Below are 57,671 nucleotides of genomic sequence, written 5' to 3'. Positions count from 1 at the left end.
AGCGCTGCTTCGCAAGGCTGCCGGGCAAAAGCGTCAGGATGGAGCCAAAGATCAGGGCATACAGGCTGAAGTAGTAAGCTCGGATGAGGCTCGAATTCAACAGGCAATATACAGCGCGATGCGCAGCTAAACTTTTCGAAAATGGGTGTATTGGCTACGTCTATTCATCCTCTGGCCTCGTCCCTTCGGGGTCAGCGCAAGCGCCGTTCAAAATGCCAAAGATTTTTCCGGCAGCTTGAAGTATGAAGGTATATAAGTGAATAAATGTACGGAAAAATATATTTGGTATCAGGAGTGAGATTTTAATACTAAAAAGAGTAAGTTTCTCAAATACAATCGAGATGGTTCTATAATAAGCTGTGAGCCTGAAAATATTATAATGATACACATTTTCTATTAGCGGTTTCACTAATTATCTCTCCCGGTATTGTCTATGCATAAATACGTAATATTCCTTCTGGCTATTATTTGCTGTGGAACACAAGTCTACGCTGCTGAGATTACTTGTTGGAAAGGAAAAGCTCCCATCTCTATAGCGCTGCCTTACTCTGAAACAAGCGACAGGACGATTGTTGGTGAAAAACTATTTACTAAGATTTATACCTATACTTCGATAAATGTCGGGGGAGTTACGCTTGGGTGTGATAAAGGGCCATGGAGTGTGGTTTATTATGCGATACCTGTTAATGGCAAAGAGCCGATTAGACATTCGGATGATGGCATTGATTATTTAATTTTCCCAACATCAGTGAGTGGGATTGGTATGTCATTTAATGACATATTATGGGGTCGAGACCCAACCCCAACCCCCTCGCTCAATGCCATTTCACCTGATATTCGCCGTACTTACCCAGGGTCGGCAACGACCACGGAATGGTCAACACCAATGGTTACAATATGGCGAATTCCTGGCCCGTTAGGGGATGTCAACAGCAATGGGGTTCTGGCATTTACGGGGCCAAGTTATGTGCAGGCTAATATGGTTTATCCGCCGAACACAATAAGTCCCAAATCTCAGGCAGGCACTGGCCCGGCACCACTTCCTAATAGTTGGACGGCAAGCTTTACTTCAATCACTGGTGGGTTAAATCTTTTTCCTGCTACCTGTACTTTCGCCAATGTAAACGTGTACTTGGGTAACTATAACCACGGAGCAATTCCTGACCCGGCTTCTTCATGGGTAGATGCAAGCTTCACATTAAGATGTCCGCAAGCATGGGGGAGCGGGATCATAGCCAAAGCTGGCAATAATGGGATTGGTATGAGATCGGTCGCGATAAAAAACAGCGGGCTAAATATTAAAGTTGTTCCCAGGACTGAAATTAAAGACAGTATCAAAGGGGTTATTGCATTAGATGGAACAGGGGCAAAGGGTTATGGCGTTCAACTGGCTTGGGGAGATGCGTCAACTCAGCCGCGAGGTGAGGGTATACCTGCTAAGCCGGTAGTATTTAATACCACTCTGGCTGCCGAAACAATTTCGAGCTATGAATCCCGAAGTTATAATTTAGGCGAGAATGTGACTCAACACATAAAAATGGCTGCACGTTTTTTCCGCCTTAATAATGAAGCAGTCGAGTTTGGACCTGCAAATGCAGCTGTAGAGATAATTGCCAACTATGATTAATAAGCCTGGTACTCACAGAGGTCAGGCTTATTTATATCTGAAAATACCCGTCATACTTCCAGTTGTTGATGCGTTGGCTGCTCGTCTTCGCCCAAGTCACCGAATTATTTTGGGTATAAACACCACCTGCAATACAGGTGGTGTTTTACTCCTGTCAGATATGGTGTAGGTCAGATCACCACCAGGCTTCCCACATAGCGCCCACGTTAAACGAATCAAGCTGTGTATTATCTTCGCCTGCCACGCGCGTGGTGTGGTTGTTTTCCACCTGCCCACCCGTTACATAGAAGCGCAGCATTGGGCGGAACTCTGGCCCCATGGCAATTGAAATGTTCTGGGAAAGCGTCAGCTTCCAGCCTTTGTTATCGCCATCATTCTCATAATCTACGCGCTGATAACCTGCTTCAAGCCACGTTGAATGTATGTCGTTCCAGAAGTACATCGGGCGAACGATAGCACCATAGTTGCGGCGGTTATCCTGTGTTTGCTCGTCATTATCGTAATCATGGAAGGCCAACAGATATTCCACCTGTGCTTGCGGGGTGAACTTATAGTTCCCTTCGAAGCTGGTATAAACTGTGTGCAAGCCATTGGTTTTGTTGTAAACGCTGTTATCAGAGTGGTCAGAATAACGCGCGATAATTTTGTTCAGACTATTTTCACCGGTATGGCTCAAAACGACCGCAGCCTGCCAGGCTTTGGAGCGCTCGTCACTGTCGATTGCTTTAGAGTCGAAGCCATAGTTGGCGTACAGCTCGAAATCGATTGGGCCGAATTTAATGCCGTGCAGTTTTGACGTTGCTGCGTAATTACCTTTATCTCCAGTACCGGAGCCGCCAGTACAAGAGATGCGCGACGGGTTACCGCCGTCTTCGATCATTTCCGGGTTACATTGCTCAACCGAAGCGACCGTTGCCAGGTCTAACTGCGCGAAGCCAAGATCGAAGTTTTTCACCCCTGCGCCTTGCCCGTCATGGTTCATCCAAAAGTAATCGTTGATGCCTTGTTGTGGGCGCTGATGGAAGTCACGACCGGCCCAGAAATAGGCGTTCGGCTGTGACTCAAATAGGTTGGTGACACCTGCATACGCTTTTTTCAGGTTAACTTCATCGCCCCAGTGGTCAATCATCACGCCCACATCCCAAATGGCGCCAGCTTCACTTTTAAAGGCTTTGGTAAGCTGGAATTCGCCACCGTTTCCTTCGTTACCTAAACGGCCAATTGCGGAAGAACCGTTATATGAGCCGTCAACGCCAATGTATTTTTGATCGCCTGCCTGGAAATGAGCCCCGTAGCGCGCATAACCGGTAAATTTAAGCCCTAATGGAATAGAAAGGTCCGGCGTGGTTGGCACTTGTGGTGTTACCAGAGGATCATTTTTTTTAGCACGTGCGGCATCAAATTTGGCTTCACGGTCTGCTAGTGCTTTATCAACGGCCTTTGCCACTATTTGATCGATCTGTTCTTGAGTCATTGGTTCTTGTGCGAGTACAGAAATCGGGCAAAGCGCGGCGATGACCGCCATTGTTAATGGAAGCTGTTTAATTAATTTCATTATAATCTCAATTTAGTAATTTATTTTTCAGACAATAAACATCCTGCTCATAATTAATAGAGGTGACTCTATAGCCAGAGCATATTTATATTTTTATACTTTCATCGGATTGGATTTAATTAAAATTATTTACGTAATTATTTCTCCGTGCCAGAGGTTAAATATTTTAGTTTTTACGTAATGCTTAACGTTGATAAAGATGAATGATTTCGCTTGATAATTCACGAGCTAACATTGACGTCATTAAATGGTCCTGAGCGTGCACCATAATTAGCGTCATCGGTTGTTTGGCTTCACCTGCATCTTGCTCAATCAATTTGGTCTGCATTTTATGCGCTTCACGCGCGTAACCATCCGCTTCCTGTAATAGAAGTTTGGCCTCTTCGATATTTCCCTGACGTGCACAATGCAGTGCTTCAAAACAAAGGCTACGTGACTGCCCCGCATTCATAATAATTTCCATTACTGCTTCTTCTAATTCGATCATCATTTTTCCCAGATTTATTTGTCGGCGATTCTTAATTGCTGATAGCCGTTTCTGTCAGAGGAGAACGCGTTTCATTTTCTACAGCTGTTTTCTGCAATGAACGCTCATAAGCGCGCAGGAATGGCAAATAAATCACGGTGGCAACCATCATACAAATCAGGCACATCACCACCGGGCTAAAGGCCCAGTTTGTTGCCCATGAAGCGCCAATGGGAGCAGGTGTAGTCCATGGAGTTAATGAAACCACTTGTGCAAGCCAACCCAGTTTAGTGGCGGTATAAGCCAGAACGGCGTTAACCATTGGTACGCAGATAAATGGAATGAATAACAACGGGTTCATGATAATTGGTGCGCCGAACAGAATCGGTTCGTTGATATTAAAGAAGCTTGGCACGATGCCCATTTTACCGATGGTGCGTAAGTGGGTGACTTTGCTGCGCAGTAATAAGAAAGCTAACGGCAAAGTGGAACCTACGCCGCCAATCAATAAATAGTGGTCCCAGAAACCTTGCAGATAAATGTGTGGTAACGCAGCACCAGCGGCAAGAGCAGTCTGGTTTGCAGCAAGGTTTGTCATCCAGAATGGACTCATGATGCCGGTAACAATCAGCGAGCCATGGATGCCAGAGAACCAGAAAATCTGGCACAGCAGAACAGACAACAAAATAGCAGGCAAGGAATCTGATGCAGAAACCAGCGGTTCCAGCAGGTGCATAATCGCTTGCGGCATAATCATGCCCGTTTGCGCTTCGATGAATAAATTCAGCGGGTGCAGCGTGCCGATAATGACAACGACAGGAATCAGAATTTCAAATGAACGCGCAACGCCTGTCGGCACCTCTTTTGGCAGACGAATCGTGACTTTGTGCTCTTTGAGCCATGCGTAAATACGTGTGGAGTAAATGGACGTAATCAACGCGGTGAAAATGCCCTGGCCTGAAAGGTACTGGGTAGAGATTTTTCCATCGGCATAGGGTGCGGAAACCAGCAAAAACGCCATAAAGGCCAGCAAACCGGACATCACAGGGTCGAGATTAAACTGTCGCCCAAGACTTGCGCCAATCCCAACTGAGATGAAGAACGTCATCACCCCCATACTCAGGTTAAAAGGCAACATCAACTGTTCACGGTAAGTCTGTGAAAAATCCAGCCACGCGCGGGCAAAGCCAATGGTGGTATCGGCCGAGAACGGTGGGAAAATAAATACCAGCATAAAGGAGCCGATAATCATAAACGGCAGGGCTGCGGTGAACCCATCACGAATTGCGATTACGTACTTTTGTTGCCCAAGACGGCCTGCCAGCGGGGTGATGGATTGCTCAATCACCGTCACCATTGATTGATATAGCGAACTCATATGAACACCTTTTTAGTGAGCCGCTTCGATAAGCGACAGAGCATAATCCAGCACCTTATCGCCACGCTGCATTCCGTAATCCATCATGTCGATGGCCTGAACGGGAATGCCGTGAGAGGCGGTCTTTTCTGAAAGCGTGCTTAACATATATTTTACTTGCGGTCCGAGCAGCACAACCTGGTAGCGTGGAAACTGCACATCAAACTCAGCAACGCCGTAAGCCTCTATTTCCACAGGCATTCCTCGTTCTTGTGCAGCGGTCAGCATCTTTTTGACTAGCAGGCTGGTGGACATTCCGGCAGAACAACACAACATAATCTTGACCATTAACAATCATCCTCAAAATGTAAATAAAGTATTGCGGAAATGATTTGATACTTTATGGAAACCGTTTTCCATCCGCAGCCAACAGATCTGTGATACTCATCAATATCCAGCGTTTATAGGCGCTGCTTATTGGATCATCATCACAAAATTATCTGGTGAATACTTGGTTTGGACACGAAACGGAAAATCGGTTTCCATAGAAAAGTGAAACGACTATACTTAAAACTGGTTAGAATATGAGCCAGGGCTGTATTCAGGATGACAGGCATGAGTCAGAGCCTGATAAAGGAAAATGATGTCTACAATCAATGATGTATCGCGTTTAGCTGGGGTATCTAAAGCCACAGTATCACGGGTATTGAGTGGATCTCGTGGGGTGAAAGAAGCGAGCCGTCTGGCTGTGCTTAAGGCAGTAGAAGAGCTGCATTACCGGCCAAATGTTATCGCGCAATCCTTACTTAGCCAGTCAACAGGCTGTATTGGCGTGATTTGTGCGCAGGACAATATAAACCAAACCACGGGTTACCTGTATGCGCTGGAGAAACACCTTAGCCAGCATCAAAAGCATCTGTTGTTGCGTTTTGCCAACAGCAAAACAGAGGTTATGCACGCGCTTGAGGAACTGACCTGTGGCCTGTGCGATGACGTACTGATTATTGGTGCGCGTTTCCCGCTGAATATCAGCCAGGAAAACGTCGTTCTGGTTGACTGTGTGGATGTCGATTCCAGCAACAGCATTCAGTTTGATCATGCATTCGCTGCGGAAACTGCATGTAATTATCTGATAAAACAGGGAAGAAGGCAGATTGCCGTTATTAACCCCGACTCATGCGGTTCTGTTGACCAGGTTTTGTTAGGTTACAAACGCGCCCTGGAAAACAATTTCCTGCCGTTTAACCGCAACCTGATTTTTATGGACTCAACCTCTTCATCTGTTGCGCTGCAAGTGCTGCTAAACAACAGTACTACACTGAATTTCAACGCGTTACTCGTGGCCGATGAGCAGGAAGCGCAGCGCATCATTCCGCAATTGCAGGCGTTTAATAAATCCGTTCCGCAAGACATTATGGTGTTCAGCCTCGCCGGGTCGCTGCATTTGCCGGGTATTCCAACTATTCCGGCCATTGAGTATTCCATGGACGCGATGGCAGCAAGAATCGTGGCGTGGCTGACGGAGAAAACCAAAAGTGCGTTGGGTTCAAATGTATTGCGTGGGGATCTGATCATTCCTGATATGGCGGGTAGGAAGTAACTTTCTGGAAAGACCTGAAACTAAAAAACCCGGCATCTCACGACGCCGGGTTTTTTGAATATTCTCAGACAAACAGTGGATTAATGCGTCGCTTCGCCAATAAGAGCACCACCGCCTGCGCCCACAGCTGCTCCTTTCAAAACGCTTTTGCCCGTGGCCGCCGCCGCAACGCCGCCAACAGCGGCACCAATCGCACCGCCTTTGCGAGCAGCTTTACCGGTGTCACCGTGTTTAAACATGGCTCCGGTACCGCCACCGATGACTGCACCACCCACCGTACTTTTCACGTCTTTGCCTGTTGCCGCACCAATTGCAGCACCAGCTAATGCACCGCCAGATGTTTTATCAATAGCAAATACATTGCCTGAAAACGCGAGAGTTAAAAGTAACAAACCTGGGATATATTTTTTCAAAAAAGAGTCCTCCTGGACATAAAGATACGCAATGTTTGCGTCTGACAATTATTCTATTCTGAATGGCTAACGATCTGCTTAATATTTAATATCACGCGCTTCTTCACGGCCATTCTGTTTATTCTGACGTTTGTCCTGGCGGCAATCGTGATTGCTTTTATCATTACTGGTAACGCATTCACGCTTCTCGTGGCGTGAATCCTCACGAGTATCCTGGCGAGTGTCGCGCGCTTCGCGGCGTTGCTGGCCTTGTTGAGTGGCATTGGCATTGCTGATAGAAAAAGTCGACAGCAGAATTACACCTGCCAGAACACCTAATAGTGTCGATGATTTATTATTCATGAGATAAACCTTAGAGGATGAACAATGCGTGAGATGAATAACTCAATCCAAATGGTCATAAGATTTGTAGTATAGTTCTGCCAATTACGTATAAATGTAAGCAAATAAATTAAATTATTTTTTTCTTTGCACTCTCTTTAATATTGTCTTGCATATATATGAAAACTAATCAGTTAGCATTTTTGATTAATAGAGCTTTATTGCTTTTCTTTCCTGCAAGTTCTGTTCATCTGTCATTATTTTAGAATGTTCATGCAAAGAAGAAGCCCCCGCATAACGGAGGCTTCAACTGAAATACTGGCGGGACTATCTACCCGTTTTTACGCTTCTGGCATTGCAGAAGAGTGGTGGGTAGAGATTTTCCACTCTTTACCATCCCACGCGTAAGTGAAGGTATAACGCGCTGAGACTTTGGACTTATCAGCAAAGGTGAAGGTGTAAGTACCGGCATCTACCGCTTTATTACAGCCCAGTCGTACGGTACGGCTGTCAATTTTGCCAAACGGCTTCTTCTCTAAGAAGTGCTCGAAATAATCAACGCGCTCGGCGTCAGTCAGGCGGACTTTATTCGATACTGTTGGCAGTAATACAGCATCACTTAGATAATTATTTGCTACTTTTTTAGCATCGCCGGTTTGCAGGGAATCGTTCCATTTATCAAACAACCCTTCGATCTGCGCTTTGTCCACTTTGACACAGTCAGGCGCTGTAGTAGCCATTGCAGAGCCTGAAACAAGAAGCAGTGAACCAACAATGCCGAGTACCTTTTTCATTATTATCCCTTTGTTTCCGTTGTGTTTTTCCTGTTAACTAAACTAACAATAATAATGTGGGTATACAATATGATTTATGTATAGTTACATTTAATTACTATAACCTACGTAAATCATTCAAGGGATGGCAAAACCATGGCTGTCGATGACTTCAAACCACAATAAATAAACTTTCCAGGTGGATAATGTTCCTGGAAAAAGCACATAAAAAAACTGACCTGTTACAGTCAGTTTTTTAAGATTCGATTACTTCGGGATTGGCTATCTCATGGTAACGAATTCTTCCGAACCCGTCGGGTGAATCGCCACTGTGTTATCGAAGTCTTTCTTGGTTGCGCCCATCTTCAGTGCAACCGCAAAGCCTTGCAGCATTTCATCCATGCCGTACCCAATGCCGTGAATACCGACGATCTTCTCATCCGGGCCTGCGCAAACTAGCTTCATGCGGCATGGCTGGCGGTGTGAAGTTACTGCGGTATACATCGCGGTGAAGGACGATTTATACACCTTCACGTTGTCGTCGCCGTACTGCTCACGCGCCTGTGGTTCGGTTAAACCAACCGTGCCGATTGGCGGGTGGCTGAACACTACGGTTGGCACGTTGCTATAATCCAGATGCTCATCCGGCTTGTTGTTAAACAGACGCTCAGACAGGCGGCGACCTGCCGCTACGGCGACCGGAGTCAGTTCCACCGCACCGGTGTTGTCGCCCACGGCATAAATACATGGCACGCTGGTGTTCTGGAATTTATCAACTTCGATATAGCCTTTGGCGTTGGTTTTCACACCCGTGACCGCCAGATTGAAGCTGTCTGTTGCTGGTTCGCGGCCAATCGCCCAAATCAGGCAGTCAACCGTTTCAGAACGGCCATCTTCCAGTTGCAGAGTCAGGCTGCCATCAGCATTTTTAACTACGGCTTTTGGAACAGCCTGGGTGTGCAGCGTTGGGCCTTCGGTGTTAATCACTTCCAGCAAGGTTTCGACAATCAGCGGGTCAAAAGTACGCAGTGGTGCATGTTTGCGCACGAAAAGATGGGTTTCTGAACCCAGCGCGTTTACCACACCTGCGATTTCAACCGCGATATAGCCTGCGCCCACGACCGCAATACGTTTTGGCAGAGCAGGGAGTGCGAAGAAACCGTCGGAATCAATACCGTATTCCGCACCAGGAATGGACGGGCGGCTTGGACGGCCACCTGTCGCAATCAGAATGTGGTCAGCCGTGATGGTTTCGCCGTTGACTTCAACGGTGTGCGCGTCGACAAATTTGGCAAAGCCACGGATCACATCAACGTTGTTTTTACCCAGCACGTTGTCATAAGAGGTGTGGATACGGTCGATATACGCGGTACGGCTGGCAATCAGTTTGTCCCAGTCGAATTTATTTACGGTGGTATCAAAACCATAATCCGGGCCGTAGTTGTGAATAGCTTCTGCGATTTGTGCCGCATGCCACATGACCTTCTTCGGTACGCAACCCACGTTGACACAGGTGCCGCCCAACTCTTTTGCCTCAATCAGTGCGCATTTCTTCCCATACATCGCCGCACGGTTAATGGAGGCGATACCGCCGCTGCCGCCGCCAATGGCGAGGTAGTCATAATGTTTGGTCATATACAGGATTCCATGAGTGAGTAAATAATTTGCAGGATTGTAACCCTTTGCTTATCAAACCCGCAAAGGCTGCTTCTATGATTGCGATAGGGCACGACTATAACGCGAACCAGCCAGAATCAGAATATTGCTGCTTCCCGTAGAATGCATAAATATGTATAAAACTTACTCTGAATTGTTGCTGGTACGTCAAGGATGACGATGTTTTATTTTTGCCCTTCACTCATTTCACCCCTTCGATCATGAAGTCTGATCGAACAAAGCAAAATATACCGCTCTGGTTTGTCTGGTTTGCCTGGATAAGCGCCCTGGCCTGCTATGCCTTTGGCTGGAAATATGAGTTTCCTTTTATTGCAGCCGGGCTTCTTTTGGCTTTCGTCATCTATTTAATTATCAATAAAAAAGGATTTGTTATGTTTGGGAAAAAGACGCAAAAAATGGCTGATGATATTGAAGCCTCCCCTCAGAGTCCGACGGTGGACTCCCCAGCCGGTGAGAATGAGAGCTCTGTAGGGAGACAAACTTCACGTCGCTGCACTGTTATTGCGCAGAACACTTTGTTTACCGGGAATATTGATATCGAAGGTGATATCCATGTTTACGGTAAAGTGCAGGGAAATATTACTCTGAAGGATGGCGTCCTCTACGTGATGCGTGAGGGTTTTATTGAGGGAGAGTTTACGTCACCGGGAATTGTCATTAATGGTCATGTATCTGGAACCTGTGTCGGCGAATCTATAGAAATTCATGAACACGGTGAAATGGAAGGGATAGTTCGCGGCGTGGCGTTTTCGATTCGTCCTGGCGGTTGTTTTGTTGGAAAGTCTGAACGCCTGACGGCGAAGAAAGAGACGCAGTCTCAACGCGTTGTTGAGATGAAAAAGAACTCCTCAGAAAAAACAGAAGAGAAAACCGCAGAAGAAGCCGCGGTTCTCTCTATCGTTTAATCAGCGATTTACTCAGGCACAACCCAGCTTAATGTGGTTGAACCGGTGCCAGCCGGAACCAGCGTTTTATGCAGCCACGGCAGTACATTAGCCATTTGCTGCTCCAGCTTCCACGGTGGGTTGATAACAATCATGCCAGAAGCAGTCATACCACGGCGGTCACTATCCGGAAGTACCGCCAGCTCAATTTGCAAAATACGGCGAATGCCCGTTTCTTCCAGCTCACGCAGCATACGTTTGATCTGCTGGCGCATGACTACCGGATACCACAATGCATACGTGCCTGTCGCAAAACGTTTGTAACCTTCGCTGATACCCGTGACGACCGCCTGGTAGTCGGTTTTAATTTCATATGGCGGGTCGATAAGAATCAGACCACGACGCGAAACCGGAGGCAGTTTTGATTTTAACTGGGTGTAACCGTCAGCGCGTTCAACGCGCGCGCGGTTGTCTTTCTGAAATTCAGAGCGCAGCAGCGGGAAATCAGACGGATGCAGTTCGGTCAGTTGCAGGCTGTCTTGCTCGCGCAGAAGCTGGCGCGCAATCAGCGGGGAGCCTGGGTAGTAACGCAGTTGGCCGCTGTGGTTATAGGCTTTAACCGCATTAATGTACGGCTCAAGTTCCGCTGGCAAATCATCGTGTTGCCAGATGCGGCCGATCCCTTCGAGATATTCACCCGTGCGCTCAGCATGTTCGCTGCTCAGTTTGTATCGGCCAGCGCCTGCATGAGTATCCAGATACAGAAAAGGCTTATCCTTCTCTTTTAAGGATTCAATAATCAGACTTTGAACGGTGTGTTTCAGTACGTCGGCATGGTTGCCGGCGTGAAAGCTGTGACGATAACTGAGCATGGCTTGAGGGGTTTCCAAAGGCAAAAGAAGAACAACTATTCTGCACAGTATACAGCCTTATGCTCCCCGCCTGGCATTGAAATTAACTACACTAAGCCTCATGTTAAAGGGTATAGCTTTTGTAGCGCGGCCAGCCGCGCTCCACTTCTCAGATATCAGGAACCGCGCTTATGACTAATCCATTGTTAACGCCTTTCGACCTGCCGCCGTTTTCCTCTCTCAAACCTGAACATATTGTCCCAGCCGTGCAGCAAGCGCTGGATGATTGCCGTGCGAAAGTCGAAAGTGTGGTGGCACAGGGCGCGCCTTATAACTGGGAAAATCTTTGCCAGCCGCTGGCTGAAGTTGATGACCGTCTGGGCCGCATTTTCTCACCTGTCAGCCATCTGAATTCGGTACAAAACAGCCCGGAGCTGCGTGAAGCCTATGAGCAGACGCTGCCGCTGCTGTCTGAATACAGCACTTGGGTTGGGCAGAACGAAGGGCTCTATCAGGCGTATCGCGACCTGCGCGATGGCGCGTTTTATGCCGATCTCAGCGTTGCTGAGAAAAAGGCCGTTGATAACGCTCTGCGTGATTTCGAGCTCTCTGGCATTGGCTTGCCGGAAGAAAAACAGAAGCGTTATGGCGAAATCGCTGCGCGCTTGTCTGAACTGGGTTCGACCTATAGCAACAACGTGCTGGATGCGACTCAGGGCTGGACGAAACTGATTACCGATGAAGCACAACTTTCCGGGATGCCGGAAAGCGCGCTGGCGGCGGCTCGCGCTCAGGCAGAAGCCAAAGAGCAAGATGGCTGGCTGCTGACGCTGGATATTCCAAGCTATTTGCCAGTACTTACTTACTGTGACAACCGCGAACTGCGCGAAGAGATGTATCGTGCTTATGCCACTCGCGCGTCTGATCAAGGCCCGAATGCGGGCAAGTGGGACAACACCCCGGTAATGGAAGAGATTCTGGCACTGCGTCATGAACTGGCGGAACTGCTGGGCTTTGGCAACTATGCGGAAAAATCACTGGCCACCAAAATGGCTGAAAACCCGCAGCAGGTCCTGGAGTTCTTAACCGATCTTGCGAAACGTGCGCGTCCACAGGGCGAAGCTGAACTGGCGCAATTGCGTGCGTTTACCAAAAAAGAGTTCAATGTTGATGAGCTGGAGCCGTGGGATATCACGTATTACAGCGAAAAACAGAAACAGCATCTCTACAGCATCAGCGACGAGCAACTACGCCCGTACTTCCCGGAAGATCGCGCGGTCAACGGCCTGTTTGAAGTGGTGAAACGCATTTACGGCATCACCGCAAAAGAGCGCAAAGACATCGACGTCTGGCATTCTGATGTGCGTTTCTTCGAACTGTATGATGAAAAAGGCGAATTGCGCGGTAGCTTCTACCTCGACCTCTATGCTCGTGAAAACAAGCGTGGTGGGGCGTGGATGGACGACTGTGTAGGCCAGATGCGTAAAGCGGACGGTTCGCTGCAAAAACCAGTCGCTTACCTGACCTGTAACTTTAACCGCCCTGTAAATGGCAAACCTGCGCTGTTTACTCATGACGAAGTGATCACCCTGTTCCATGAGTTTGGCCACGGTTTGCACCACATGCTGACTAAAGTTGAAACTGCGGGCGTTTCCGGCATCAACGGTGTGCCATGGGATGCGGTCGAATTGCCAAGCCAGTTTATGGAAAACTGGTGCTGGGAGCCTGATGCACTGGCGTTTATCTCTGGCCATTTTGAAACGGGCGAGCCGTTGCCAAAAGAGTTGCTGGATAAAATGCTGGCGGCGAAAAACTACCAGGCAGCACTGTTTATTCTGCGCCAGCTCGAGTTCGGCCTGTTCGACTTCCGTTTACATGCTGAATTCAACCCGGAGCAAGGCGCGAAAGTGCTGGATACTCTGTATGAGATCAAGAAGCTGGTTGCGGTTGTGCCATCGCCAAAATGGGGCCGTTTCCCACACGCCTTCAGCCACATCTTTGCAGGTGGGTATGCCGCGGGTTACTACAGCTACTTATGGGCCGATGTGCTGGCAGCCGATGCGTTCTCGCGTTTTGAAGAAGAGGGTATTTTCAACCGCGAAACCGGACAGTCATTCCTGGATAATATTCTGACCCGTGGCGGTTCTGAAGAACCAATGGAGCTGTTCAAACGCTTCCGTGGCCGTGAGCCTCAGCTCGACGCGATGCTTGCTCATTACGGCATCAAGGGCTAATTCATTCCGTGAAAATCTGTTTATTGACTGAATCAGGCGCCGAACCCGGCGCCTTATCACTTTTGAGTGAACGTTGGGGTTTGACGCACGACGAAGATTCCCTGATGGCATTGGTTTTGACGCCGGAGCACCTGGAATTGCGTAAGCGTGACGAGCCAAAACTCGGCGGCATTTTTGTCGATTTTGTCTCGGGCGCGATGGCGCATCGCCGTAAGTTTGGCGGCGGGCGTGGCGAAGCGGTGGCAAAAGCTGTTGGCATCAAAAGTGGCTATCTGCCGGATGTGGTCGACGCGACGGCAGGGCTTGGGCGCGATGCATTTGTGCTGGCATCTGTAGGCTGCCGAGTGCGAATGCTGGAGCGTAACCCGGTGGTTGCGGCACTGCTTGACGACGGCTTGCGCCGTGGTTATCAGGATGCGGAAATTGGCGGGTGGTTGCAGGAACGTTTGCAACTGATTCATGCGTCCAGCCTGACGGCGTTAAGCGATATTACACCGCGCCCGGAAGTGGTCTATCTCGACCCGATGTTCCCGCATAAGCAGAAAAGCGCGCTGGTGAAGAAGGAAATGCGTGTGTTTCAGTCGCTGGTGGGGCCGGATGAAGATGCAGATGGTTTGCTGTTGCCTGCGCAAAAACTGGCAACCAAACGCGTGGTGGTAAAACGCCCTGACTACGCGCCACCGCTTGGCGGCGTGGAGACGCATAACGCTGTGGTGACCAAAGGCCACCGTTTTGATATTTATTCGGGTACGGCAGTCGTGGTGTAAAACGTAGGGCGGATGAGCTTGCGCCATCCGCCGCTATGTCAGAACTGGCGGATGACGCTTTCGCTTATCCGCCCTACGGTTTAGTCACCGCTAGCTTTTAATCTTCGTCTTCGTCACGCAATGGAACAATCAACATATCCACGTGGACGGTGTTGATCAGCTGACGTGCGGAAGACATCAGTTTGCTCCAGAAATCCTGGTGATGACCGCAAACTACCAAATCCATGTCGTATTTCTTAATGGCATCTACCAGAACCTGGCCCAGATCGCCGCTACCGCTCAGCGTTTCAGTAATCGGATAACCTGCGCCAGTAGACAGTTCGCTTAACGCGTGGTGGGTTTCTTCAGAAATACGCTTCTGCATATCGCCCAGATTTACATCAATCAGTCCGGTATAGAGATCGGAGTAATTTACATCAACATGAATCAGGGAAACCTTCGCGTTGTATGGGCGAGCCATAGAAACTGCTTTTTCCACCAGTACTTTGCTCTCCGGGGAGAGGTCTACCGCGATCAAAATGTGTTTGTAAGCCATAATTTTACTCCTTCCATAAGTTGTCGATGACCAGCCTGGTCGGGAAACACTATACACTTCAGCGGTGCTACCCGAGTGTAACGACCTAAATTGTAGATGATATTTCTACCCTATAGCGAATGATAGAAATCGTCAATGTGCCACCGTTGTATACATTGAAGCCCCAAATAGCCGTTATCGTTTTGATAAAGATTAATGATGTGGCAAAAAAATTAGCGGATCTCCTACACTATTAAATAAGCCGTTCCGGAATATATCCGTCGTCTTTCAAGTTGCATGTGCGTTGGCTGCGTTCAATCGCCCGAATCGCTTACCAGTGTAAGCTTATCGGGACTCATTCTCCTGCCGCCTGCCTGCAACTCGAAATCCATTGGGTATAGTTATGTGAGCCGGATCGGCTTTTTGGGCTCGCTAAACGGTCTTTCTGGTTTTCGGGGTGAGCGGTTGCCCTGGAGTGATGTTCTGGGGCTTCACCGGGAGGGGAATTATGATGATCAGCACCGTCGCGCTTTTCTGGGCGCTTTGTGTAGTTTGTGTTGTGAATATGGCGCGCTATTACTCATCTTTGCGTGCGCTGCTGGTGGTATTACGCGGATGCGATCCGTTGTTGTATCAATACGTCGATGGAGGTGGTTTTTTTACCGCTCATGGCCAGCCCAGCAAACAGATTCGCTTAGTGAGTTATATCTATGCCCAGCGATATCTTGACCATCATGATGATGAGTTTATTCGCCGCTGTGAACGTCTACGCCGCCAGTTTATTTTGACCAGCGCGCTATGTGGACTTGTGGTGATTAGTCTTATCGGTTTGATGATCTGGCACTAACAGTTTGAGCACATAAAAAAAGCGGGCCAGTAAACTGACCCGCTTTTTGTCGTTTTGGTGGATGACGCTAAAGCTTATCCACCCCACGAATTTATTGGTTTGTAGGTCGGATAAGCGAAGCACCATCCGACACAACCCTTAGATGAAGTGCAGTGAAATCCAGTACAAGCTACCAGAAAGCAGAATCGACACCGGCAAAGTGAACACCCAGGCCATCAGGATGTTGGTTACCGTTTTACGCTGCAAACCGCCACCATCAACAACCATCGTCCCCGCTACGGAAGAAGAAAGCACGTGAGTGGTAGAAACCGGCATACCGGTGTAGCTCGCAATACCAATGGAGACGGCGGCTGTCATCTGCGCGGACATACCCTGCGCATACGTCATGCCTTTCTTACCAATCTTCTCACCGATAGTTGTCGCCACACGACGCCAGCCAATCATAGTACCGAGGCCGAGTGCCAGAGCAACCGCCATGATAATCCAGATTGGTGCGTACTCGATGGTGTACAGCAGGTCAGTTTTCAGCTCTTTCAGGAAGCGCTTATCGTCCGGTTTGGTTTCCGGCAGATTTGCTACTTTCTCTGAAGTATCTGAGATGCAAAGCAGCAGGCGGCGCATATGGCTACGCTGCTCAATGCTCAGCTTGTCGTAGCTGTCGATATTACCCAGCAGCTCTTTTGCACGCTGTACCGCAATCATGGCGCGGCTTGCATCACAATGGAACTCAGCAGGTTTATCCTGACCCTGTACTTCTTCAGGGGTCGGGATAGCAGGGTTGAGATCAACTACATGCTTAATTACATCACCGTGCTGTGCATAGTACTGCTCAAGGTGGGTGATGGCATCACGGGTACGAGCAATATCGTATCCAGAAGCATTCATGTTCACCACAAAGCCTGCAGGCGCTACACCAATCAGCACCAGCATGATCAAGCCAATACCTTTCTGACCATCGTTCGCACCATGAGAGAAGCTCACGCCAATAGCGGAGATAATCAGAGCGATACGAGTCCAGAATGGAGGCTTTTTCTTGCCGTCTTGTTTTTCACGTTCGGCAGGTGTCAGGTGGATACGGCGGCGCTTTTTGGTGCCGCTCCAGTAGCGACGTAGCAAAAAGATTAACCCGCCCGCAATCACCAGACCGACCAGTGGAGAGAGGATTAACGACATGAAAATCCCAATAACTTTCGGGATGTTCAGCGCATCAACTACCGAGGTTCCGGTCATCAGTGCGTTCGTCAAACCAATACCAATGATGGCACCGATAAGCGTATGGGAGCTGGATGCCGGCAGACCAAAATACCAGGTGCCGAGGTTCCAGATGATAGCGGCCAGTAACATAGAGAACACCATGGCTAAGCCATGTGCGGACCCTACGTTCAACAGCAGATCGGTTGGCAACATATGCACAATCGCATACGCAACACTCAATCCACCGAGCAGAACGCCGAGGAAGTTAAATAACGCAGCCATTGCCACCGCGAGTTGCGATCGCATTGCACGTGTATAAATAACGGTTGCCACTGCGTTAGCAGTGTCATGAAAGCCATTGATCGCTTCGTAGAAGAGAACAAACGCCAGAGCAAGTAATAACAAAAGCCCGGTATGCATATCCAGGCCATTAAACAGAAATTCCATAGACGTTACGCCATTTTGAGGACATGAACGCGGCGCATTATGTAAGACAACTCTGTAATGCGCCAACAGAAATATGGACTTTTCTTGATGTTTGTCCTCGTTAGGTCAAACAGTGAAAAGATTTACATATTTATTTTCAATCACCTGCAATTGTTAAGAAGCTTTTAGCTGGTGCGACCAGGCCGCTATCTTTACAATTCCTTGCATTAAGCATAGTCGGGAGTAGGTCGTGGGAAAGTTTGATGCCGTTATTATTGGTGCAGGTGCCGCAGGAATGTTCTGTGCAGCGATGGCTGGGCAGGCTGGTAGCAAAGTGCTGCTTATTGATAACGGTAAAAAACCAGGCCGTAAAATCCTGATGTCAGGTGGAGGGCGCTGCAACTTTACTAATCTTTATATCGAACCTGCAGCATATCTCAGCCAAAACCCTCATTTTTGCAAATCTGCTCTGGCGCGTTATACCCAGTGGGATTTTATCGACATGGTCGGTAAACATGGCATCGCATGGCATGAGAAGACCCTTGGCCAACTTTTCTGCGATGATTCAGCGCAGCAAATCGTCGACATGTTAGTAGCGGAATGTGAAAAAGGGCATGTCACCACACGCCTGCGTAGTGAAGTATTATCTATAGAACATGATGAAAATGGCTACACCATTGAATTAAATGGCGACAGCGTGCAAGCGGCAAAATTAGTCATCGCTACGGGTGGTCTTTCTATGCCGGGTCTTGGGGCAACACCGTTTGGCTACAAAATCGCAGAGCAGTTTGGGCTAAAAGTTCTCCCTACTCGTGCGGGCCTGGTGCCGTTTACTTTGCATAAACCACTTCTCGAACAGCTCCAGGTGCTTTCAGGTGTATCCGTTCCGTCAGTGATTACTGCGGAAAATGGAGTGAGCTTCCGTGAGAGTTTGTTGTTTACCCATCGTGGATTATCTGGCCCGGCGATTTTGCAGCTTTCTAGCTATTGGCAGCCTGGTGAGTTTGTGATCGTTAACTTACTTCCTGATACCGATCTGGATGAGCTTCTCAATGAGCAGCGTAGTGCTCACCCAAATCAAAGCCTGAAAAACACACTGGCGATGGTGTTACCAAAACGCCTGGTGGAGTGCCTGCAACAGCTTGGGCAAATTCCAGACGTGACGCTTAAACAACTTAACGTGCGCCAACAAAGCGAACTGATTGAAACTCTACAAGCCTGGCAAGTGCAACCTAACGGTACAGAAGGTTACCGCACTGCAGAAGTGACGCTTGGTGGTGTAGACACCAACGAACTTAGCTCACGCACAATGGAAGCACGCAAAATGCCGGGTTTGTACTTTATCGGTGAAGTGATGGACGTAAGCGGCTGGTTAGGTGGATATAACTTCCAGTGGGCATGGAGTTCAGCCTGGGCTTGCGCGCAGGATTTAGTGAGTGTGGATTGATAAAAAAGTTGTGCCGCTATTTTTAGTTCTTGTTTTTATCGATTTCGAGCTGTCATTGCTATGGGAGCAGCGGTGTAAAGCTGAGCGGCTACAATTTTGAGCTCTGGCCTAAATTTACGCCTACTATTTCTGGCCATTAAGTCGTATTTTTTGCATTCAAAAAATGGAAAACCAATTGTTGTTAGTGTGCAAAATATTAAAGTTGCGCACTAACAATGCCTTAATTATAAGTTGCTATTACTTCAACGTTGGCATTAGCAACACCAGGTTCAACATCTTCAGTATTACGAATGTAGCGTGCAGACATTTTAATCTTTCCATCGGCACCTACGGGGATGGCATTGGCACCAATTGCATAAGTTGTATTGCTGTAATTACTGTTGAGAATGTTGGCATTAATCCATGAACCAAGTTGTACTGGTTTAGTAGGTATATTCCCTTGGCCCGCGGGATCTCCCCAGGCAAGCTGTAAGTCATATCCTTTAGCGCCACCCAAGTCTAGCTTAAATGTGCCTTGTAGAGCATCAATAATAGGATTTATTGGTGCTATTTTAATCTTAATGGGCTGATTTCCAACAGTGTTAGCTCCTCTAACTCCATTGTCTGCGTTAAAAATATTTGTAGGGTTTTTTATCGACCCATTATATCCCCAAGCTTGTGAACATTTAAGTTGAAAAGTTGCGTCAACCCATGGTGAGCTATTGGTAACCGGGGTATCGTGATGCGTCCCCATATCTACTCTCTGATTTCCACTTAGAAGTTCGCAGGTGCTGGGTTGAAATAATACCGAAAATGCAATTCTGCGTGTTACTTGCGCACAATATTTATTATTTCCATCAAGTCTTATACTTCCTGGTGGGCAAGTCTGGATATAATCATTTACAACATCATATGGCCTTATAAGTGAAACGACCGTAAACGAAGTAACCTGAGTCGTACCAGTTTGTGGGATAAAGCCCGGCATTATCCACAGCTTTAAGTTAAACTTTAACTGAGTCCAATAATTATCATATTTATTCCCGGCGCTCACGTTTTCCGGCCACACTGGAATATCCATTTTACTGCCTGTGAAAGCTTCAGTAATTGACACGCCCAATCCTTGAATGTTGGTAGGATAAATTTTCTCCCCATTATAGGTAACTATTTCGCCAGGAGGAATGTCAATTAAAGTTTGTACAGTTGTAACCCACTCGGCTACCCTGCAATCGGCGTACGCTGCATTAACCGTAACATTATCTAATGAATATAATAATTTATAATTTTCATTGCTAGCGGGTGCAACCACATTTGAAGTGGTTGTGGTATAGTCTCCGCCAATACTTGACGAAGTCCCCCGACAGTTTTTTGGGACGGCAAATGAATAATTAGCGAACAATAAAAAAAGAACTGCTATTGATAGAATGCATATCCGTTTTTTCTTACATTTAGTCATAGGTTGCATATCCATTCTGAATTTACTACGTCCTTTTCAATCTCGTTAGAGATTGCAGATTTTTACCTCTTGAGAAATAAAGTAAATCCTAGCTTGGTATTGGTTTATTTCTCAACGGAAATAATAGTAAAGTAATTTCTATACTTTAAAGTATTGAACAATACTCCAGGCAGTTAGAAAATCGTCGTTGGAAAAATGACTAGTAGTTTTAGCATTGATTTAAAATAAAAGTGTACTCACAGGCAAGGTGTATCAAAGCGCTGTGGTATTTTTTTCTGTGCTTTATCTGTCGATAACGGTGCCAAAATATAATTCACTTTACAGCTCGATTCAGCACCATTACCCCATGTTACCCTCAGCGTACCTTTCATATCGGCAACCTTGGCATAAATCACCCCACCCTGTGTGACTGCACCCACGTAGTTATTCAGCTTATCGAAGACCTCTGCACCAAATGGCAGCGGGTTACCGTTAAATAAAGAGGTGATCAGCACTGGAATACCCGTACGTGTATTAAATTTAACCTTAACTACAGCACCGGCACGAGGCACTGCTTTCTGGGAGGTATTTTCAAATTCCACATCCTGTGAGGAACCTTCAGGATCTATCGACACTTCGTTCAACTGATAAGGCCGCATTGAAGGGAATACGGCATAGCCAAATGAATCGACTTTTGTCCCGGCATAAGTACCAATTTTGGCACCTTCTGCCCCTTTAGCTTCTACCAGGGCAAAGGTATCGCCGGTATAAGGAGAAAGTGTGACACCTCCCGAGTGGGCAATCATCGAACCGGTCATACCAACAGTGGTAGTTTGGTATTCAGGCCCTTTGCTGTAGGTACCGCTCATCTGAGCAACGCTGCCAAACCAAGTACCGCCCACGCTGCCAGAAGTACCCGAACGGCTATCATGCGATCCGTTCAAGTTATAGGTATATTTGTTGTTCTCACCTAATGCGCCGCCAATTGAAGCCTGTTCATTTTGCCCACCATTATTATCATGGTTGTAGCGCAGGCTTACCGTTGGAGAACGCACATCACGGCTTTCCCATAGAGGGAAAGAGAAGTTCAGGTTAAAACTCGTTTGGTCCGCACCATAGGCATTTTGGCTACGGCTTACGTTAACGCTGTAGTTCACTCTTTTAAAAACATTCGAATAGCCTAACTGATACTGTTTATTATATTTATCGTTATTCCAGTAGTTCTCTACTGATGCACTGGCGTAAAAGTTTCCCCAACCTTCAGCTAATCCCTGGCTTGCGGAGACCGCGAAACGGTTTTTGGAACGCATAATACCCGTGCCTGACTGGCCACTTTTGACGTTGTCACGAGCCAACATTGTGGTCATATAGTCCATGTATCCGCTACTAGAGAAGCGGTATGCGGCCAATGTAATGTTACTGTTAGTCTCGGTAACGAGTTTACTGTAACTCGCCCGATAACTTTGCCCTGAGAGAGAAGAAGGTTGGTCTTGATATTCACCAATTTTGCTAAAAGATTGCGTGATGTCGACACCAAATGCGCCCAGCAGCGTACTTAATGCGGTACCAATCTGTGCGGCCTGATAGTTTTCACTCGCCTGTACACCCGCATAACCCGTAACTGAGTTAGATAGCCCGCGTTGATAAGTTGCCTCATATAACATCGGCTTATCAGAAATATTGGAATCGCGTAGCTTGCCCACTGTTAAGCTAAAATGGTGTGAACCAGGACGCAATAGCTGTGCAACTGAAGCATAAGGCATCGAATAGTTTTGTACCGTGCCATCAGCTTCCTGAATAGTGATATCCAGATCGCCACCGTAACCGGTTGGGTAGAGATCGTTAATCAGGAAGGCGCCAGGTGTGACAGTGGTTTCATAAATGATTTGACCCATCTGTTTCACAATGACTTTGGCATTGGTTTTCGCAATACCGCGAATTTCAGGCGCATAGCCACGTTGTGAATCTGGCAGCATGCTGTCATCACTTTCAACCCGTGCACCGGTAAATGGTAAAGAGTCGAAAAGCTGGCCGCTGGTATTGGATTGCCCAAGTACGACACGCCCACGCAAAGCTTCAACATCGCGCTGCAGGTAGGTATTTATGGTGTTGTATTGACTGCCCTGATCTTGCTGCCAGTTATAAGACCCATTATGACGCAGGTACCAGGCGCCAATATTCAGGCCGCCGTTCAGACCCGCATAAAAAGTACGGCTGCTGTTAGTACCAAATTTAGAATCATAGCCGTTGAGATAATAGCTTAATAGGCCGGCTGAGATTCCACTATCCCACAGAGCAGGGTCAACCGTGCCGCTGGAGATGCGGTTAACGTAAATTTGTGGGATAGAGATATTGAGCTGTTGCTCATTGCTATCAAACTGAACTTTAGCGTCTGGAATAACGCTCTGGAGGTTCGCGCAGGCGACTTTTCCAGAAACCATTTCCACTGCTTCTGGTGAAAGCTGTGATTGGTTGAAGTTGATTAACTGGAGTATTTTGGTCGTCAAACATGGGTAGACGGATTTATCTGCTGCTTCCTTTAGCTCAACGTTATCGACTCCAACCTCGGTATTATTAACGATGATACTTACACGGTAAACACCAGGTGTACCGCTTGAGCCTTTTGAAAAACGGGAAAGATCGATCTTAGTGTTACTGTCCATACGCATTAGATCAGACTCAAATTCAACGCTGTCAGTTACAGGTTGGGTATCTTCTGTGACTGGTTCATTTGCACGCACGGGAAATGTTGCCAAACAGAGAATAATAATCGGGGTTAAGCTATTATGACGCGTTAGCTCTTTATTTTTAATTTTTATTATTTTCATGTTGGCGACCTTCTCTCTCACTCGTAAATCAAGCTTTAATCCATTAAAGCTAATAAGGAAAATTAATGGCCATTCGCATTGTATTTTACAAAGGCACCATAGTCATTAATAGCGGTATAACTCAACTGAGAGAGATCACTCACTCCAGCAAGGTCTTTAAATTTGTATGTCTGTGTGCCACCTGGGGATAACATATCTCCTTCCATTTCATGATTTTTACCGTTATTTTTGTAATAAATCATTCCTAGTGTCACATTATATGGCGTTGGGTTAATCACCAACAAAGCACCATCACGAATTTTCCAGACTAGATCTTTTGGTGCGCTGTTTGCATTACCTGCTAATCCATCTGGACGGTAGAAAATTTTTATTCGCGTACGAAATGCTATATTAAGCCGACTTTTATCCAGAACACTTTTTTGTTTGGCAGGAACCTCAAGTACATTTAACCAATATACAGATTCTTTATCTGTTGGCAGTGCAGGCGTCCCAATATAAGTAATTCGTAAGGTTTGTCCTTTCCCAGAATCCATTCTGTTAATAGGTGGTGTTAAAATAAATGGCACGGAAAGTTTTTCAGGCGAAATATGTTCGTCACCTTTATCAATCCAGCTCTGTACTAATACAGGAGATGGGTTGTTATTGGTCAATTTAACCGTAACTTCATCTTTGCTTTCACGGTAAATAACTCGGGTTGAGCCAATAACAACGCCTGCGGATACATAATTGGCCCATCCTAAAATCGCCCCAATAAAACACACTATGGCGGTTTTTCTTGCGTAATGACGCATAAGCATATTGATTCCAAATGAGTGAAGCAGGGGCAATGGCTTACCCCTATGGATAAAGATTTATTTATACATCAGGTCGTAAATTACTTTGCCTTCCACAGTACCGGCTCCAACGGTCGTAGCTGCTTTCACGTATTCCACGAAATAGTTCAGACGCGCTGTACCGTTCGGTGAACCCACAACAGTCTGGAAGCCTGTACCACTATCAGCGCTCTGAGATGCGTAACCCACTTTAATCGGTGCCAGTGAAGTACCATCCACCAATTGCAGCATTACACCTTCTGCACCGCCAGTTGCACCTTCGGAAAGGTTCGTCAGGTAACCAGTAGTACTATCTACGTTGGCTGAACCATTGGAGCTGGCATTGAAGTAGGCAGCTACTTTGGTTTTGCCTGCAACCAATGTGCAGCCAGTGACATCAATAACGAACTGCGTACGGCCAGCTGTAGCACCTACCGCACCGTCCAGAGAGGTAGAAGAAACAGTCGGCAGTGTCACGTCATTCCCACCGGCGACATTGGATTCACAGGTGCTTTCTGTGATTTCACCGTGAAACAGGATTTCTTGACCAGCCTGTGCAACATTGATGAAAGAGAGAGCAGAAATAATACTGGTAACGATAGCGAGCTTTTTCATGTTAATTCCCCGTTCTTGGGTTTGAATAAATACAAATTTCCGTTTGCTTAACGATTATTAATTCCAGGTTGGTCTGATATTAATTACAGCCAAATCTGATATTAATTACAGCATTGATGCATAATATTATATAAACCCACTCTAAATAGATCGTGCGTGGATTTTGAGTAAGATGTTGATTAATTAATTTATTGTCTTTGAAGATGCCCTCCATTCGTTATGACACAACCAAAAGAAACAGTTTTATTAGCAGAAATATTACCCTATTGAATATAGGCCTGTATTTAAGAATTCAACTCTTTTGTTGGGTTAAAATCTTAAGGATATTACTGGTTTATTCCGATGAGCTATATTCGCATTTAGGATTCCTACTAACAACGACAATGAATAAGAAAGCCAATTCGGATAAGTAGAAAATGGACTATAATTTATGATAACAAGTCAACAAAAAGTTAACATGATGAATAGAAAACTAGATCTAAATTTGTTAAGAGTCCTATGTGCATTGGTTGAAAACAAAAATGTCACAGAGACTGGTATTCGCTTAGGAATGGGCGTTTCATCGGTCAGCTATGCATTGAATAAACTTCGTGACCATTATTCAGATCCAATAATGATGCGTACTAAAAATGGGATGCAACCGACAAGTTTGGCATTAGATCTTTACAAGCACTTTTCCCCAGCTCTCAATTTGATAGAGCCAGCTTCAACGGATAGAAAATTATCTTCTCCGGATAAAAATTTCTTCCGGATCAGAACTAACTCGGTGCTTGAAAATTGGTTGGCATGGAAATTCATGAACGATGAAGGAACTGAAATTCAAAATGCTATTTTTGAATTTAATAACTTCAGCAATGACACTGATACTAGAATTGAGGCGTTGCGCAGAAAACAAATTGATATTGATATTGGTACTTCTTTAGCCGTTGATAGTTCTATTATAGAGTACCAGATCATCCTAAAAAATATTTATGCAGTGTGTCAGGTGAATCATCCTCGCTTGCAGGGCAAAGTCACACTGGAAATGCTTAAAAAAGAAAAACTTGTTGCATATGTACTTCCGAAGGATTCGCCAGAGATAGATTTAGAAAAATATGTCTTTTATTTTGATGGGATTAGCAGCTTATCAAGGAGGATTCGTGTCTCCTCCTACGATACAATGCTGATGTTAGTCTCACACTCGAATGCTGTGTGCTTTATGCCCGCGCCGCTAATTGATTACTATTCACAAATGTATAATATAAAAGTATTAGAGACCGATGTTGTAAATGGTCATGCTATTACTATTTATGCAAATATTCTGAAATCTGCAAAAGATAACCCTGTATTAAAAAATATTATCAGCCATCTTATGACATTAGCTGATTGATTTTCTGCCAGTCGTATAAAAATGCCATTACTTTAATTTTATTGTAATGGCACGTTTCTTCTTAAATTGCACTATGGCTTTTCTGATTACAAAAATAACAAATATTAAAAGAGCTAAAGAGGTAATCAAAAAAATGGCAAGATCAATATTCATCATCACCTCATTAAAAAAGATGTTTGACTCAGGCGAATATGCTTTTCTGTTTTACCCTTAGAACCAATAAATCAATGTGTCTCTGAATTTTAAACAGGATTGGATGGTGATTTTTTGTGAAACATTCACAAAAGCCTCTTCCGCTTGTAAATCCTTCTGTGCATATGGTGTTAGAAACTGAATTTCATATTGCTCACTGGTAAAAGGAATAGCAATGACTGCCTTAACACTTTTTTTAGCATTCTGTTTTTGTGCATTGCGTAATGCTTCATTTTTTTGTGTTAGCTTACGATATTCTTTATCAGATATTGAATGAAGTTTGCTACTACCGTCCGGGAACGCTTTTTCGCAATTGACAGGCTCAACGATATCGGCAAGTTTCGGGTAAACAATCTCATTATCATTGTCGAAATAAAATGATTTTTTCTTTTCAATCGCGCTATTTTTTCCTGATTCTTTCAGTAACCAATCTGCTGCTCCTCTTGATGCAATGACTTGCGCACTGACCAATATAGAAGTAAACAAAATTAAAACTAATTTTATAGCTTTCCCATTTTTAGTCTCCAATTATAATGCTATAAGTTTTTGATATGCGTACTGTTCCTGATGAAAAAATACAGTTCACTTAAAGAATGTACGCTAAATTTTGAATAGATTCTTGAACGATGTGCAAGCACGGTTTTCTCACTAATATACAAGTTATTAGCTATTTCCCTGGTGTTTTTTCCCTTGAATATATTTTTCAATACGTTAGCTTCACGTGTTGTTAACCTTAAAAAAGGTGTACAAATTTCTGGCAAAACATCTTGTCTGAGCTCAAAATCCCTGGTGCCGACCATTTTAAGAATTACACCCTCAATATCCATGATGGTATGTCGCAATGGAATGGATTTATTTAATACCGTTTTAAAGAGTAAATTATAAAAATGGCTCATTTTATTATATTCAGAGCCATCGCATAGAAACACGGACTCAAACTGCAAATTGGTATCGTTGATTTTATTGACCATTTCAAGACGGTCATGGAAAAAGAAACCATCTGAATCAAAGAACACGATCGATTTCCCTCCTACCCGCAACATCTTTATTGTAAGATCATTAAGATTAATGATTTCATATATATTATAAGAAACGTTATCTCTATCACATTTTGAAAAGACTTCTTTAATGATTGACTCTAATCCCAGTTTAAGAAATTGATTTTGAGTGAGTATAAAAATACTCACGAGTCCATTGCTATTTTTTAACATTTTGCATCCTGCATAGTTAAAGAGTAAGAATTCAACCTGATCATGTTGTAAGTTATCTCATTGTCTAAGAAGCCGTCTTTAGGATTTCAACTCTTTTATAGGATATTTATTAGGAGGTTTCCTAGGCGCCTATAGTCCTATTGCTTAGGGATGGGTGCAAACATAAAGAAAGAGAAACCATTTTCTAAAAATCAGAATCTTACCCCAACGGATTTTGGCACGGACAAATATTAGTTTTTGAAAATAATGGACTTTAATTTTCGTATAGGCCTGGTATATACTCGCCAAAATTACAGGGCTACAAAATGTAGGCAGACTCGTAGTGGTGCTTTGCTTGTGTTGATTTTCGCGTGAAAACTTCTACGCTTAGAACTAGCTGTAATGTAAAAAGTTGATGTTAACGGATGATGTAAAGCACGTTTCTTTGCTTTTAAAATCTTAATTTCTACTAGATTACCTCAACCCTTTAGGTTTCGGTAATAAAGCTCATCTGCTTTTTCATTCACATGGAAGCGATGCATTCTCTATGCCGAGTCGCTCCTTACTTTTTTGTGTTAGTCGTTGATGTAATAAAAAGGGCAAACCAGCAATTTTTAGAAAGTACAGGTCACCAGGTGACGTTATTCGTGGTTAAACGTGAGTTAGGCTAAGAAAATGAATCTAAAAAAAACCAGTGTACTACCCGTTTTTCTTCTTATGGCTTCCTTCTCGGTCTTTGCGAAAGAAGTGAAATTAGGCAATGACCTTGCCACGTACACTTTGACCTGCGGTAAATCCATTATGGTCAACTTTACCGATCTGACCGATGCCAATTCTGGACATACGTTAATCGGTCTGAAGAACAAGCAAACTGGTGCAGTCGACCTCTTTTTATCACGCACCCCAACTTCCGATCGCCGACAGTATGAACAATACAACAGGGTAATCTACGATAACCTGTCCAAAACCTACATTGGTATGGCTGATAGCCCAAGTATTGTATGGGGCTCGGCACGCGACAATGGCCAGACAGAGGATACTTATCGTTTGGCTCTGGGCTCACACGTCTATATTTGCGGAAAATTAGAAAAACTGCCGGATGAAACCGCGAACACCCTGTATGGAGAAGCGGATGACGAAAACCCGAGTGATGGGACCAATGCAACCTACGGCCAATAGCATTTGGCCGTAGTATTCTTTTCTTCAGATACTGTTCTTAGGTTCCTTTCTTAACTGCTGGTTTGACGATGTCATGCCAGCAGTTACATACCTCAGTCGTTCCCCAACAGCTTAAAATCACACGCTGATTTTATTTATTTCAGTCGTAACGTATTGCCTGGTGAGATCTGTATTTCATTGATGTCACTTAGCTTCCCGGAACCCTTTACCTTAAACTTACTGATAATTAACCTTTCTGGCTATGAGTTCGCCATGAACCGTTGGTACATAGCAAAGATCTTGTAGGTGGTGTTAGTAAGGGGGGAAGTAAGGCATTACATATACCCATCATCCTTCAGGTTGTTGATGCGTTTGCCGCCTTATCACATCATAGTGAATATTAAGCCGCAAAATAGTTCGGGGAAAATTAGTGAGCACAGGTACGGCAGCAATATCTTCTAAGCGGGCATTTTACTATGCGCCGTTCCGCAATTTGTTTTTTGCTCGCCTCTTGACCGTGCTGGGCAATGGAATCGCACCGATTGCCCTGGCGTTTGCCGTGCTCGACATGGGGGGATCAGCCGCTGATTTGGGTATTGTTATTGCTGCGCGCTCTATCTTTAACGTCGCTTTCTTACTGATTGGTGGCGTACTTGCCGATCGTTATTCCCGAAGCCGTGTACTGCTGTACTCATCGGTTATCGCTGCAATCTCACAGGGTATTGTTGCCGCCCTTGTTCTGGATGGCTCAGCAACCATTATGTTGTTGGTGATACTAGGCGCAGTAAACGGAGCCGCAGCGGGGGCTTCATTACCTGCTTCACAAGCCATGGTCCCACAAACTGTCCCGGTGCACTCCTTGCGGGAAGCGAATGCTTTTATCCAGTTGGGTATTTATGGTGGGACGGTCATTGGCGCATCGCTGGGTGGTGTTCTCATAAGCGTAATGGGGCCTGGCTGGGGATTGGCAATTGATGCTTTAGGGTTTGCGGCGTCAGCACCGCTGTATTTAATGATTCGAACTAATGCGGCGCAGTCTCAGGGGGCTGAATCCAATATCTTGCAGGATTTAAAGGATGGTTGGGCTGAGTTTATTTCACGCTCATGGGTATGGGCTATTGTGGTGCAATTTACCATCGTGAACGCCGCTTTTAGTGGGATGATGATGGTGCTGGGTCCGGTCGTCGCAGATGCAACATTTGGCCGAACAGGTTGGGGAATGGCGATAGCCGCGCAGAGTACGGGTTTGATTGTCGGCTCTGTTATTGCGCTTCGCTGGCGGCCGCGTCGGGATTTATTAATCGGTACAATTTTAACGGCATTTTGCGCAGGACCACTTGTTATCCTTGCTCTGATTCCGTCAACTTCAATTTTGATGGCAGCATTTTTTATCGCAGGCGTTGGTTTCGGGTTGTTTGGTGTGGCCTGGGCGCACTCGTTACAAACTCATATCCCCCCTGAAAAACTTGCCCGTGTTTATGCCTATGATGCATTGGGCTCATTTGTGGCGATTCCGATTGGCGAAATCGCCGCAGGGCCTCTTGCGATGCACTACGGCAACACAAATGTTTTACTGGCTTGTGCGGCTGCGGTTCTTGTTGCAACCTTTGCAGCCAGTTTCACACCCTCGATTAGAAAACTCGATAATACAACGCAGATCAGACAACACGGCTAGTTCTTATTCGGCACCGCTTCGACAGGAATGTAGTATTCACAATCCAGAGCATTTTCTGACCTGGCATAGCCGTTATAAGTAAAAACTTCAATATCAGGTGCGGTTCTGCGTTTTAACCTGTGTTTAGGAAAAATGCTGAGATAAATATGTTTTGAATACTTTGAATATTCTTCTTTATTGCACCTGAATGAGAATCTGGCATATACCCCCGAAGGGTAGGCATGATCACCCGGTTTTTTATTTACCTCTTTTTTATGTATGCCAATAATAGAGCTTAGTTTTATTCGCATTGAGTGTTTCTTATGTGCATTATATTCTGATATAGACCAAATATTTTGTTTCTGACTATTCAAATGGTTAATGATGGTATTCCAGCGGGACTCTAAAATATCTTCATTGGTGGGGATAGCTATTTCTTGATGAGACATATGGCCGGAAACATATCCTTCGGGCAATGTGCATATCTGAAAACTGCCTACATCGACGCGGCTAAAGTTAAATTCTGCCAGTAATGGTGAGAAGTCCCAACAGCTACTGCGACGGTACTGAAGTGGTGTTATTCCTGCTGCTTTTTTAAATTCCCGGCAAAAGGACTGTTGCGAGTCGTAGCCAAATTTTGAAGAAATATCAATTACATTCATGCTGGTTAAACGCAGATAGATCGATGCTCGTGTCACTCTACGCTTACGTATGTACAGGCCGAGAGGCATCCTTACATGATGTTTGAAAATAGTCTGGATATGCCTGCGACTGTAACCTGTAAACAGGGATATATCATCAATGTTAATATTCACATCGATATGGTTTTCAATGTAATTTAATACTTCCTGTACTATATTCTTTTTAAGCATGTGGCAATGCATCCTTGAATAAAAAAATCCCTGATCAGATATACATATTGAATTAGTTTAGTCAATCAACCCCGTTATTATTGCGTTGTAGGTAAATTGATGTAATTAACAAGTTGGTTGTTAACCCAATTTACAGCTTGTATCCGATTATTTACTGATATTTTCTTAAATATATTATAAAGATGCGTTCTGACCGTGTTTTCACTGATAAAGAAAGATTGGGCGATACGTGCATTAGATTCACCTTTACATAACTCGTGCAGGATCTCGTACTCTCGTACGGTTAAATTTCCTGATTTTTTATCACCATATGTCTGTTCCGGTGCAATTTGAAGGTAAGCGTTTGCATTATTCTCATGTTTATTTTGCATCATACTTTTTATGGCATTAACCAGACTGCCAGGAGTGGAGTCTTCGGGTAATATGGTGTCGAAACGATGCCAAATTGATTTCTCATAAACCGATAAAGCCCTTGAGCAGTTAAGCAGGCATATCCGTATGCTGGACTGGCTTTCCGCAAGCAGCTTTGGCCAAACTTTGTTGGATTTGCTGCTGGCAGCATCAGTATCGTAAATAAAGATAGATTTCTCAGAAGCATAAAACATCATCGGTTTTTTTACATTGAGCACGACAACCGGGATCTTAATTTCCTGATTCAGACGCTCAAGAAGAAGATGGTTTTGCACTGAGGGTCGGGTGACTAAGAACAGTTTTTGCTCTGCTGCGTAGTTAAGCATTGATCTTCCCTCTTTATAGTTATTTTCTCCAGGACAGTAATTTCACTGTCACCCATTAATTGGGCTAACGATAAGATGTAAGACCTAATGAGATTTAGCTTATTGTGCATAATAATAAATCGGTTTTACCGAATTATTAAGCAGGAGTTATTTGTCTTTAGAATGGGGTTGTTGATATATAAGGGTTTAATTTTCCAAAGTGTTTCTTATAACCAGGAAAAGATAAAAACACATTCCATTGCATAACAAATTTTAAGATTAATATATTAGTAGCAAGCACTAGGCACTATACAAATACGTTAATATCCGTAGTTACTTATATGTTTACTTATTCATAATATATCTGAGGTAAATGCCTCTTGATAGATACAGAATTATTGTATTCCTAACAAAGGGAAAATATTATGAATAAGGTATCAATTCTTGCTTTATTGACATGTGTTAGTTTCTCTCCTGTAGCAATGGCTCTTGAAGGCAATGGATCAGGAATAAAAGAATGGGCCAATGTGGTTCATTTCGATGGCCTCGTATTTGAGAGTTCATGCAAGATATCTACCTCTGATAGAGGGAAACAGGTCTCTTTACCACCAGTAAGATTTTCAGAAATACCAACGTCAGAAACAAGAACCAACGCTATATCATTTAAGTTAACACTTGAAAATTGTGGGTTAATTGCTGAAAAACCTCCGAAGATTGCCATTCAGTTTAATGATAATAATGTGACACAGCAGGGGTACTTGAAGAACTCAAATGAAGCATTGGGTAATGTTGGACTTCTGCTTATGACCAAAGATGGGAAAAAGATTGACGTAGGTGAAAGAAGCTCTCATCTGGCAGATGATGAAGGTGGTCATTATAATAGTAATAAACGCAACTATTCATTCAATGTTGGTTATATAAAAGTGAGCGACCCAGGTGTGAAATCTGGTACATCAGGTCCAGTTACTGCCCAGGTTAATTATCACATAACATATTTTTAAGATAAAAATACCATAGCCATTTATGGCTATGGTATTACTCACATGGAGGTTGCGATGCGATTTTTAATTCTTATATCTTGCATGCTATTAACGCCACGGTCCTATGCCGACAATATTATTGTTAATGGAACTCGTTTTATCTACCCGGCTAATGCTCCAGAAATCACTATCCAAATGACAAACACAGGTAGCGCGCCATCGCTGGCTCAAATCTGGTTAGATGAAGGTGATCCTGATGTACCGCCAGAAAAAATCTCTACGCCATTTATAATATCTCCACCTATTGCTCGCGTTGATGCAAAAAATGGTCAATCAATAAGAATTAAAAAACAGGATTTGAAAAAGATCACGATTAATGACAAAGAGTCGCTATGGTGGCTAAATATTTTGGATGTTCCTGCAATCGATAAGAACGAGTATAAAAAAGATGCTGGCATGCTAAATATGGCGATCCGTTCCCGTTTTAAATTTATATGGCGGCCTGAAGGGCTTGGTAATAGAGCAGATGCAGAAAATAAATTAGAGTTACTTGCTTCAAAAAATAAAATTACGGTTCTTAATTCCTCGCCATTCTTTATTACTATTGTCGATATTAAAACGGCTTCAGGTTCCGGCCTTTTAGAAGAAAGTGAGATGGTCGCCCCCAGGAGCCAAATGGAATTTAAAGTAAAAGAGAACATTTCTCACGGGCAAAATTTAGTTGTTCAAAGTATTAATGATTACGGTGGAGTAGTTGAAACAAAAATCATTACTCATGGATAGTAAGGATATAAAAAGATGGATCTCTATAAGAAAACGACTATCACTCCATTTTTAGTGCTGGCAAATATTTCATTTCTGCCAATGAGTGCAACCGCAGAGGATGATATTCGTTATACATTTAATAATGCCATTCTGATGGGAAATGCTAAGAGTAATGATCTTAGTGCTTTCGATATAAAATCATTGCCACCAGGGAGCTATAGCGTTGATGTTTATGTCAATGAGCATTGGCGCGGTCGTCACGATGTTATTTTTAATAAAACCAAAGAGGGTGACCTGGCAACCTGTCATTCAGCTTATTTTCTCGAGTCTGTCGGGATTAATACAATTCGGATGAATAAACCTCTTGCTGATGAAAAAAATTACTGTGGCACGATTAATAAATGGGACGTTTACGGTAATGCTGTAGAAACCTTTAATGCCGGGTTGTTGGAATTACGGATGAGTGTTCCACAAGCATATCTGGATAATACCGATAGTAACTATGTGCAGCCTGAGCAGTGGCAGCAGGGGATTCCGGCAATTAATCTCGGTTATATGGCTGATTACTACTCGATGCAGCAGCGTGACGATAGTCGTTCCAGTTCGGACAGTGCCTGGCTAGGACTTGATATAAGAGCTTCTGCATCAGGTTGGTTACTTGAGCATTTTGGCAGCCTCGACTGGAACAATGACAGTGGAAACCATTATTCCAGTAACCGAACTACCTTAAAAAAGCCATTGATTGGCTGGAAGTCCATGCTCAGTGCCGGGCAATTTTATACCGATAGCCAGTTGTTTGATGGTTTAAGTATTTTGGGGGCATCCCTTGAATCACAGGACCAAATGCACCCGGATAATACGTTGAGTTGGGCGCCAAATATCAGAGGGATGGCGGAAACGAATGCGCGTGTCACTGTTACACAAGATGGAAGGATTATTCATCAAACATCTGTACCGGCAGGACCTTTCTCAATTGAGTCTATTTTACCGGCAAATACCGGTGGCGACTTGCTGGTGACAATTCAGGAATCTGACGGACGTATTCGGCGTTTCTCTGTGCCTTATTCATCAGTGCCACACTTGTTAAAACCAAGTATGAGTCGCTATAACGTTTCGCTTGGAAAAATTGATGAGCAAGATAGCAATGAATCCCCCTTTGCTGCTCAGGCGACGTGGCAGTATGGCCTAAATAACTTTGTATCGCTCTATTCAGGTGCTACAGGATTTGACCATTACCAGTCGGCATTAGTGGGGGCTGGGTTGAATACCTTTTTTGGCGCTTTTGCTCTCGACATTACGCAGTCACGCTTTAATTTCGATAATCAGGAAAACCACGGGCAGGGTTACCGGCTGACCTACAACAGAACCCTACCATTGTCGCAAACCTCATTTTGGCTGGAGGGAAAATTCAATGCGAAAAATTTCTATGGACAGCGTGATGCTTTTGAACAGCAAGACAGTGGTTTGGAATACGCCGTATTACGCGAAAAACAGTCCTGGTCATTAAGCCTGAGTCAGCCTTTTCAGGATGGATGGGGATCATTAAATATCTCTGGTTCGATTAATAAATACTGGGAACAGCAGGATAGTTATCAACAATATTCTGTGGGCTACAGCAATAACTGGGGCAATTTAAACTGGACGGTTTCAGTACAGCGTTTATGGAATGAAGATGAATATGGTGGAGTAACGAAAGACGATCAGGTTGCGTTAAACTTTAGTTATTCACTCCCGCGCTCAGACTCTGGGTATACGCAGATATATTCAGACAGCTACAGCAGTAATGGTAAAGCCAGCAATACGCGTATGGGCTTCTCAACCTCAGTTGATGAAGAAAATAATATGATGTTAGGCATTAACGCCGCCTATGACCGTGGTGGAGAGATGGATTGGGGAATGAATGGAACTTATCGTTCACCCTATAGCACTCTTAGCACGACATTAAGCCAGGGCAATAACTGGCATCAGGCAAGTGCGGGTATGAGCGGTTCAATGATTGCGCATAGTAAAGGGGTGACTTTCTCCCCAGAACGAAGCGATACCGTAGCATTGGTTTACGCCGCAGATGCCAAAGGTGCCCGTTTGGATGGTGCGCCAGGAACCCGTTTTGACTCAAATGGTTATGCAGTTATGCCCTGGTTGCGTGCCTGGCGTGTTAACGATGTGGTGATTAACCCAAAAGGCGCGGATGACTCCGTGACTTTTCAGCAAACACAAAGGAAAGTTGTGCCCTTTGAAGGCAGTGTTGCTCACGTTGTTTTTGATACAAAGATAAATAAACAGACCATTATTCATCCTAAGCTTCATAACCAACAGACATTACCTTTTGGCGCAATTATCAAAGACCAGGAAAATAACCATATTGGTTATGTGGGGCAGGGTGGGCTTCTTTATATTGATCAAACCCAATCATCTACGGTGAGTGTTCCGTCGGAAACCGGAGTATGCACAGTTGATATTAAAAGCCAGGAGGCAATATGTCGTTAATTCGTGCAGGAATACCACTGCTGATACTTCTGGTAGTTGGTTTTAATTCCCAGGCTACATGTATCGTTAAATCACAAAAAATGACTTTATCACCGGAAGTACTGACCAAGAGAAATAATCCTACTTTAGGAACAGTGTTAAAAAAGAGTTCTTTCGCTGTGCTGCTTCCACCGTCTCCGGACTGTGACAAGGTTATTAAATTTAGTGCTGATGTTCCGGGTGGGGTATCGAAAATGAAAACTCCTGGAATTTTTCAAACCAATGCAAAAGGTGTTGGTATGAAAATGACTTTAGTAACGTCAAGTGGGCGTAAAATAACATGGCCTTCTAAATTTTCTGCAAGCATATCTGAATTATCTGGTGCCAAAATAATTATCGAATTAATTAAGGCCGATAACGGAGCATTGGTTAGAGGAGGCGCAGGAGATATGCGCTTTGAAATAAATAACCTATTGCAGGGTACACCTCTGATAGATATTTATGTTCCGACCAATTATGTCACTGTCCTGAACCGTTCATGCCAAATTTATGGTGAGAGAACGCGCAATATTACGTTACCCAGTGTCGTCCTTGACCGGTTTAAATCACCTGGTTCTGTGGCAGGTAAAACCCCTTTTGATATTCATTTATCTTGTGTAGCTGATGATAAAGCACCCTCCGCTGTTTTCTTGAAATGGAATGGTCAATTCGGAAAAAAATCGGGTTCTGACGGTGTGTTAAGCAATTTAGTGGTGGGGCGTTCTGCTGCTAAGGGGATCGGAGTGCAAGTGCTTGGTGGTGACCATCAGCCGCTTAATTTTCATGAAATGAAAAAGGTTGAATTGAGAAATACCAAATCCGACAAATACGCCGTTCGATTTTATTCACAGTATTACCAGATTGATGAACAGGTACAACCGGGGAAAATCCACGCCAGCCTGTATTTTAATATTGATTACCAATAAATGAGTGAGACGAAATATGCACGCAACTCTTGTTAGAACCAGAGATCAGATATGGGTATTGCACAATCATCAATTTGGTCATCAAAATCTCACTGCATATGCTGTGTTTGAGAGAGATATTTCCGGGCAAATGACCATAGAACTGGTCATTAATACACAGCGAGGTTCTCAGCGAACCCGGCAGAAAATGTTTGTTTCCTATCAGGCTGGCTGCCCATACCCACTGACGCAACTTTTCTTTACCCTGCAATCAGGTGAATTTGCGCAATTACATATTACCGTCAGAAGCCCGGATGGGCATGTAGTTGAATTCCACTGGACACCTGAACTTGTTCACCAGACCCATTGCCCGAGAAACTAAAGATCCAAAACTCCTGCGCGCGGAAGATATCCGGCGCAGGAATATAAGCATTACTGGCAAATCAGCGCCAAATCTTTATTCAGCAAATAGGGCCGCAAATATCCCACGGTGTTAGAGAGCGGCAGCACGTCCTCATGCAAGTGAATATTCAGTACTTCACGGATGTAATCCCGGCGTGCGCTGATGCGTTGCCATAACTCCGGGTAGAGGGTGGCTATTTTCAGACGTAAAGGTTCATCGGCAAGCGCGATGGTGTCTTCAATACTGGCACCAGCGTAGCCTTTACGTGATGGGATAATGTCGATTTGCAGCAACATTCCACTGGATAAAGGGATATTTGATGCCGGGTAAATCGGCGAGCATAGCCACTCTTCGTCAGCAACTAAGTGACCAGGGTTAAGGTGCCAGTGGTATTCATTTTTTGGCAGGACCTGCTCAATCAGTTCATATACTTCATGGCCTTTGATACCGACGCGCATGTATTCAAGCCAGCTCACGACGGCCTGATAATACGGGATGGCAACCACATCGAGATAATCACTGACTTCATCATGAAGTTCATTCGCCTGGCTGACAACGTATGCTGCACGGCTGGTTAAACCGCCCTTATAACTCACAGTTAATGAAAACTTATCGCCTTTTTGGATCTGTTTATCCGATGGGTACAAGTTGGCATTTTCAAAACGATCGCCCGTAGCAGCAATGGTTACGACGTTATTAGCTTGCCCCTCGGCGGCAAGCAGGGCTGCAATCGACTTTTCCGTTTTACCTAATTCAATTGCATTCAGTGCGGTCAGCGCCGCGCCTGAAGCCAGGTTTGCGCCATATTCGTAGTGCGCAATTTCATTGGCGTTATTAGTTGTCCTGGCTCCCATGCGCGGAGAAATAAACAGATCTGTAGCGTTGAGTAATTCACACGCTGGAGTCAGTGCGCTTTGAAGCGCCAGGAAAATAAAGGTGGGGATATCAAACAGAGACTTATTGTTGTCGTTGATGCCAGTGAAAAGCTTCCAGCCCGCTATACCAACACGCTTTTGCCCACGAAGCCCGGCTTGTTGCAACACTTCGCTTAGTGAAAGTGTGGTGTCCATTGGTTGGTTTGGCAGTGAAAACCACGGTGCATGTACCACAGTTGCTGGAATTCTGGAGTGCTGTGCAAGTTTGAGATTTTCATTGCCGAGAACCAGTACCGCCTCACCGCTTTTATGCAGTACCAGCAAGCCCTCTTCAAAACGCGGAATGAAACCGGTCAAATATTCAAAATTCCCACCATGCTCTTTATCGGCATAAACGACGAGCGAATCCAAGTTTTGCTGCGCCATTCCCTGCAAAATTTTGCGCAAACGCTCCTCAATAGTCTGGTTATTTAGCACCACGCTTGGGGTATTCAGGTAAATTGCTGGCTGCTCTATGGCGGCAAGTGTGATTGTTGGCTGCGGCATGGGTGAGTCACTCCTTTTTCTTTTCCCGGGTGAACATTAACTTATCACCCGGGAAATTAAGAACCTATCCCGGCAACCGACTTTTTGGGCGCCCTTGCCCAAGCAGCACTGCAAGTTTTGCGCCTCCCTGAGTGGTTTCCATCAGAATCTTACATACGCTGGTTAGCGGCACTGACAGGAGCATACCCACCGGGCCGAGCAGCCAGCCCCAGAACAGCAATGACAGAAACACCACAAAGGTCGACATCCCGAGGCCGCGCCCCATCATGCGTGGTTCGAGGATATTCCCGAGCAGCATATGCACCGCAAGGAACAGCACGCCAACCAAAATCATTTCATAGGTACCGTTAAACAAAAACGCCTGAATCATTGGCGGAATAGCGGAAATAACCGAACCGATATTGGGGATGTAATTGAGCAAGAATCCCAACACGCCCCACATCAATGCAAATTGCACGCCCAGCAGTTCGAGGCCAAGCCAGATAATCAGACCGGTCCACAGGCTGATGAGCGTTTTTAGCGCCAGATAATGCGTCACACCTTTGAGTGCGCGGTGCAGGCTGGCGATATGAATTTTCGGGTTGGAAAGGGCGAAGCGCAGTTTGTACGGAACGTGGCGCACTTCGAAAAGCATAAATACCACAGTCATCACCAGCAGCAGAATACTGGCCATCGCGCCAGAAAGTCCGGTCATTAACGTGGTGGCGTAAGACATCACTTTCTCAGAGTCCATACGCTGCAACATGCGTTCAGGTGATAATCGCAGGTGCATAAACGGCAGCATCTTTTCGAGCTCAAACACTTTTTGCGTCAGCATCTTGTTGTACTTCGGCAGCATATCGATGAATTCAGACATGGATGCCGCCAGCACACCGACCACCATCGTCAGTACGACGAGCATCGCAAACACGACCATCGAAATTGCGAGCGGGCGGTTTACTCCTCGACGAATCAGCCAGGTGACCAGCGGATTGAGCACAATGGCAAAAAATAGCGCGAGCAATAGCTGCACGATAATGTCTGCCGCAGCATGAATCCCGGCAAGAATAATCACCAGCGCTGAAAGCTTTATTAGAATATGTAGCCCGGTTTTATCGGGTTCTGGAGAGAGCATGGAAAAATCCTGAAAAGGAAGAATTCTCTAAGTGTAGCGCTTCGTTTATTTCGCACCCGCAGGGCAAGTCTGAAAGTCTGTTGCTGAAATGTGAATCTCGACGTGTATATACTGGGGAACGCTGTTTTAAAAGTGAATGCCCGATGCCTGACCTCACTCCTACCCCCGCATTAAGCAGTTTCCGACTCAATCTACAGATTGTCTCTGTAGTGATGTTCAACTTTGCAAGCTACATGACCATTGGCCTGCCACTGGCTGTTTTGCCAGGTTACGTTCATGACGTGATGGGCTATAGCGCATTTTGGGCCGGGCTTGTGATAAGCCTGCAATATTTCGCCACGTTGCTAAGCCGCCCACATGCCGGGCGCTACGCAGATATTCTTGGCCCTAAAAAAATCGTCATTTTTGGTTTATGCGGCTGCTTCCTGAGTGGGGCGAGTTACATGCTGGCGGCGCTTGGCAGTGCCTGGCCGTTGGTGAGTCTGGTGTTGCTTTGTATAGGACGCGTCATTTTAGGGATTGGGCAAAGTTTTGCCGGAACCGGTTCAACGCTCTGGGGCGTGGGTGTCGTCGGGTCGCTGCATATTGGGCGGGTGATCTCCTGGAATGGCATTGTGACCTATGGCGCGATAGCGATGGGCGCTCCGTTGGGCGTGCTCTTTTATCATCTCGGCGGGCTAAAACTGTTAGCTGGAATTATTATGGCAGTGGCACTGGTGGCTGTGTTGTTGGCACTTCCACGTCCGGCGGTAAAAGCCAATAAAGGCAAACCGCTGCCGTTTCGCGCGGTGCTAGGCCGCGTCTGGCCTTATGGTATGGCGCTCGCTCTCGCATCTGCCGGTTTTGGTGTGATCGCAACTTTCATCACGCTGTTTTACGACGCCAAAGGCTGGGACGGTGCTGCTTTTGCGTTAACACTCTTTAGTTGTGCGTTTGTGGGCACTCGCTTACTTTTCCCGAACGGGATTAACCGCTTCGGCGGCCTGAATGTGGCAATGATTTGTTTCTCGGTCGAGATTATCGGTTTGCTGTTTGTAGGGTTTGCCGTTGAGCCGTGGATGGCAAAAGTAGGCACATTCCTTACCGGTGCGGGTTTCTCGTTGGTGTTCCCGGCGCTGGGCGTGGTGGCGGTGAAAATGGTGCCGCAGCAAAACCAGGGAAGTGCACTTGCGACCTATACCGTATTTATGGATTTATCGCTGGGTATTACCGGGCCGTTCGCCGGGTTAGTGATGGCTTACTCCGGTGTATCGGTGATTTATCTGGCGGCAGCAGTGCTGGTTTGTATCGCATTGCTGATGGCATGGCAGTTAAAAAAACGGCCTCCGGTTGAGCAACCGGAGGCCGTGTCATCATCACAGCAACAATAGTTATTTGATGGTGATGGTATTAATGATGTTCTCAGCGGCAGTTTGCGCCAGTTGCTGATTATCCGCAGGCAGTGTGATCTGCATGGTTAACAGTTGGTTATCTACTTTACCCAGGATAACAGATGAGTAAGCTGTCTGGCCTTTTGCAGAGATAATACTGTCAAGTTGTTGCAGCGTGTGGCCTTTAATCTCAATGGATTTATTGGTCACGACTTGCAGCTGCGGGTCTCGAGCACGTTGTTGTTCTTCAAGACGTTTTGTCAAAGCTGCCAAATCGTCAGGCGTATTGTCACCGACAATCACAATGACTGCTTTCTGACCCGTAGCATCAGAATATACGTGCATGTTGTTTGCCTGAGTGCCCAATTTACCGCTCTGGTCGGTCATATCGGCGGGCAGTGCAAAGCTTATTTTCCCGTCCAGCAGGCTGACCGGCTGACCGGCTGCGCTGCTTTGCGCCGCAGGCGTAGTAGCCGTTTTGCTGTCGTTGTTATCGCAAGCGGCCAGGCCTAATACCAGCAGGCCGATACCGACATATTTTACCAGGTTACCCATGACTTCTTCCTTTACGTTAGCAAGCCTTTGCGGCCTTCTACGCATCTTATCACAAGATAATTCAACCACCGTCAACCCGGCTGCAACGCCGAACTTTCAGACTTATCTGCCAGACGTTTCAACAACATATTCAGCAAAACACCGTACATCGGCAGGAAGAATACAATGCTGATAAGCACTTTAAAGCAGTAATCTACGATGGCGATTTCGACCCAATGCTGCGCCATAAACGCATCCGGGCTGCGCCAGAAAGCAATAAAGAAGAAGGAGAGGGTGTCGCTGACGTTACCCAGGAACGTTGAAGCCGTTGGCGCAAGCCACCAGTGGCGGCTCTGACGCAGGCGGTTAAACACGTGCACATCCAGAATCTGCCCTAACGCATAAGCCATAAAGCTGGCGGCGGCGATACGGGCGACGAACAGGTTGAAGTGCAGTAACGCGTCAAACCCTTGCCAGGTGCCCATATAAAATAGTGCAGAAATGGCGTACGAAATAATCAGCGCGGGCATCATCACGGCAAAAATAATGCGGCGTGCGAGAGGGGCGCCAAAAATGCGTACCGTCAGATCAGTTGCGAGGAAAATAAACGGAAAACTAAACGCGCCCCAGGTGGTATGGAAGCCAAAAACCGAGACCGGTAATTGCACCAGATAGTTGCTGGAGGTGATCACCAGCAAATGGAATAGCGATAGCCAGAACAGCGCTTTAGTGCGCTGAGTAGAATTGAACTGCGTCATTTTGTAGCCTTTTTAGTGAAAGGGGTGAGGGAACCCTGGTCTTTTTTAAAGCGGGGGCGATGATACTGCTTTAGCCCCGCTTTGCAATGGTTAATTTTAACGCAATCGTTCACGTGACTTGCACGAGAATCTTCCCGGCGTAAACTATCGCGGTTTGTTAATTGCGAGTTTTCTCATGACCGATCTTTTTTCTAATCCTGACCACACTCTCGATGCCTTGGGCCTGCGCTGCCCCGAACCCGTCATGATGGTGCGTAAAACAGTCCGCAATATGCAGGCTGGCGAAACCCTGCTGGTGATTGCTGATGACCCGGCAACTACCCGCGATATCCCTGGATTTTGCATTTTCATGGAACACGAACTGCTTGCCAAACAAGTGGAATCATTGCCTTACCAATACCTGTTGCGTAAAGGCTAATAACGCCGCGCAAGCCCTCTGCTCCCCGCTTTGGGCTTCTGAACCCTCTTTGCATCTCTAATGAACCCCAATTTCATTTTTTGTCGCTTTTTGTGAAGTGCTTCACCCACGCTTTTCTCCACGTAGTCTAGTTTTTAATCGACAAATTAAAACATTGTTTTACTTCCTACCTCACATTTCTACCTCTGCTGGAGCGACACAATGAAGAAGACCTTTCTGCCTGCTTTTGCTGGTTTATGTCTGTCTACCGCGTCAGTTCTGTTTGCACATTCTGCACTCGCACAAGTGATTAAAGCCGCTGACGTTCACCCGGAAGGTTATCCGAACGTGGTCGCGGTGCAGCATATGGGCGAAAAACTTAAGCAAGAAACCAATGGTGATTTAGAGATTAAAGTGTTCCCAAGCGGTGTGCTTGGGGATGAAAAACAGATGATCGAACAGGCGCAAATGGGGGCGATCGATATGATCCGCGTTTCGATGGCGCCGGTTGCTGCGATCCTGCCGGATGTTGAAGTCTTTACCCTGCCGTACGTATTCCGCGATGAAGACCATATGCACAAAGTAATCGACGGCGATTTAGGGAAAGAGATTGGCGACAAGCTGACGAATAACCCGAAATCTCGCCTGGTGTTCCTCGGCTGGATGGACTCTGGCACACGTAACTTGATTACCAAAAACCCGGTTGTAAAACCTGAAGATCTTAAGGGGATGAAAATCCGCGTTCAGGGTAGCCCGGTCGCACTGGCAACGCTTAAAGACATGGGCGCAAACTCGGTCGCGATGGGCGTGAGCGAAGTGTATAGCGGTATGCAAACCGGCGTTATCGACGGCGCTGAAAACAATCCACCGACATTTATTGCCCACAACTACATGCCGGTCGCCAAGAACTACACGCTGAGCGGCCACTTCATCACGCCAGAAATGCTGCTTTATTCCAAAGTGAAGTGGGACAAACTGACGCCTGACCAGCAGCAAAAAATTCTTACCCTGGCGCGTGCCGCGCAAATGGAACAGCGCCAATTATGGAATGCCTATAACACACAGGCGCTGGAAAAAATGAAAGCCGGTGGCGTGCAGTTCCATGAAATCGACAAAGCCTGGTTTGTGAAAGCGACGGAGCCAGTCCGTAAAGAATACGGCGATAAACATCAGGACCTGATGAAAGCTATTGCTGATGTTCAGTAACTTTTGCCGCTAACGTTTTCGTGGAGGACATCCTATGTCCCAACGCTATTCAGACTTGATGGATAAAGTTTATTTGCTGGCGATGTTTGTGGCGGGGCTATCTCTGCTGGTGATGACTGTCATTATTCCGATTGGAATTTTCTCGCGCTATGTCCTTAACCGTGGGGAGTCCTGGCCGGAACCTGTAGCGATAATCTGCATGGTGACCTTCACGTTCATTGGCGCGGCGGTAAGTTACCGCGCCGGTTCACATATTGCGGTTAACATGCTGACAGATCGTCTGCCGCTTGCGTGGCAGACGTTTTGCGCACGTATCGTCGACCTGCTCATGCTGATCATCTCACTGGTGATGTTCTATTACAGCTTCTACCTGTGTGCAGATTTATGGGAGCAACCTGTTGCCGAATTCCCTGTTCTCACTTCTGGCCAAACCTATCTCCCGCTGCCTGTTGGCGCGATTTTATTGATTCTGTTTGTTGTCGAGCGATTACTGTTTGGCTCTCAAGAGAACCGCCCGGTAGTGCTGCTTGGTAATCATGGTTAAGACCAGGGGATAACATGGACGCATTTATATTATTAGCAACACTCGCGGTGCTGCTTGCAGTGGGTATGCCTGTGGCTTTTGCCGTTGGGCTAAGCGCCATTGTGGGAGCGCTATGGATAGATTTGCCGCTAGAAGCGATCATGATTCAAATCACTAGTGGGGTGAATAAATTTACCCTGCTGGCGATCCCGTTCTTTATCCTGGCCGGGGCGATTATGGCGGAAGGGGGCATTGCCCGTCGTCTGGTCAATTTTGCGTATATTTTCGTTGGGTTTATTCGCGGCGGGTTGTCGCTGGTGAATATCGTGGCGTCCACTTTCTTTGGCGCGATTTCCGGATCGTCTGTGGCGGATACGGCATCTATCGGCAGCGTAATGATCCCGGAAATGGAGAAAAAGGGTTATCCACGTGAATATGCCGCTGCGGTGACTGCTAGTGGATCGGTACAGGCGATTTTGATCCCACCGAGCCATAACTCGGTGATTTACTCTCTGGCGGCGGGTGGCACAGTTTCTATTGCTACACTGTTTATCGCCGGGATCTTGCCAGGTTTGCTGCTGGGTTTCAGCCTGATGGTGATGTGCCTCGGGTTTGCTCATAAGCGCGGTTATCCGAAAGGTGAACGCATTCCCTTCAAACAAGCGTTAAAAATTTTCTTTGATGCGCTTTGGGGCTTGATGACGGTGGTCATTATTCTCGGCGGGATTTTAACCGGGGTCTTTACCGCAACCGAATCGGCGGCAGTGGCCTGCGTGTGGGCGTTCTTCGTGACCATGTTTATCTACCGCGACTACAAGTGGAACGAACTGCCAAAACTGATGTTCCGCACCGTAAAAACAGTCTCTATTGTGATGATTTTGATCGGTTTCGCGGCGGCGTTCGGTGCGGTCATGACTTATATGCAACTGCCTTCGCGCATCACCGAGTTCTTCACTTCGCTATCTGACAACAAGTACGTGATTCTGATGTATCTGAACATCATGCTGCTGCTGATTGGCACGTTGATGGACATGGCGCCGATTATCCTGATCCTCACGCCGGTACTCTTACCGGTGACGAATTCACTGGGTATCGATCCGGTTCACTTTGGCATGATCATGATGGTGAACCTGGGCATCGGTTTGATTACACCTCCGGTCGGTTCGGTGCTGTTTGTCGCCAGCGCGGTGAGTAAGCAGAAAATCGAAGTGGTGGTTCGCGCAATGTTGCCGTTTTACGCCATGCTGCTGTTGGTGCTGGCGATGGTGACGTATATCCCGGCGGTTTCGCTGTGGTTGCCGCATACTTTGGGGATGAATTAACTCGCCCTAATCGGTGGATGACGCAGTCGCTTATCCACCCTACGAACCGGGATTTTGTAGGTTGGGTAAGCGCAGTGCCACCCGACATTAACTCGACGTTCAAGAAGGTTGTTACAAATGCCCAGCCAAAGCTGGCCGGGCATTTCATTATTTCTTCCGCAGCAACCGCAAAGCATTGGCCGTAACCAATGCCGTCGCACCTGAGTCGGCTAATACCGCGAGCCACAGGCCAGTGATCCCTAAAAGCGTGGTCACCAGGAAAATCCCCTTCAGACCCAACGCGATCGTGATGTTCTGGCGAATATTGTTATGCGTGGCTCGTGCCAGGCTAATCATGCTAGCCAATTCCGTCAGACGGTTATGCGTGAGAGCTGCATCGGCGGTTTCAAGCGCGACGTCCGTGCCACTGCCCATCGCAATACCGATAGTTGCGGCCTTCATTGCGGGAGCGTCGTTGATGCCGTCGCCGACCATCGCTAACGGTGCACGGGCGTTGAGTTCATTCACCGCACTGACTTTATCGGCAGGCAACAGGCTTGCACGATAATCCATTCCTAATTCCTGCGCGATGGCTGCTGCTGCACGTGGGTTATCACCCGTTAGCATCACGCTCTGAACCCCGAGGTTGTGCAGTGCTGCAACTGCCGTTTTTGCATCACTGCGTAAGGTATCGCGTAAAGCCAGAATGCCAAGTAACTGGCCTTGTTGTAAGAGTGCAACTACCGTCTGGCCTTCGGCTTCAAGATGAGTGATTCGCTGCTGCCAGGCCGTACTAAGCACGGTATTTGCGAGCTTACCCGGCGCACTTAATAACAATGTTTCGCCATTAAGTGTGGCTTCCACGCCAATACCTGCCAGCGCCCAGTGTGCACTGGTGTCGGGCAATTCCAGATTGCGGTTTTGCGCTTCACGCACAATCGCCTGGGCAAGGGGATGCGACGATCCAAGCTCTACGGCAGCGGCCAGTGCCAGCAGATCGTTTTCGCTAAGTTCGCCATTTACTTCAATGGCTGTCACTTGTGGTTTTCCGGCGGTTAACGTGCCGGTTTTATCAAAAGCGATATGCTGAATTTGCCCGAGGCGTTCGAGTGCTGCGCCGCCTTTAATTAATGCCCCACGGCGAGCCGCCGCCGCAAGCCCTGAAGTGATTGCGGCAGGAGTGGAAATCACCAGCGCGCACGGGCAACCAATCAGTAATAATGCCAGCCCTTTATAGATCCACTCGCCCCAACTTTGCCCAAACAGCAGCGGAGGAATAACCGCCGCAAGTAGTGCAATCGCCATAATAATTGGCGTGTAAATCCGGCTGAAACGGTCAATAAAGCGCTCAATCGGGGCGCGGCGCTCATCGGCCTCTTCAATTAAACGCAGGATGCGGTCAATTGCGCTGTCGCCGGGTTCGGAAATGACTTCGAGCTGCACCAGTCTGTCGACGCTGGTGCTTCCTGCCGGGACTTTTTCATCTTGCTGGCGCTCGACCGGAATGGACTCGCCGGTTAATGCGCTTTCATCAAAGCTGGCAAATGGGGTTAACAAGCGGCCATCGGCAGGTAAACGCCCGCCCGCCGCTACTTCTATGATATCGCCCGGGCGTAAATCAGAGAGCGCGATGCTTTCACGTTCACCGTTACGAATACGAGTCGCCACTTCTGGTTTCAGCGCCATCAGGGCGCTCACACCACGGCGTGCGCGATTGGCGGCATAGGATTCCAGACGCTCACCAATTAAGAACAACAGTAAAACCATCGCGGCTTCGGCGGTCGCCCCGATAAACAGTGCGCCAATAGCGGCCACGCTCATCAACGTTTCGATGGCAAACCAGTTACCGCTGCGCATCAGACGCACCGCCTGACGAGCGATCGGCCACAGTCCAACCAAAGTGGTGACGATAAACGCCATATTGCCAAACGGGTGATTAAACTGCTCAAGACCCCAACTCAGCGCCATCATGGCTATCAGTAAGATGAGCGGTAAATTCTCATGCCATGAAGAGGTTTTTGGTGCCGGAGCTGTGCTGTTACGCAAAGTGTATCCTGCGGCTTTGACCGCTTTTTCAACGTCCTGACGAACGTCTCTTTCGGCGCTGACCAGCAGTTTTTCTGTAGAAAACAAGACCTTTACATGCTGCACATCAGCAACCTGTTTTACAGCGTTTTCAACTTTGCGGGCGCAGGCGGCACAGTCCATACCGTTGATAACCCAGCTATAACGTTCACCGCTTTGAGGGAGCATCTCCGTTTCCGGAGCGACGGTAGCTTCGCTACAGCAATCATTACCCTGGCATGCGTCTGTTTTTATCGGCAATGGGCTAAGTTTTGCCTTCGCAAATTGTGGTGTTTTTGGGGAGTTGAGCATATGCCCTCCTGGGTAATGATAATGTTCTCATTACGCATGTTACTCTCTGGAGTTGACTCCAGAGTCAAGAGGGAAATTTGAGGGGCGGTAACAACCGCCCCTCAAGGTCAAATATATAACGCGCGGACAATCATAAAGTGACCGGCAAAATAGCAGGCCGCGGCGATGGCGCTATCACCTGTGAAGCGGCGGCGGTAATGGCTACCCAGCCACACTATGTTGCCCAATAGCAGCAGCGTTGCGCCAATAAAGCCTGAGAAACTCGGACGTGTTGGTAGGAAGAAATAGAGCTCACCGGCCAGCCATACCATCACCAGCGTCATGCCAATAAATGTCAGAATCGGCCAACGGAAGGTTTCGAGGCGTGTCCAGATTACGGCGGTCAGTAGCGCACCAATTACCAGCAAAATTAGAGGCAAAGGCCAGAAGAAACTGAACGTCATTTGGCTGGCGAAATAGAGGGTATACAGCAGGTGCGACAGGAAAAAGGCCCCGATTGCATACAACATGCGCTGGGTTGGAAGCAGGGTGAGAGCGTCACCGAGCAGCGTTGCCGCAAGCCCCGCGAGGATCAAATAGCCTGTCGCGTTGAACATCGGCGCTTGCCAGGCTAGCAGTAATAACAACAAAAGCGTGACAGGTTTGAAGACCCAGCGTTGCCAGGTTGGGCCACGGTAGGAGGCGTCAACGTATAGCCACCCGGAAAAGAATACAGCGATGAAAGACCAGAGCATGGCGGATCCCTTTTCCTACCCCTCATCCTGCAACTCGAATGCTGAAGGGTATTGAATTAAATTTATCGTACTTAAAGCACGACTCTATTGTCAGTCTAGTGGTTAACGTCGATAGATGACAACGCCACGACGTGCAGGGTATTCTTAAAAGTGCCTGACAAATCGAGATAAATCTATGAGTAAAATGCCACTTTTCTTCATTGCTGTTGTTGCTGTCATCATCGTGGCGGCATCGTTCCGCTTTGTGCAACAGCGTCGTCAGAATGCTGAAAATGATGCGGCACCCGTGATGGAAAGAAGCGTGTTGGTGGCGACAAAACGTGAATCGCCAACCACCGATCGTCGTTCACGACAACGCCAGGTGACACCTGTCGAAGATATCTTGCGTTATGAGATTTGGTTTCGCCCACAAAGTGGCGGGCTGGAGCTAAAAATGCGCGTGACGGCAGAGCAATATCATTCGATGAGTGTGGGAGATAAAGGCATGTTGCAGTACAAGGGGACGCGCTTTGTTGGCTTCATCCCCGAGTGATTTTATTTGCCCTGACGCAGTTTCTTCTGCCAGACCAGCAGTTCAAATACTCCAAAGATAAAAATTTTAATCTGCTGAGCACGGCTGAGCGGCGGGCTGCCTTTCGGTTGAGTCGATTTCAGTAACGCTAACTGCATGCCGTGCATCAACACGGTAAAGATTAGCGCGACGTTCACGAAAATATTCAGCGGGCGTGGGAATGGATGGAAAATATTCAGTAACAAAAATGCCCAGACGCCCAACATTAGCAACCGGCCTATATTAATCAGCATCACTTCGCTCCTTGAACTTCACGACTATATAAACGATATGCGACCTGGCCTGCGACTTTTTCACGATGCAGCGACCAGTTTGCTGGCACCGCAGGCATTCCGTTTTCAACTTCGCTTTCTACATAAATCAGCGCTTCATCTGCCAGCCAGTGGTTGTTTTCCAGCAGCGCGAGTGTGTTGTCCAGCAACCCCTTACGGAACGGCGGATCAACAAACACAACGGTATGCGGCTCGCCGGGTTGCGCGAGGAAATTGAGTGTGTTGGTGTTCACTACCTTTCCATTGGTCGCTTTTAATGTGACGAGATTTTTTTGCAACTGCTGTGAAACGTTACGATCCATCTCCAGCAATGTGGCACGGCTCGCGTAACGCGACAAGGCTTCAAGTCCCAACGCACCGCTTCCTGCAAAGCAATCCAGCACCGTGGCATCAACCATTGATGGTGCCAGCCAGTTAAACAGGGTTTCACGAACCCGATCCGTAGTAGGACGCAGGCCTGGGCTGTCTGGGACGGGGAGTTTGCGGCCGCGCCATTGGCCTCCAATAATACGGATCTGGCCGGTGCCAGTAGATTGCGGTTTTTTCATGAGACTCACTGCGATGCAATTTCTTGCCGTCTAGTGTAACGGTGTGTGTAAGGCGGGGAAAGTGATAGACTAAGGCATTCATTAGATAATTATTTTCAGTGCCCGTGGCATGCTCAATCGGGCCTGTGCCATGAATTAACAGCGAGGAGTGTGTTCGCAAATGGCGAAAGAGAAAAAACGTGGCTTTTTTTCATGGCTAGGCTTTGGCCAGAAAGAGCAGGCTTCTGAACAAGAACCAGAACAAAAAGTAGCTGAAGAACAACCGGTTGCCGAAGAGGTTGTTGAACAGGTCGTTGAATCTGAACAACCGCAAGCCGCTAAAGAAACTGCCCAGCCAGAAGAGACTAAGCCAGAAGCTCAAACCGAGATTCAGCCAGAGGTTTTGCCTGAAGCTGTGGTGCTTGATAAGCATGAAGAACCTGAAGCCTTCGCTGAAGAGATCGTAGAAGTCACTGAAAAACTCGTCGAAAGCGAAGTGGCTGCGGTTGAACCGGAAATCATTCCAGAACCAGAAATAACCGCGCAAGCGGCGGTTGAACACGAAGAGTTACCGGTTCCTGAAGAGATAGTCACGCCAGAAGCTGTGCAGGTTGAATCGCCAGAAGAGTGGCAGCCTGAGCAAGAACCTGTCCTTGCGGAAACTCCTGTTGAAGCTGTCGTTGAAGTTGAAACGGTTGTTGAGCCCGAAGAGCTTGTTGCGCCTGAAGAAATTGCAGTCGCTCCGGTTGAAGACGCAGTCATTGAAGAAGTTGTTGCTGAAGAAGCGCCGGTAGAGGACGTTGTTGAAGACATTCCTGTTGCAGCCGTTATTGTTGAAGAAGCTGCGGCAGAACTCGAGCCTGAAGAGACTCAGGCCGAAGAAGTCCAGCACGAACAAGAGCGACCAACCAAAGAAGGTTTCTTTGCTCGCCTTAAACGCAGCCTGATTAAAACCAAGCAGAACCTCGGTTCCGGATTTATCAGTCTGTTCCGCGGCAAGAAAATCGACGATGATCTGTTTGAAGAGCTCGAAGAGCAGTTGCTTATTGCCGACGTTGGTGTTGAAACCACGCGTAAAATCATCACCAATCTGACAGAAGGCGCAAGCCGCAAAGACCTGCGTGACGCCGAAGCGTTGTACGGTCTGCTGAAAGAAGAGATGGGCGAAATTCTGGCGAAAGTCGATGAGCCGCTGAAAGTGGAAGGCAAAACGCCATTCGTTATCCTCATGGTTGGTGTTAATGGCGTGGGTAAAACCACTACCATCGGCAAACTGGCTCGTCAGTTCCAGCAGGAAGGCAAATCTGTGATGCTGGCGGCGGGTGATACCTTCCGTGCCGCTGCGGTAGAACAACTGCAGGTGTGGGGCGAGCGTAACAATATTCCTGTTATTGCTCAGCACACGGGCGCTGATTCTGCCTCAGTGATTTTCGATGCCATTCAGGCCGCGAAAGCACGTAATGTCGACGTACTTCTGGCTGATACTGCCGGGCGTCTGCAGAACAAAGCGCACCTGATGGAAGAGCTGAAGAAAATCGTCCGCGTAATGAAAAAACTGGACGAAGACGCACCGCATGAGGTTATGCTCACCCTCGATGCCAGCACCGGGCAGAATGCGATTAGCCAGGCTAAATTGTTCCATGAAGCCGTTGGATTGACAGGCATTACGCTTACCAAACTCGATGGTACAGCCAAAGGCGGCGTGATTTTCTCCGTTGCCGATCAGTTTGGTATTCCGATTCGCTATATTGGCGTCGGCGAGCGTATTGAGGACTTGCGTCCGTTTAATGCGGGCGATTTTATTGAGGCACTTTTTGCCCGAGAGGATTAACCATGATTCGCTTTGAACACGTTAGTAAGGCCTATCTCGGTGGGAGACAAGCGTTGCAGGGAGTGACTTTCCATATGCAACCTGGCGAGATGGCTTTTCTGACCGGCCACTCAGGCGCGGGGAAAAGTACCCTGCTCAAGCTTATCTGCGGTATTGAGCGGCCAAGCGCCGGGAAAATTGCTTTTGGCGGCCATGATATTAGCCGCCTTAAGAGCCGCGAAGTGCCGTTCCTGCGTCGCCAGATTGGTATGATCTTCCAGGATCACCATCTGTTGATGGATAGAACCGTATATGACAACGTGGCAATCCCGCTGATCATCGCAGGTGCCAGCGGTGAAGATATTCGCCGTCGCGTTAGTGCGGCACTGGATAAAGTCGGCCTGCTCGATAAAGCGAAGAATTTCCCGATCCAACTCTCTGGTGGTGAACAGCAGCGCGTGGGTATTGCCCGCGCTGTTGTGAACAAGCCCGCTGTATTGCTGGCGGATGAACCAACCGGTAACCTCGATGATGCGCTCTCGGAAGGGATTTTGCGTCTGTTCGAAGAGTTTAACCGGGTGGGGGTAACTGTTTTGATGGCGACGCACGACATGGGGCTGATATCCCGCCGTAATTATCGCATGTTGACGTTAAGTGACGGCCATTTGCATGGAGGCCTGGCAGGTGAATAAACGCAGCGCGCTCAATCACATAAAGCGCTTCAGCAACAAGCTGGATAAAATCAACTCGCTTAATAAGCTAGGGGATTTAGGTCGCTCGGTGAAAAAACGTGGCAAAGGGCCTCAGTCGAAAAGCAAATCTCTAAAAGGTGGCGTGAACGAACAGTTCCGTTACGCCTGGCAGGGCGCTTTACAAGACCTGCGCAGCAAGCCACTAGCCACTTTCCTGACGGTGATGGTTATCGCCATCTCCCTGACGCTGCCTAGCGTGTGCTACATGGTTTACAAGAACGTGAATCAGGCCGCCACGCAGTATTATCCTTCTCCGCAAATCACGGTTTACCTCGATAAAGCGCTGGATGATAACGCCGCACAGCAAGTCGTTGGCGCGATTCAGGCGGAAGAGGGCGTCGATAAAGTTAACTATCTTTCGCGTGACGAAGCCTTAGGCGAGTTCCGCAACTGGTCGGGCTTTGGTGGCGCGTTGGATATGCTGGAAGAAAACCCGCTGCCTGCCGTTGCGGTGGTGAACCCGAAACTTGATTTCCAGACTACAGACCACCTGAATACCTTACGTGACCGCGTAGCCCGTATTAACGGTGTTGATGAAGTGCGTATGGATGATAGCTGGTTTGCGCGCCTGGCTTCGTTGACTGGCCTTGTAGGTCGCGTTGCTGCAATGATTGGTGTGCTGATGGTCGCTGCGGTGTTCCTGGTGATTGGCAACAGCGTGCGTCTGAGCATCTTTGCTCGCCGCGATACCATCAACGTGCAAAAACTGATTGGTGCAACGGATGGATTTATCCTGCGTCCCTTTTTGTACGGTGGCGCATTGTTAGGGTTCAGCGGGGCATTTTTGTCGCTGATTCTCACCGAAATTCTGGTATGGCGGTTATCTTCTGCGGTGACAGAAGTAGCGCAAGTGTTTGGAACTAAATTCGATCTTACGGGCTTAGGCTTCGATGAATGCCTACTGCTGCTGCTGGTTGCCTCCATGAGTGGATGGTTGGCAGCATGGATCGCAACGGTACAACATTTACGTCGTTTTACCCCAGAGTAAAAATTTTTTGGTATACTTGTTCCCTGCTACGAAGTACCCGTCAGCAGGGGACACGCTCCCACCTCGGTATGTGTTTCTCCTGCCCAGTTTCATAGCTCTGTCACATTTTGTGTGTAATATATGCACAGCTTTACAGTGAACTTGTGGATAACGTCACTGTCTGAGTTTACTGTGGATGGTACGGTTTGGCGCTTGACGTGTTGTCAGGTGCAGCATGGTGTAGCAACCTGTACGTTAGTCTTAAGAGAGGGTTTGAATGACCAAAGAAATGCAAAATTTAGCTTTAGCCCCTGTTGGTAACCTGGAATCTTATATCCGGGCCGCTAATTCCTGGCCGATGTTAACGGCTGAGGAAGAGAAGGAGCTGGCTGAAAAGCTGCATTACCAGGGCGATCTGGAAGCAGCGAAAAGGCTGATCCTGTCTCACCTGCGCTTTGTTGTTCATATCGCTCGTAATTACTCGGGCTATGGCTTGCCGCAGGCTGACTTGATTCAGGAAGGCAACATCGGCCTGATGAAGGCTGTACGTCGCTTTAACCCGGAAGTGGGTGTCCGTCTGGTGTCGTTCGCCGTGCACTGGATCAAGGCTGAAATTCACGAATACGTTCTGCGTAACTGGCGTATTGTGAAAGTGGCAACCACTAAAGCACAACGTAAGTTGTTCTTTAACCTGCGTAAAACTAAACAGCGTCTGGGTTGGTTCAACCAGGACGAAGTGGAAATGGTCGCCAACGAGCTGGGTGTTTCCAGCAAAGATGTCCGCGAGATGGAATCTCGTATGGCGGCGCAGGACATGACGTTCGACATGGGCAACGACGACGATTCAGACAGTGCGCCGATGGCTCCTGTGCTGTTCTTGCAGGATAAATCTTCTAACTTTGCTGACGGCATTGAAGACGACAACTGGGAATCGCACGCGGCTGATAAACTCAGCGATGCCATGTTAGGCCTGGATGAACGTAGCCAGGATATTATTCGTGCCCGTTGGCTCGACGAAGAGAATAAGAGCACGCTGCAAGAACTGGCCGATCGTTATGGTGTTTCTGCTGAGCGTGTGCGTCAGCTTGAAAAGAACGCAATGAAAAAACTGCGCATGGCCATCGAAGCGTAAGTTATTCAACAAGACAAAAAAACCGCCTTCCGTGAACTGCACCCAAAAAGTTGGACACCCAACCGAGTAAGGTGCAGTTTTTTATGAGCAAATATTCTCTTAGCTTCAAACTTCAGGTTGTGAAGCACTATCTTTCCGGTCTGGAAGGGTACAAAGCGACAGCAAAGCGTTTTGGTATCGATCACAGTGCCGTTCGTAAGTGGTCTGCCGTCTGGAAGCTTCATGGCGAAGCCGGGCTAACCATACGACGCTTCACCTACTCTCCTGTCTTTAAAGAGTCCGTCATCCTGTATATGCGTGAGCATCGACTGTCTGTTCGCGAAGTTTGTGCAACATTCTCTATTCCTGCCTTTTCCACGGTTTGTGAGTGGGAACGACTGTATGATGAAGGCGGTCTGCAAGCCCTGACAGATAACCGCCGCAGGAAAAAAACGATGCCGGATACCCCTGGAAATAAATCAGTCAACACGCCTCAAACGCCCCTTAACCCGGACGAACGTGAGGAGCTCGAGCAGCTACGCGTCGAAGTGGCTTATCTAAAAAAGCTTCAGGCCTTACTCAGGGAAAAAAACACGCCAGAACGCGGCAGAAAACACAGGTCGTGAATGAGTTAAGGCCGCAGCATCCCCTGGCTCGTCTGTTAAAAGCGGCGGAGCTGGCCAGAAGTACGTTTTACTGGCAGCTGGCTTGCGCGAAAAAACCGGACAAATATGCTGATGATAAGCATCAGATTTTAGCGCTGTTCCATAAGCATAAAGGGCGATATGGCAAAGCTGCGGGTAATGTGCTGAACCGCCAGTTCAGTGCAGACAAACCCAACCAGAAGTGGGTAACAGACGTGACAGAATTTAAAATTGCCGGGGAAAAGCTGTATTTATCCCCGGTCCTTGACCTGTATAACGGTGAAATCGTGGCGTATCAGATGGAGCATCGACCCGTTCTGTCGATGGTGGACGATATGCTGAGTAAGGCGCTGTCGGTTCTGAGTGAAGGTGAATATCCGCTGGTACATTCAGACCAGGGTTGGCAGTATCAGATGGCGCACTATCAGAAGCGACTCAGGGATGCAGGGCTGAAACAGAGTATGTCACGCAAGGGAAACTGCTATGACAATGCGCTGATAGAAAGCTTCTTCGGCACGCTGAAAACGGAATGCCTGTATCTGGAGGAGTATAAAAGCATCAGGGAGTTACGGGATGCTATTGACGAATATATCTACTATTACAACCATGAAAGAATAAAACAGAAACTAAAAGGCCTGAGTCCGGTAGAGTACCGAACCCAGGCCCAGATAGCCGCCTGATATAAACCGTCCAACTTTATGGGGTCAGTTCATCCGGGGCGGTTTTTTTATGCCCGTCACTTTCCTTTCCCATTGTGAAAAAATTGTTATTCCAAAAACCGTAAATTCGGGTATGTTTTTAACTCGGAGTGCGGCGAAGGCACGCGCGGTGTTCTTAAATCAAAAATAAAACCGTGCCAAAACAACACAACAATTATCCATTAGCATTCGAGTTGCAGGACAAAAGGTTTTTACCTTTTGAACAGCGCTTGCGCTGGCCCCAACGGGGCGAGGCTCTGCCGAGTAACGCGGCCAGGGAGCTTATCCCGATGAACTTACTAAGGTAAGTGATTCGGGTAAGTGAGTGCAGCCAACACCCCCTGCAGCTTGAAGGATGATGGGTAAATACCAATCACAACAAGAATGGGGATTCTCAGGATGAAAATGAAGGGCAAAGCGTTATTGGCTGGTTGTATTGCGCTTGCGATGAGCAACGCGGCATTTGCTAAGGATATCAAAGTAGCGGTAGTTGGGGCGATGTCTGGCCCGGTTGCTCAATATGGCGACCAGGAATTTACCGGTGCAGAACAAGCGGTTGCTGATATTAATGCCAAAGGCGGCATCAAAGGCGACAAACTGGTTATCACTAAATACGACGATGCTTGTGACCCGAAACAAGCCGTGGCTGTCGCTAACAAAGTGGTTAACGATGGGATCAAATACGTTATCGGCCACCTGTGTTCCTCTTCCACCCAGCCTGCGTCTGACATCTACGAAGACGAAGGTATTCTGATGATTACCCCTGCGGCAACGGCTCCTGAGCTGACTTCGCGCGGTTATAAACTGACAATGCGTACTACCGGTCTGGACTCCGATCAGGGCCCGACTGCGGCGAAATACATCCTTGAGCATGTAAAACCGAAAAACATCGCGGTAATTCATGACAAACAACAGTATGGCGAAGGCCTGGCGCGCTCCGTTCAGGACAACCTGAAAAAAGGCGGCGCTAACGTGGTGTTCTTTGATGGCATCACCGCAGGCGAGAAAGACTTCTCCACGCTGGTGGCACGCCTGAAGAAAGAGAACATCGACTTCGTTTACTATGGTGGCTACCACCCGGAAATGGGTCAGATCCTGCGTCAGTCTCGTGCAGCAGGCCTGAAAACTCAGTTCATGGGTCCAGAAGGTGTGGCGAACGTTTCATTGTCTAACATTGCCGGTGAATCTGCTGAAGGCCTGTTAGTCACCAAACCGAAGAACTACGACCAGGTTCCTGCTAACAAACCGGTTGTAGAT

The 57,671-nt window shown here is 47.0% G+C and carries 54 protein-coding genes and 1 pseudogene (2 of these 55 only partly in view); 28 read left to right on the top strand and 27 right to left on the bottom strand.

Annotation, left to right across the window (positions count from 1 at the left end):
- Together IX31_RS17205 and IX31_RS17195 are read left to right on the top strand one after the other, a co-directional pair.
- Positions 1–130: the 3' portion of an STY4199 family HEPN domain-containing protein gene (locus tag IX31_RS17205; RefSeq protein WP_034460585.1), read on the top strand. It extends 1,508 nt beyond the left edge of the window; 130 of the gene's 1,638 nt are visible here — the last part of the coding sequence; its start codon lies off the left edge, out of view; it ends in the stop codon at positions 128–130.
- 303 nt (positions 131–433) lie between these two features.
- Positions 434–1,627, top strand: a complete 1,194-nt coding sequence (locus IX31_RS17195; protein WP_034460582.1) for a hypothetical protein — start codon at positions 434–436, stop codon at positions 1,625–1,627.
- A 175-nt stretch (positions 1,628–1,802) separates the two neighbouring features.
- Here IX31_RS17195 and IX31_RS17190 read toward each other — a convergent pair whose 3' ends face one another.
- The 4 genes from IX31_RS17190 to IX31_RS17175 form a co-directional block, all read right to left on the bottom strand.
- Complete coding sequence (locus tag IX31_RS17190; protein WP_034460580.1) at positions 1,803–3,182, bottom strand: carbohydrate porin; 1,380 nt, start codon at positions 3,180–3,182, stop codon at positions 1,803–1,805.
- Between the two features lie 184 nt (positions 3,183–3,366).
- The gene (locus IX31_RS17185) at positions 3,367–3,669 is read right to left on the bottom strand and encodes a PTS lactose/cellobiose transporter subunit IIA (protein ID WP_122974050.1); all 303 of its coding nucleotides are present in this window, start codon (positions 3,667–3,669) and stop codon (positions 3,367–3,369) included.
- A 31-nt stretch (positions 3,670–3,700) separates the two neighbouring features.
- Positions 3,701–5,026 carry a PTS sugar transporter subunit IIC gene (locus tag IX31_RS17180; protein ID WP_034460578.1) on the bottom strand — a complete coding sequence of 442 codons (1,326 nt, stop codon included), beginning with the start codon at positions 5,024–5,026 and terminating at the stop codon, positions 3,701–3,703.
- Positions 5,027–5,038: 12 nt separating this feature from the next.
- Positions 5,039–5,353, bottom strand: coding sequence for a PTS sugar transporter subunit IIB (locus IX31_RS17175; RefSeq protein WP_034460576.1), 315 nt, complete (start codon positions 5,351–5,353; stop codon positions 5,039–5,041).
- Positions 5,354–5,648: 295 nt separating this feature from the next.
- On the opposite strand from IX31_RS17175, the gene IX31_RS17170 reads away from it, so the two are divergent.
- On the top strand, positions 5,649–6,605 hold the full coding sequence (locus IX31_RS17170; protein ID WP_034460574.1) for a LacI family DNA-binding transcriptional regulator: 957 nt from the start codon (positions 5,649–5,651) through the stop codon (positions 6,603–6,605).
- Between the two features lie 80 nt (positions 6,606–6,685).
- On the opposite strand, the gene IX31_RS17165 is transcribed toward IX31_RS17170, so the two are convergent.
- From IX31_RS17165 to gorA, 4 genes are all read right to left on the bottom strand, one after another.
- Entirely contained in the window at positions 6,686–7,018 is a 333-nt protein-coding gene (locus IX31_RS17165; protein WP_034460573.1) for a hypothetical protein, read from the bottom strand.
- A gap of 78 nt (positions 7,019–7,096) precedes the next feature.
- The gene (locus IX31_RS17160; protein WP_034460572.1) at positions 7,097–7,360 is read right to left on the bottom strand and encodes a hypothetical protein; all 264 of its coding nucleotides are present in this window, start codon (positions 7,358–7,360) and stop codon (positions 7,097–7,099) included.
- Positions 7,361–7,680: 320 nt separating this feature from the next.
- Complete coding sequence (locus IX31_RS17155; protein WP_034460571.1) at positions 7,681–8,133, bottom strand: SgcJ/EcaC family oxidoreductase; 453 nt, start codon at positions 8,131–8,133, stop codon at positions 7,681–7,683.
- Positions 8,134–8,394: 261 nt separating this feature from the next.
- Positions 8,395–9,747 (bottom strand): glutathione-disulfide reductase, encoded by a 1,353-nt coding sequence (gene gorA / locus IX31_RS17150; RefSeq protein ID WP_034460569.1) that lies wholly within the window; start codon positions 9,745–9,747, stop codon positions 8,395–8,397.
- A gap of 242 nt (positions 9,748–9,989) precedes the next feature.
- Here gorA and IX31_RS17145 point away from each other — a divergent pair, with 242 nt between their 5' ends.
- Positions 9,990–10,694: a bactofilin family protein gene (locus tag IX31_RS17145; RefSeq protein WP_157837382.1), complete on the top strand. Its 705-nt coding sequence runs from the start codon at positions 9,990–9,992 to the stop codon at positions 10,692–10,694.
- An 8-nt stretch (positions 10,695–10,702) separates the two neighbouring features.
- Here IX31_RS17145 and IX31_RS17140 read toward each other — a convergent pair whose 3' ends face one another.
- A complete protein-coding gene (locus IX31_RS17140) occupies positions 10,703–11,545 on the bottom strand; it encodes a 23S rRNA (adenine(2030)-N(6))-methyltransferase RlmJ (RefSeq protein ID WP_034460568.1) in 843 nt (280 codons plus the stop codon).
- Positions 11,546–11,715: 170 nt separating this feature from the next.
- Here IX31_RS17140 and prlC point away from each other — a divergent pair, with 170 nt between their 5' ends.
- A complete protein-coding gene (gene prlC / locus IX31_RS17135; protein WP_034460566.1) occupies positions 11,716–13,758 on the top strand; it encodes an oligopeptidase A in 2,043 nt (680 codons plus the stop codon).
- An 8-nt stretch (positions 13,759–13,766) separates the two neighbouring features.
- Positions 13,767–14,525, top strand: coding sequence for a 16S rRNA (guanine(1516)-N(2))-methyltransferase RsmJ (rsmJ, locus tag IX31_RS17130; RefSeq protein ID WP_034460564.1), 759 nt, complete (start codon positions 13,767–13,769; stop codon positions 14,523–14,525).
- Between the two features lie 97 nt (positions 14,526–14,622).
- Here rsmJ and uspA read toward each other — a convergent pair whose 3' ends face one another.
- Positions 14,623–15,060, bottom strand: coding sequence for a universal stress protein UspA (gene uspA / locus IX31_RS17125; RefSeq protein ID WP_034460563.1), 438 nt, complete (start codon positions 15,058–15,060; stop codon positions 14,623–14,625).
- Positions 15,061–15,550: 490 nt separating this feature from the next.
- Between uspA and uspB the strand changes: the two genes are divergently transcribed.
- Complete coding sequence (uspB, locus tag IX31_RS17120; protein ID WP_034460561.1) at positions 15,551–15,886, top strand: universal stress protein UspB; 336 nt, start codon at positions 15,551–15,553, stop codon at positions 15,884–15,886.
- Positions 15,887–16,024: 138 nt separating this feature from the next.
- Here uspB and pitA read toward each other — a convergent pair whose 3' ends face one another.
- A complete protein-coding gene (gene pitA / locus IX31_RS17115; RefSeq protein ID WP_034460560.1) occupies positions 16,025–17,527 on the bottom strand; it encodes an inorganic phosphate transporter PitA in 1,503 nt (500 codons plus the stop codon).
- Positions 17,528–17,756: 229 nt separating this feature from the next.
- Here pitA and IX31_RS17110 point away from each other — a divergent pair, with 229 nt between their 5' ends.
- Positions 17,757–18,953 carry a BaiN/RdsA family NAD(P)/FAD-dependent oxidoreductase gene (locus IX31_RS17110; protein WP_034460559.1) on the top strand — a complete coding sequence of 399 codons (1,197 nt, stop codon included), beginning with the start codon at positions 17,757–17,759 and terminating at the stop codon, positions 18,951–18,953.
- A 220-nt stretch (positions 18,954–19,173) separates the two neighbouring features.
- Here the strand turns inward: IX31_RS17110 and IX31_RS17105 are convergent, their stop codons facing one another.
- The 4 genes from IX31_RS17105 to IX31_RS17090 form a co-directional block, all read right to left on the bottom strand.
- The gene (locus tag IX31_RS17105) at positions 19,174–20,400 is read right to left on the bottom strand and encodes a hypothetical protein (RefSeq protein WP_157837381.1); all 1,227 of its coding nucleotides are present in this window, start codon (positions 20,398–20,400) and stop codon (positions 19,174–19,176) included.
- A 221-nt stretch (positions 20,401–20,621) separates the two neighbouring features.
- Complete coding sequence (locus IX31_RS17100) at positions 20,622–23,192, bottom strand: fimbria/pilus outer membrane usher protein (protein ID WP_072009473.1); 2,571 nt, start codon at positions 23,190–23,192, stop codon at positions 20,622–20,624.
- A gap of 62 nt (positions 23,193–23,254) precedes the next feature.
- Positions 23,255–23,989 carry a fimbrial biogenesis chaperone gene (locus IX31_RS17095; RefSeq protein ID WP_122974049.1) on the bottom strand — a complete coding sequence of 245 codons (735 nt, stop codon included), beginning with the start codon at positions 23,987–23,989 and terminating at the stop codon, positions 23,255–23,257.
- Between the two features lie 54 nt (positions 23,990–24,043).
- The gene (locus IX31_RS17090; protein WP_034460557.1) at positions 24,044–24,619 is read right to left on the bottom strand and encodes a fimbrial protein; all 576 of its coding nucleotides are present in this window, start codon (positions 24,617–24,619) and stop codon (positions 24,044–24,046) included.
- Positions 24,620–25,049: 430 nt separating this feature from the next.
- On the opposite strand from IX31_RS17090, the gene IX31_RS17085 reads away from it, so the two are divergent.
- Positions 25,050–25,988, top strand: a complete 939-nt coding sequence (locus IX31_RS17085; protein WP_081908674.1) for a LysR family transcriptional regulator — start codon at positions 25,050–25,052, stop codon at positions 25,986–25,988.
- Positions 25,989–26,198: 210 nt separating this feature from the next.
- On the opposite strand, the gene IX31_RS17080 is transcribed toward IX31_RS17085, so the two are convergent.
- Positions 26,199–26,708 (bottom strand): hypothetical protein, encoded by a 510-nt coding sequence (locus IX31_RS17080; RefSeq protein ID WP_034460556.1) that lies wholly within the window; start codon positions 26,706–26,708, stop codon positions 26,199–26,201.
- An 8-nt stretch (positions 26,709–26,716) separates the two neighbouring features.
- Positions 26,717–27,391 (bottom strand): helix-turn-helix transcriptional regulator, encoded by a 675-nt coding sequence (locus tag IX31_RS17075; protein ID WP_034460555.1) that lies wholly within the window; start codon positions 27,389–27,391, stop codon positions 26,717–26,719.
- Positions 27,392–28,045: 654 nt separating this feature from the next.
- Here IX31_RS17075 and IX31_RS17070 point away from each other — a divergent pair.
- Together IX31_RS17070 and IX31_RS17065 are read left to right on the top strand one after the other, a co-directional pair.
- Complete coding sequence (locus IX31_RS17070; protein WP_034460554.1) at positions 28,046–28,549, top strand: hypothetical protein; 504 nt, start codon at positions 28,046–28,048, stop codon at positions 28,547–28,549.
- Positions 28,550–28,958: 409 nt separating this feature from the next.
- Entirely contained in the window at positions 28,959–30,203 is a 1,245-nt protein-coding gene (locus IX31_RS17065) for an MFS transporter (protein WP_034460553.1), read from the top strand.
- On the opposite strand, the gene IX31_RS17060 is transcribed toward IX31_RS17065, so the two are convergent.
- On the bottom strand, positions 30,200–31,054 hold the full coding sequence (locus tag IX31_RS17060; RefSeq protein WP_034460552.1) for a helix-turn-helix domain-containing protein: 855 nt from the start codon (positions 31,052–31,054) through the stop codon (positions 30,200–30,202). The two genes, IX31_RS17065 and IX31_RS17060, sit on opposite strands and share 4 nt — an antisense overlap.
- 77 nt (positions 31,055–31,131) lie before the next feature.
- Positions 31,132–31,791 carry a LuxR C-terminal-related transcriptional regulator gene (locus IX31_RS17055; RefSeq protein ID WP_034460551.1) on the bottom strand — a complete coding sequence of 220 codons (660 nt, stop codon included), beginning with the start codon at positions 31,789–31,791 and terminating at the stop codon, positions 31,132–31,134.
- Positions 31,792–32,195: 404 nt separating this feature from the next.
- On the opposite strand from IX31_RS17055, the gene IX31_RS17050 reads away from it, so the two are divergent.
- From IX31_RS17050 to IX31_RS22500, 5 genes are all read left to right on the top strand, one after another.
- Positions 32,196–32,771, top strand: coding sequence for a fimbrial protein (locus IX31_RS17050; protein ID WP_034460550.1), 576 nt, complete (start codon positions 32,196–32,198; stop codon positions 32,769–32,771).
- 54 nt (positions 32,772–32,825) lie between these two features.
- Positions 32,826–33,533 carry a fimbrial biogenesis chaperone gene (locus IX31_RS17045; protein ID WP_034460549.1) on the top strand — a complete coding sequence of 236 codons (708 nt, stop codon included), beginning with the start codon at positions 32,826–32,828 and terminating at the stop codon, positions 33,531–33,533.
- A gap of 15 nt (positions 33,534–33,548) precedes the next feature.
- Positions 33,549–36,002 carry a fimbria/pilus outer membrane usher protein gene (locus IX31_RS17040; protein ID WP_034460548.1) on the top strand — a complete coding sequence of 818 codons (2,454 nt, stop codon included), beginning with the start codon at positions 33,549–33,551 and terminating at the stop codon, positions 36,000–36,002.
- Entirely contained in the window at positions 35,993–36,946 is a 954-nt protein-coding gene (locus IX31_RS17035; RefSeq protein WP_034460547.1) for a fimbrial protein, read from the top strand. The genes IX31_RS17040 and IX31_RS17035 overlap by 10 nt, the downstream gene beginning before the upstream one ends.
- Positions 36,947–37,049: 103 nt before the next feature.
- Positions 37,050–37,307, top strand: a complete 258-nt coding sequence (locus IX31_RS22500; protein WP_241767201.1) for a hypothetical protein — start codon at positions 37,050–37,052, stop codon at positions 37,305–37,307.
- Positions 37,308–37,357: 50 nt separating this feature from the next.
- Here the strand turns inward: IX31_RS22500 and IX31_RS17030 are convergent, their stop codons facing one another.
- Positions 37,358–38,749, bottom strand: coding sequence for a M24 family metallopeptidase (locus IX31_RS17030; RefSeq protein ID WP_034460546.1), 1,392 nt, complete (start codon positions 38,747–38,749; stop codon positions 37,358–37,360).
- Positions 38,750–38,813: 64 nt separating this feature from the next.
- The gene (locus IX31_RS17025; protein WP_034460545.1) at positions 38,814–39,863 is read right to left on the bottom strand and encodes an AI-2E family transporter; all 1,050 of its coding nucleotides are present in this window, start codon (positions 39,861–39,863) and stop codon (positions 38,814–38,816) included.
- A 143-nt stretch (positions 39,864–40,006) separates the two neighbouring features.
- On the opposite strand from IX31_RS17025, the gene IX31_RS17020 reads away from it, so the two are divergent.
- Entirely contained in the window at positions 40,007–41,233 is a 1,227-nt protein-coding gene (locus IX31_RS17020) for an MFS transporter (RefSeq protein ID WP_034460544.1), read from the top strand.
- On the opposite strand, the gene IX31_RS17015 is transcribed toward IX31_RS17020, so the two are convergent.
- On the bottom strand, positions 41,234–41,788 hold the full coding sequence (locus tag IX31_RS17015; RefSeq protein ID WP_034460543.1) for a DcrB family lipoprotein: 555 nt from the start codon (positions 41,786–41,788) through the stop codon (positions 41,234–41,236).
- 71 nt (positions 41,789–41,859) lie between these two features.
- Positions 41,860–42,525 (bottom strand): 7-cyano-7-deazaguanine/7-aminomethyl-7-deazaguanine transporter, encoded by a 666-nt coding sequence (locus IX31_RS17010; protein ID WP_034460542.1) that lies wholly within the window; start codon positions 42,523–42,525, stop codon positions 41,860–41,862.
- A 175-nt stretch (positions 42,526–42,700) separates the two neighbouring features.
- Between IX31_RS17010 and tusA the strand changes: the two genes are divergently transcribed.
- From tusA to IX31_RS16990, 4 genes are all read left to right on the top strand, one after another.
- Positions 42,701–42,943, top strand: coding sequence for a sulfurtransferase TusA (tusA, locus tag IX31_RS17005; protein ID WP_034460541.1), 243 nt, complete (start codon positions 42,701–42,703; stop codon positions 42,941–42,943).
- Between the two features lie 201 nt (positions 42,944–43,144).
- Entirely contained in the window at positions 43,145–44,128 is a 984-nt protein-coding gene (locus IX31_RS17000) for a TRAP transporter substrate-binding protein (protein WP_034460539.1), read from the top strand.
- A gap of 34 nt (positions 44,129–44,162) precedes the next feature.
- Positions 44,163–44,672 (top strand): TRAP transporter small permease, encoded by a 510-nt coding sequence (locus tag IX31_RS16995; protein WP_034460537.1) that lies wholly within the window; start codon positions 44,163–44,165, stop codon positions 44,670–44,672.
- Positions 44,673–44,686: 14 nt separating this feature from the next.
- A complete protein-coding gene (locus IX31_RS16990; protein WP_034460535.1) occupies positions 44,687–45,973 on the top strand; it encodes a TRAP transporter large permease in 1,287 nt (428 codons plus the stop codon).
- 147 nt (positions 45,974–46,120) lie between these two features.
- Here the strand turns inward: IX31_RS16990 and zntA are convergent, their stop codons facing one another.
- Together zntA and IX31_RS16980 are read right to left on the bottom strand one after the other, a co-directional pair.
- Positions 46,121–48,328, bottom strand: coding sequence for a Zn(II)/Cd(II)/Pb(II) translocating P-type ATPase ZntA (zntA, locus tag IX31_RS16985; RefSeq protein WP_034460533.1), 2,208 nt, complete (start codon positions 48,326–48,328; stop codon positions 46,121–46,123).
- Between the two features lie 107 nt (positions 48,329–48,435).
- On the bottom strand, positions 48,436–49,062 hold the full coding sequence (locus tag IX31_RS16980; RefSeq protein WP_034460531.1) for a lysoplasmalogenase: 627 nt from the start codon (positions 49,060–49,062) through the stop codon (positions 48,436–48,438).
- Positions 49,063–49,237: 175 nt separating this feature from the next.
- Between IX31_RS16980 and IX31_RS16975 the strand changes: the two genes are divergently transcribed.
- Positions 49,238–49,594 carry a DUF2500 domain-containing protein gene (locus IX31_RS16975; RefSeq protein ID WP_034460529.1) on the top strand — a complete coding sequence of 119 codons (357 nt, stop codon included), beginning with the start codon at positions 49,238–49,240 and terminating at the stop codon, positions 49,592–49,594.
- Between the two features lie 2 nt (positions 49,595–49,596).
- On the opposite strand, the gene IX31_RS16970 is transcribed toward IX31_RS16975, so the two are convergent.
- Entirely contained in the window at positions 49,597–49,866 is a 270-nt protein-coding gene (locus IX31_RS16970; protein ID WP_034460527.1) for a DUF1145 family protein, read from the bottom strand.
- A complete protein-coding gene (gene rsmD, locus IX31_RS16965) occupies positions 49,866–50,453 on the bottom strand; it encodes a 16S rRNA (guanine(966)-N(2))-methyltransferase (protein WP_034460525.1) in 588 nt (195 codons plus the stop codon). Before rsmD ends, IX31_RS16970 begins: the two co-directional genes overlap by 1 nt.
- 160 nt (positions 50,454–50,613) lie before the next feature.
- Between rsmD and ftsY the strand changes: the two genes are divergently transcribed.
- The 6 genes and pseudogenes from ftsY to IX31_RS16930 all read left to right on the top strand — a co-directional run.
- Entirely contained in the window at positions 50,614–52,263 is a 1,650-nt protein-coding gene (ftsY, locus tag IX31_RS16960) for a signal recognition particle-docking protein FtsY (protein WP_034460523.1), read from the top strand.
- A 2-nt stretch (positions 52,264–52,265) separates the two neighbouring features.
- Entirely contained in the window at positions 52,266–52,934 is a 669-nt protein-coding gene (gene ftsE / locus IX31_RS16955) for a cell division ATP-binding protein FtsE (RefSeq protein WP_034460521.1), read from the top strand.
- Positions 52,927–53,982 (top strand): permease-like cell division protein FtsX, encoded by a 1,056-nt coding sequence (gene ftsX / locus IX31_RS16950; RefSeq protein ID WP_034460744.1) that lies wholly within the window; start codon positions 52,927–52,929, stop codon positions 53,980–53,982. The genes ftsE and ftsX overlap by 8 nt, the downstream gene beginning before the upstream one ends.
- A 256-nt stretch (positions 53,983–54,238) precedes the next feature.
- Positions 54,239–55,093 (top strand): RNA polymerase sigma factor RpoH, encoded by an 855-nt coding sequence (rpoH, locus tag IX31_RS16945; RefSeq protein WP_034460519.1) that lies wholly within the window; start codon positions 54,239–54,241, stop codon positions 55,091–55,093.
- 83 nt (positions 55,094–55,176) lie between these two features.
- A pseudogene (locus tag IX31_RS22960) lies at positions 55,177–56,396 on the top strand (IS3 family transposase).
- Positions 56,397–56,813: 417 nt separating this feature from the next.
- Positions 56,814–57,671, top strand: the 5' portion of a protein-coding gene (locus IX31_RS16930) for a branched-chain amino acid ABC transporter substrate-binding protein (RefSeq protein WP_122974048.1). It continues 246 nt past the right edge of the window; the window shows 858 of its 1,104 coding nt (coding positions 1–858); it begins with the start codon at positions 56,814–56,816; its stop codon lies off the right edge, out of view.

Origin of the sequence: Buttiauxella noackiae (assembly GCF_000737905.1) — a bacterium.
GTDB classification, from domain to species: domain Bacteria; phylum Pseudomonadota; class Gammaproteobacteria; order Enterobacterales; family Enterobacteriaceae; genus Buttiauxella; species Buttiauxella noackiae.
This window is presented reverse-complemented; position numbering and strand designations above follow the sequence as displayed.

Coding starts and splice junctions, on each gene's coding strand:
- IX31_RS17195 (WP_034460582.1), top strand. CDS start 434: ATGCATAAATACGTAATATTCCTTCTGGCTATTATTTGCTGTGGAACA.
- IX31_RS17190 (WP_034460580.1), bottom strand. CDS start 3,182: ATGAAATTAATTAAACAGCTTCCATTAACAATGGCGGTCATCGCCGCG.
- IX31_RS17185 (WP_122974050.1), bottom strand. CDS start 3,669: ATGATCGAATTAGAAGAAGCAGTAATGGAAATTATTATGAATGCGGGG.
- IX31_RS17180 (WP_034460578.1), bottom strand. CDS start 5,026: ATGAGTTCGCTATATCAATCAATGGTGACGGTGATTGAGCAATCCATC.
- IX31_RS17175 (WP_034460576.1), bottom strand. CDS start 5,353: ATGGTCAAGATTATGTTGTGTTGTTCTGCCGGAATGTCCACCAGCCTG.
- IX31_RS17170 (WP_034460574.1), top strand. CDS start 5,649: ATGTCTACAATCAATGATGTATCGCGTTTAGCTGGGGTATCTAAAGCC.
- IX31_RS17160 (WP_034460572.1), bottom strand. CDS start 7,360: ATGAATAATAAATCATCGACACTATTAGGTGTTCTGGCAGGTGTAATT.
- IX31_RS17155 (WP_034460571.1), bottom strand. CDS start 8,133: ATGAAAAAGGTACTCGGCATTGTTGGTTCACTGCTTCTTGTTTCAGGC.
- gorA (WP_034460569.1), bottom strand. CDS start 9,747: ATGACCAAACATTATGACTACCTCGCCATTGGCGGCGGCAGCGGCGGT.
- IX31_RS17145 (WP_157837382.1), top strand. CDS start 9,990: ATGAAGTCTGATCGAACAAAGCAAAATATACCGCTCTGGTTTGTCTGG.
- IX31_RS17140 (WP_034460568.1), bottom strand. CDS start 11,545: ATGCTCAGTTATCGTCACAGCTTTCACGCCGGCAACCATGCCGACGTA.
- prlC (WP_034460566.1), top strand. CDS start 11,716: ATGACTAATCCATTGTTAACGCCTTTCGACCTGCCGCCGTTTTCCTCT.
- uspA (WP_034460563.1), bottom strand. CDS start 15,060: ATGGCTTACAAACACATTTTGATCGCGGTAGACCTCTCCCCGGAGAGC.
- uspB (WP_034460561.1), top strand. CDS start 15,551: ATGATCAGCACCGTCGCGCTTTTCTGGGCGCTTTGTGTAGTTTGTGTT.
- pitA (WP_034460560.1), bottom strand. CDS start 17,527: ATGGAATTTCTGTTTAATGGCCTGGATATGCATACCGGGCTTTTGTTA.
- IX31_RS17105 (WP_157837381.1), bottom strand. CDS start 20,400: ATGGATATGCAACCTATGACTAAATGTAAGAAAAAACGGATATGCATT.
- IX31_RS17100 (WP_072009473.1), bottom strand. CDS start 23,192: ATGAAAATAATAAAAATTAAAAATAAAGAGCTAACGCGTCATAATAGC.
- IX31_RS17095 (WP_122974049.1), bottom strand. CDS start 23,989: ATGCTTATGCGTCATTACGCAAGAAAAACCGCCATAGTGTGTTTTATT.
- IX31_RS17090 (WP_034460557.1), bottom strand. CDS start 24,619: ATGAAAAAGCTCGCTATCGTTACCAGTATTATTTCTGCTCTCTCTTTC.
- IX31_RS17085 (WP_081908674.1), top strand. CDS start 25,050: ATGATAACAAGTCAACAAAAAGTTAACATGATGAATAGAAAACTAGAT.
- IX31_RS17075 (WP_034460555.1), bottom strand. CDS start 27,391: ATGTTAAAAAATAGCAATGGACTCGTGAGTATTTTTATACTCACTCAA.
- IX31_RS17070 (WP_034460554.1), top strand. CDS start 28,046: ATGAATCTAAAAAAAACCAGTGTACTACCCGTTTTTCTTCTTATGGCT.
- IX31_RS17060 (WP_034460552.1), bottom strand. CDS start 31,054: ATGCTTAAAAAGAATATAGTACAGGAAGTATTAAATTACATTGAAAAC.
- IX31_RS17055 (WP_034460551.1), bottom strand. CDS start 31,791: ATGCTTAACTACGCAGCAGAGCAAAAACTGTTCTTAGTCACCCGACCC.
- IX31_RS17050 (WP_034460550.1), top strand. CDS start 32,196: ATGAATAAGGTATCAATTCTTGCTTTATTGACATGTGTTAGTTTCTCT.
- IX31_RS17045 (WP_034460549.1), top strand. CDS start 32,826: ATGCGATTTTTAATTCTTATATCTTGCATGCTATTAACGCCACGGTCC.
- IX31_RS17040 (WP_034460548.1), top strand. CDS start 33,549: ATGGATCTCTATAAGAAAACGACTATCACTCCATTTTTAGTGCTGGCA.
- IX31_RS17035 (WP_034460547.1), top strand. CDS start 35,993: ATGTCGTTAATTCGTGCAGGAATACCACTGCTGATACTTCTGGTAGTT.
- IX31_RS17030 (WP_034460546.1), bottom strand. CDS start 38,749: ATGCCGCAGCCAACAATCACACTTGCCGCCATAGAGCAGCCAGCAATT.
- IX31_RS17025 (WP_034460545.1), bottom strand. CDS start 39,863: ATGCTCTCTCCAGAACCCGATAAAACCGGGCTACATATTCTAATAAAG.
- IX31_RS17020 (WP_034460544.1), top strand. CDS start 40,007: ATGCCTGACCTCACTCCTACCCCCGCATTAAGCAGTTTCCGACTCAAT.
- IX31_RS17015 (WP_034460543.1), bottom strand. CDS start 41,788: ATGGGTAACCTGGTAAAATATGTCGGTATCGGCCTGCTGGTATTAGGC.
- IX31_RS17010 (WP_034460542.1), bottom strand. CDS start 42,525: ATGACGCAGTTCAATTCTACTCAGCGCACTAAAGCGCTGTTCTGGCTA.
- tusA (WP_034460541.1), top strand. CDS start 42,701: ATGACCGATCTTTTTTCTAATCCTGACCACACTCTCGATGCCTTGGGC.
- IX31_RS17000 (WP_034460539.1), top strand. CDS start 43,145: ATGAAGAAGACCTTTCTGCCTGCTTTTGCTGGTTTATGTCTGTCTACC.
- IX31_RS16995 (WP_034460537.1), top strand. CDS start 44,163: ATGTCCCAACGCTATTCAGACTTGATGGATAAAGTTTATTTGCTGGCG.
- IX31_RS16990 (WP_034460535.1), top strand. CDS start 44,687: ATGGACGCATTTATATTATTAGCAACACTCGCGGTGCTGCTTGCAGTG.
- zntA (WP_034460533.1), bottom strand. CDS start 48,328: ATGCTCAACTCCCCAAAAACACCACAATTTGCGAAGGCAAAACTTAGC.
- IX31_RS16980 (WP_034460531.1), bottom strand. CDS start 49,062: ATGCTCTGGTCTTTCATCGCTGTATTCTTTTCCGGGTGGCTATACGTT.
- IX31_RS16975 (WP_034460529.1), top strand. CDS start 49,238: ATGAGTAAAATGCCACTTTTCTTCATTGCTGTTGTTGCTGTCATCATC.
- IX31_RS16970 (WP_034460527.1), bottom strand. CDS start 49,866: ATGCTGATTAATATAGGCCGGTTGCTAATGTTGGGCGTCTGGGCATTT.
- rsmD (WP_034460525.1), bottom strand. CDS start 50,453: ATGAAAAAACCGCAATCTACTGGCACCGGCCAGATCCGTATTATTGGA.
- ftsY (WP_034460523.1), top strand. CDS start 50,614: ATGGCGAAAGAGAAAAAACGTGGCTTTTTTTCATGGCTAGGCTTTGGC.
- ftsE (WP_034460521.1), top strand. CDS start 52,266: ATGATTCGCTTTGAACACGTTAGTAAGGCCTATCTCGGTGGGAGACAA.
- rpoH (WP_034460519.1), top strand. CDS start 54,239: ATGACCAAAGAAATGCAAAATTTAGCTTTAGCCCCTGTTGGTAACCTG.